The organism is Aquiflexum sp. (assembly GCF_041751335.1).
Lineage (GTDB): Bacteria > Bacteroidota > Bacteroidia > Cytophagales > Cyclobacteriaceae > Aquiflexum.
In genome coordinates this window covers 1-40,983 of the sequence record NZ_JBGSXS010000051.1, presented here as the reverse complement: position 1 = coordinate 40,983, position 40,983 = coordinate 1, and the positions used below count along the sequence as shown (strand labels likewise).

38 protein-coding genes are annotated in these 40,983 nt (G+C 38.0%); 14 read left to right on the top strand and 24 right to left on the bottom strand.

Translation table 11 applies throughout. The features are described 5' to 3' along the window. From ACEW8U_RS02880 to ACEW8U_RS02870, 3 genes are all read right to left on the bottom strand, one after another. Positions 1–200: type I restriction enzyme HsdR N-terminal domain-containing protein (locus ACEW8U_RS02880; protein WP_373520526.1), on the bottom strand; the 200-nt coding region annotated here is incomplete at its 3' end. Between the two features lie 181 nt (positions 201–381). Further along, entirely contained in the window at positions 382–828 is a 447-nt protein-coding gene (gene tnpA, locus ACEW8U_RS02875; RefSeq protein WP_373520525.1) for an IS200/IS605 family transposase, read from the bottom strand. Between the two features lie 458 nt (positions 829–1,286). Further along, positions 1,287–1,982, bottom strand: coding sequence for a ComEA family DNA-binding protein (locus tag ACEW8U_RS02870; protein WP_373520524.1), 696 nt, complete (start codon positions 1,980–1,982; stop codon positions 1,287–1,289). Positions 1,983–2,208: 226 nt separating this feature from the next. Here ACEW8U_RS02870 and hemA point away from each other — a divergent pair, with 226 nt between their 5' ends. Together hemA and ACEW8U_RS02860 are read left to right on the top strand one after the other, a co-directional pair. Beyond that, positions 2,209–3,480: a glutamyl-tRNA reductase gene (gene hemA / locus ACEW8U_RS02865; RefSeq protein ID WP_373520523.1), complete on the top strand. Its 1,272-nt coding sequence runs from the start codon at positions 2,209–2,211 to the stop codon at positions 3,478–3,480. 36 nt (positions 3,481–3,516) lie between these two features. Continuing rightward, on the top strand, positions 3,517–5,097 hold the full coding sequence (locus ACEW8U_RS02860) for a WG repeat-containing protein (RefSeq protein ID WP_373520522.1): 1,581 nt from the start codon (positions 3,517–3,519) through the stop codon (positions 5,095–5,097). Positions 5,098–5,176: 79 nt separating this feature from the next. Here the strand turns inward: ACEW8U_RS02860 and floA are convergent, their stop codons facing one another. From floA to proS, 4 genes are all read right to left on the bottom strand, one after another. Beyond that, positions 5,177–6,193: a flotillin-like protein FloA gene (gene floA / locus ACEW8U_RS02855; protein WP_373520521.1), complete on the bottom strand. Its 1,017-nt coding sequence runs from the start codon at positions 6,191–6,193 to the stop codon at positions 5,177–5,179. Between the two features lie 3 nt (positions 6,194–6,196). Then, positions 6,197–6,658 (bottom strand): NfeD family protein, encoded by a 462-nt coding sequence (locus ACEW8U_RS02850; RefSeq protein ID WP_373520520.1) that lies wholly within the window; start codon positions 6,656–6,658, stop codon positions 6,197–6,199. A 70-nt stretch (positions 6,659–6,728) separates the two neighbouring features. Beyond that, positions 6,729–6,851, bottom strand: a complete 123-nt coding sequence (locus ACEW8U_RS02845; protein ID WP_373520519.1) for a hypothetical protein — start codon at positions 6,849–6,851, stop codon at positions 6,729–6,731. Positions 6,852–6,862: 11 nt separating this feature from the next. Then, entirely contained in the window at positions 6,863–8,344 is a 1,482-nt protein-coding gene (gene proS / locus ACEW8U_RS02840) for a proline--tRNA ligase (protein ID WP_373520518.1), read from the bottom strand. Positions 8,345–8,471: 127 nt separating this feature from the next. Between proS and ACEW8U_RS02835 the strand changes: the two genes are divergently transcribed. Continuing rightward, entirely contained in the window at positions 8,472–9,839 is a 1,368-nt protein-coding gene (locus ACEW8U_RS02835) for a hypothetical protein (RefSeq protein WP_373520517.1), read from the top strand. Positions 9,840–9,931: 92 nt separating this feature from the next. Beyond that, positions 9,932–11,452, top strand: a complete 1,521-nt coding sequence (locus ACEW8U_RS02830) for an OmpP1/FadL family transporter (protein WP_373520516.1) — start codon at positions 9,932–9,934, stop codon at positions 11,450–11,452. Here the strand turns inward: ACEW8U_RS02830 and ACEW8U_RS02825 are convergent. From ACEW8U_RS02825 to ACEW8U_RS02815, 3 genes are read right to left on the bottom strand one after another with little or no spacing between them, the layout of a single operon-like run. Beyond that, a complete protein-coding gene (locus ACEW8U_RS02825) occupies positions 11,442–11,972 on the bottom strand; it encodes a shikimate kinase (RefSeq protein ID WP_373520515.1) in 531 nt (176 codons plus the stop codon). The two genes, ACEW8U_RS02830 and ACEW8U_RS02825, sit on opposite strands and share 11 nt — an antisense overlap. After that, entirely contained in the window at positions 11,969–13,069 is a 1,101-nt protein-coding gene (locus tag ACEW8U_RS02820) for a BT_3928 family protein (RefSeq protein WP_373520514.1), read from the bottom strand. Before ACEW8U_RS02820 ends, ACEW8U_RS02825 begins: the two co-directional genes overlap by 4 nt. Continuing rightward, on the bottom strand, positions 13,062–13,607 hold the full coding sequence (locus ACEW8U_RS02815; RefSeq protein ID WP_373520513.1) for a nucleotide modification associated domain-containing protein: 546 nt from the start codon (positions 13,605–13,607) through the stop codon (positions 13,062–13,064). The genes ACEW8U_RS02820 and ACEW8U_RS02815 overlap by 8 nt, the downstream gene beginning before the upstream one ends. Positions 13,608–13,621: 14 nt before the next feature. Here ACEW8U_RS02815 and folP point away from each other — a divergent pair, with 14 nt between their 5' ends. Beyond that, a complete protein-coding gene (folP, locus tag ACEW8U_RS02810; RefSeq protein WP_373520512.1) occupies positions 13,622–14,506 on the top strand; it encodes a dihydropteroate synthase in 885 nt (294 codons plus the stop codon). Continuing rightward, a complete protein-coding gene (gene cdaA, locus ACEW8U_RS02805) occupies positions 14,503–15,372 on the top strand; it encodes a diadenylate cyclase CdaA (protein ID WP_373520511.1) in 870 nt (289 codons plus the stop codon). Before folP ends, cdaA begins: the two co-directional genes overlap by 4 nt. A 60-nt stretch (positions 15,373–15,432) precedes the next feature. On the opposite strand, the gene ACEW8U_RS02800 is transcribed toward cdaA, so the two are convergent. After that, a complete protein-coding gene (locus ACEW8U_RS02800) occupies positions 15,433–15,627 on the bottom strand; it encodes a cold-shock protein (protein WP_373520510.1) in 195 nt (64 codons plus the stop codon). An 88-nt stretch (positions 15,628–15,715) separates the two neighbouring features. Between ACEW8U_RS02800 and ACEW8U_RS02795 the strand changes: the two genes are divergently transcribed. Beyond that, a complete protein-coding gene (locus ACEW8U_RS02795) occupies positions 15,716–16,204 on the top strand; it encodes a histidine phosphatase family protein (RefSeq protein WP_373520509.1) in 489 nt (162 codons plus the stop codon). 15 nt (positions 16,205–16,219) lie between these two features. Here the strand turns inward: ACEW8U_RS02795 and ACEW8U_RS02790 are convergent, their stop codons facing one another. The 11 genes from ACEW8U_RS02790 to ACEW8U_RS02740 all read right to left on the bottom strand — a co-directional run bounded on the left by ACEW8U_RS02790 (position 16,220) and on the right by ACEW8U_RS02740 (position 31,809). Continuing rightward, complete coding sequence (locus ACEW8U_RS02790) at positions 16,220–16,999, bottom strand: capsular polysaccharide synthesis protein (RefSeq protein WP_373520508.1); 780 nt, start codon at positions 16,997–16,999, stop codon at positions 16,220–16,222. Between the two features lie 40 nt (positions 17,000–17,039). After that, positions 17,040–17,777 carry an SDR family NAD(P)-dependent oxidoreductase gene (locus ACEW8U_RS02785; RefSeq protein WP_373520507.1) on the bottom strand — a complete coding sequence of 246 codons (738 nt, stop codon included), beginning with the start codon at positions 17,775–17,777 and terminating at the stop codon, positions 17,040–17,042. A gap of 72 nt (positions 17,778–17,849) precedes the next feature. Continuing rightward, positions 17,850–19,253: an ATP-dependent protease ATPase subunit HslU gene (gene hslU, locus ACEW8U_RS02780; protein WP_373520506.1), complete on the bottom strand. Its 1,404-nt coding sequence runs from the start codon at positions 19,251–19,253 to the stop codon at positions 17,850–17,852. A 10-nt stretch (positions 19,254–19,263) separates the two neighbouring features. Then, positions 19,264–20,283, bottom strand: a complete 1,020-nt coding sequence (gene porQ, locus ACEW8U_RS02775) for a type IX secretion system protein PorQ (RefSeq protein WP_373520505.1) — start codon at positions 20,281–20,283, stop codon at positions 19,264–19,266. Between the two features lie 39 nt (positions 20,284–20,322). Next, positions 20,323–22,812, bottom strand: coding sequence for an endopeptidase La (lon, locus tag ACEW8U_RS02770; protein WP_373520504.1), 2,490 nt, complete (start codon positions 22,810–22,812; stop codon positions 20,323–20,325). Between the two features lie 126 nt (positions 22,813–22,938). Next, positions 22,939–25,008, bottom strand: a complete 2,070-nt coding sequence (locus tag ACEW8U_RS02765) for a hypothetical protein (protein ID WP_373520503.1) — start codon at positions 25,006–25,008, stop codon at positions 22,939–22,941. 12 nt (positions 25,009–25,020) lie between these two features. Then, positions 25,021–26,244 carry a hypothetical protein gene (locus ACEW8U_RS02760; protein ID WP_373520502.1) on the bottom strand — a complete coding sequence of 408 codons (1,224 nt, stop codon included), beginning with the start codon at positions 26,242–26,244 and terminating at the stop codon, positions 25,021–25,023. Positions 26,245–26,333: 89 nt separating this feature from the next. Beyond that, positions 26,334–28,391: a hypothetical protein gene (locus ACEW8U_RS02755; RefSeq protein ID WP_373520501.1), complete on the bottom strand. Its 2,058-nt coding sequence runs from the start codon at positions 28,389–28,391 to the stop codon at positions 26,334–26,336. An 11-nt stretch (positions 28,392–28,402) separates the two neighbouring features. Further along, positions 28,403–29,035 carry a hypothetical protein gene (locus ACEW8U_RS02750; protein ID WP_373520500.1) on the bottom strand — a complete coding sequence of 211 codons (633 nt, stop codon included), beginning with the start codon at positions 29,033–29,035 and terminating at the stop codon, positions 28,403–28,405. Positions 29,036–29,329: 294 nt separating this feature from the next. After that, positions 29,330–30,643 (bottom strand): RIP metalloprotease RseP, encoded by a 1,314-nt coding sequence (gene rseP / locus ACEW8U_RS02745; RefSeq protein ID WP_373520499.1) that lies wholly within the window; start codon positions 30,641–30,643, stop codon positions 29,330–29,332. Next, positions 30,643–31,809 (bottom strand): 1-deoxy-D-xylulose-5-phosphate reductoisomerase, encoded by a 1,167-nt coding sequence (locus ACEW8U_RS02740; RefSeq protein WP_373520498.1) that lies wholly within the window; start codon positions 31,807–31,809, stop codon positions 30,643–30,645. Before ACEW8U_RS02740 ends, rseP begins: the two co-directional genes overlap by 1 nt. 207 nt (positions 31,810–32,016) lie before the next feature. Here ACEW8U_RS02740 and ACEW8U_RS02735 point away from each other — a divergent pair, with 207 nt between their 5' ends. The 4 genes from ACEW8U_RS02735 (at position 32,017) to ACEW8U_RS02720 (ending at position 36,073) form a co-directional block, all read left to right on the top strand. Then, a complete protein-coding gene (locus tag ACEW8U_RS02735; RefSeq protein WP_373520497.1) occupies positions 32,017–33,462 on the top strand; it encodes a trypsin-like peptidase domain-containing protein in 1,446 nt (481 codons plus the stop codon). A gap of 92 nt (positions 33,463–33,554) precedes the next feature. Next, positions 33,555–33,974, top strand: coding sequence for a nucleotidyltransferase substrate binding protein (locus ACEW8U_RS02730; protein WP_373520496.1), 420 nt, complete (start codon positions 33,555–33,557; stop codon positions 33,972–33,974). Between the two features lie 112 nt (positions 33,975–34,086). After that, the gene (locus tag ACEW8U_RS02725; protein WP_373520495.1) at positions 34,087–35,370 is read left to right on the top strand and encodes an LVIVD repeat-containing protein; all 1,284 of its coding nucleotides are present in this window, start codon (positions 34,087–34,089) and stop codon (positions 35,368–35,370) included. Positions 35,371–35,449: 79 nt separating this feature from the next. Next, positions 35,450–36,073 (top strand): hypothetical protein, encoded by a 624-nt coding sequence (locus ACEW8U_RS02720; protein WP_373520494.1) that lies wholly within the window; start codon positions 35,450–35,452, stop codon positions 36,071–36,073. A gap of 59 nt (positions 36,074–36,132) precedes the next feature. Here ACEW8U_RS02720 and ACEW8U_RS02715 read toward each other — a convergent pair whose 3' ends face one another. Continuing rightward, positions 36,133–36,741, bottom strand: a complete 609-nt coding sequence (locus ACEW8U_RS02715; RefSeq protein ID WP_373520493.1) for a hypothetical protein — start codon at positions 36,739–36,741, stop codon at positions 36,133–36,135. Positions 36,742–36,864: 123 nt separating this feature from the next. On the opposite strand from ACEW8U_RS02715, the gene ACEW8U_RS02710 reads away from it, so the two are divergent. Together ACEW8U_RS02710 and ACEW8U_RS02705 are read left to right on the top strand one after the other, a co-directional pair. Continuing rightward, positions 36,865–37,581 (top strand): ABC transporter ATP-binding protein, encoded by a 717-nt coding sequence (locus ACEW8U_RS02710; RefSeq protein WP_373520492.1) that lies wholly within the window; start codon positions 36,865–36,867, stop codon positions 37,579–37,581. Then, positions 37,574–39,217 (top strand): putative ABC exporter domain-containing protein, encoded by a 1,644-nt coding sequence (locus tag ACEW8U_RS02705; protein WP_373520491.1) that lies wholly within the window; start codon positions 37,574–37,576, stop codon positions 39,215–39,217. The genes ACEW8U_RS02710 and ACEW8U_RS02705 overlap by 8 nt, the downstream gene beginning before the upstream one ends. A gap of 353 nt (positions 39,218–39,570) precedes the next feature. Here the strand turns inward: ACEW8U_RS02705 and ACEW8U_RS02700 are convergent, their stop codons facing one another. Then, complete coding sequence (locus tag ACEW8U_RS02700; RefSeq protein WP_373520490.1) at positions 39,571–40,140, bottom strand: pentapeptide repeat-containing protein; 570 nt, start codon at positions 40,138–40,140, stop codon at positions 39,571–39,573. A gap of 685 nt (positions 40,141–40,825) precedes the next feature. On the opposite strand from ACEW8U_RS02700, the gene ACEW8U_RS02695 reads away from it, so the two are divergent. Next, positions 40,826–40,983, top strand: a 158-nt coding sequence (locus ACEW8U_RS02695) for an alcohol dehydrogenase catalytic domain-containing protein (RefSeq protein ID WP_373520527.1), incomplete at its 3' end; no start/stop codon positions are given.

Genomic DNA, 40,983 nt, shown 5'->3' with positions numbered 1-40,983 from the left:
TACAGGATACTTCTTTCAAGCGCAAAAAGACTCCTTGGATATTGTTTAAATTCCACCAAAAAACTGATCATATGTTGTCTGACCCATTCTTCAGGGGTCAGAATCAAATACTTTTTTCTCAGGGAATCAAAAATGCTAAGTACTCCCTCTTTCTCCCTGATGTTGAATTTAAATTCAGGGAAATTGAGTGATTGCTGCATAAAAGCATATTTGTCCGGAATCATGGTGCAAATATGATGGGATTTTATAAATAACCGAAAATCCCCCTTCCCAGAAGATTGAAACATTTCTTAATCTTTACGATTAGATCATTAATTCAACCTATGAAAGGGTTGAATTTTTGTGAGAGTTTTGTACAAAAGACTAGGCTTGTTATGGAACTCATAGGAGGTATTTCGGATCGAAAGCAATGCCATGATCTTTAAGCAGTTGAATGTATTCATCAATAAAACTTACCTTTTTGTGATGTTCCTCCTGGTTTTTGATATAGTTGACAAGGTTGTCCAAAGAGGAGTAATTGTGGGTAAATGCAGCATATCCATCCTGCCAGCCTTCAAAGCCCTTAAAAAGATTGGTTGATTTTATCATGCTGGTGCAGGCAAGCTTGATATCTTTTATCAGACCTGCAAGGGATTGCGAGGGATGCAGAGAAGTTGCAATGTGAAGGTGATCCTCAACGCCATCGATCCTGTAAACATGGCAGTTTTTGTTTTTTAGGATTCCCATCATGTAGTTGAATAATTCCCTTCTAGGTTCCTTCAACATAATAGCCTTCCTTTTGTAAGGTGTCCAGATGATGTGGTAAACAATGGATGTATGTGTGCTCATGGTTCAAAAATTTATTGGTTGAATAATAAATTGAAAAAGGAATTTATAAAAGCCTTTTTAATAAGGCCTTAAATTAATCGGTTAAGTTTCTGAGTAACTTTTGGTTTTTAAGTTATGGGGGATAATTCAACCCCTACCGGGGTTGGTGGGTGGTGTGGAGTAGTTGACCTTTTATCCCACCGGATTGTCATCCGGGGCAAATAAACTAACGGTATTTAACCCCTGTCGGGGTTGGGCGAAGTGGCAAGAGGATGATCCCCTTTCATTTTAGCAATTACCAAAAAACCTATCCGATCAAAAGAACATTGGAAATAGATCCAATCCCGGAGGGATTTAATCCCTAAAAGGGTAGTTACCTCGGATGCCAATCAGGGGTCTAAAGCCATGACCGCGACCAACCCCGATAGGGGTTGAATTTTTTTAGAAAGTTTAGTTCAAATAGTTAAACTGACCAATCTTCAAAACTCCAAATAAGGCTTTAGCCTTTCCAGCCACTCTTCATTGAAGATTTTGATTTTGAGAAGGTCTTCCGCTTGGGAATAGGGGCCATGTTGGTCCCTGTACGCTACAATCACCTTGGCTGCTCCATAAGTCAAATATGGATGCTTTGCCAATATTGAAGCGTCCAATTGGTTAATAAGCAACTTATTTGCTACCCCAGGTTTAAAATCAAAGTATTCAAAAATCTTTTCCAATACTTCAGGGGTCATCCCATATACATCAAGCAACTGGTCTTTTTCATATAAGCCACCAATATTTTCCCTGAATTTAACAACTCTTCCAGCCATCGTTTGCCCAATTCCTGGGACAATCTGAAGGACAACTGAATCGGCTTCAGTGAAATCAAGTTTATTGAACTGCGGTGATCTGGATTTTTTGTATTGGCCCGCTTTACGAACCGTATCCTGTTCAGAATTCTTCTCAGAAATAAATGAAACAGGTTCATAGGGCATCCATCCAGCCTGAATCAGACTATCTGCTTTTTGAATATAATGCTCATATCTATTTTTATTTTGATGCCTGAGCAACTTATTGTATACAGAGGGAATCATATATAAAAGAAAGATTGCAGGGAAAACCAAAAGTAGCCCTCTCGACTCTCTTTGCGAAAATCCGAAATAGGACTTTAGAAAAAAGTAAATTTTAGCTTTCATAAAAATCAAATCTCAATCAAAAATCCAATATATAACTATTGATCGTTTCTATCAGGGATAATTTAATACAATTGGTTTTAATTTCCAATTATCCTGAATTTTGGAAATTGAAATGGTATAAAAAAAGTATTTGTTATTTAGACAGATTTTAAATTAGTATGACTATTGGTTAATTATTTATTTACTATTTATTAAGAATTAAATTTGTATCCGAATGAAGGTTGAAATGAAAAACAATTTTAGAGCTGTAAGTTTATCCCACAAAAATGCTCCCGTTGAAATTAGGGAAGTAATTGCGCTGGATGAAGGCTCTATTCATTCCCTTCTTGTCAAAATGAAGGATTTCTTCAGTATCACAGATACACTTATTCTTTCGACCTGCAATAGAACCGAGGTGTATTATTCCCATGAACTTGACTTAAGTACTGAAATCATCAAGTTGATAGGTTTGGAAAAAGGACTTCCCAATGTTGTGGATTATTTGGAGTACTTCAAAATATTCAATAAAGACAAAGAAGCCGTTGACCACCTTTTCAAAGTCTCCATGGGACTCGAAGCTCAGGTTGTAGGTGATATGCAGATATCAAATCAGGTTAAAAGAGCCTATCAGGTTTCTGCTGATCTTGACATGGCTGGTCCATTTCTCCATCGACTAATGCATACCGTTTTTTTTACCAATAAAAGAGTGGTACAGGAAACAGCATTTAGGGATGGGGCAGCCTCGATGTCTTATGCTGCTGTGGAATTGATAGAAGAATTAACTTCCAATATTTATCAACCGAGAATCCTTTTGATAGGTGTTGGTGAAATAGGTGAAGATGTTGCCAAAAATATGGTTCACATCCCCGAAGCAAAAGTTACCATTACAAACAGGACCTATGAAAAAGCAAAAGATCTCGGAGATGAATTGGGATTTGAAGTGATACCTTTTGAAGACTGTATTGAGGCCATGAAAAAGGCTGACGTAGTGGTCTCATCAATTATGAAATCCGAGCCTTTCATTACCAAAACTTTGGTAAAAGGAATGGATATTCCAAGCTACAAACTTTTTGTTGACCTTTCTGTTCCAAGAAGTGTCGAGACTTCTATTGAGGATGTTCCTGGCGCAATCTTATATAATGTCGATAATATCAGAAGTAAAGCTTCAGCTACTTTGGAGAAAAGATTGGCTGCAATACCACAAGTAGAAGAGATCATTGGTCAAAGCATTGATGATTTTTACAATTGGAAAAAGGAGATGATGGTATCCCCTACCATTAATAAATTAAAAAATGCGCTAGAGCAGATCCGTCTTGAGGAAATGGAGCGATTTTTGAAAAATGCTGATCAATCACAAATTGCTATTATTGATAAAATCACTAAGAGCATGATGCAGAAAATCCTTAAAGTACCTGTGGTACAATTAAGAGCAGCATGCCAAAGAGATGAAGCCAATAAAATGATTGAAATCATTTCAGATCTTTTTGATCTTGAAAAGGTCAATGAGAAGAAATCATAACCTTTTTTTTTAATTTACGCTTTAAATCGATTAATTATGAACTATCACCCAAATTGGATAGCGACCTTTGCATGTTCCCTATTTTTATTTTTGCAACTCACCGATATCTATGGTCAGACCTATGAGGTTTTTGACCAAAATCTCAAACTTAAATCGCGACTTGAATATGATCAAATAAGTATTTTAGGGGAGTCTGTCAGGATAAGTACATCAAATAATGAAATTAAACTGCTTAGCAAAGAATATAAACCATTTGTCCATTTAAAAGCAGAAAGGGTCATAGGTTACAATCAGCCATGGATCATCATTGAAGGCCCCAAGGGTAAGGGCGTTTTTCATGAATATGGCGAAGATATTTTATTGCCTGAGTATGATGATATTCAGACTTTTTACACGCTTATTTTAGCCAACAAAGGAAATCAATATTGGATTTATGATCATTCCTCAAGAAACACCTCCCCAATAGGCAGTTTTGATCATGCTGTAATGGCAAGAAATGGTCAGGTAATTGCCAAAACAGATCAAGGATATTATCTCCCTTTGTCAATAAATCCTAATCACTTGTATTCAGAAATAATAGAAGTGAATGATAATTTCTTAATCTCCAAAGAAGACTCAGGATTTGGTCTGATCAACCGAGATGGAGATTATATTCTACAACCTATCATCGATCATATTGTCCACGTAGAAGGTAATTTTTTTTATGCTTTTGACGGAAATCAATATATGTTGATCAGAGCACGGGAAGGAAAGGTTGACATTACTTATACCTCATACCATAAAATAACGCTGGAAGATGGTATGATGCTTGAATATATCCATGGGAAGCTCAGAAGGGTGATGAAAAATGACGGGATTCTATTGGATCAAACGGGTATGGAAAAAGTGTTCAGTGTTGGTAAAAAACATTACAATGTCCTACTGAAAGATAATAGAATTGGTTTGTTGGGACCGAATGGATGGATCATCAACCCAGTTGCCGGGAATATTGAAACCATTCTACTTGGCGCCGAGTCCCTATTTCCTGCAAAGAAATCCAATTTATTTGGATTTGTGAATCAATCGGGTGCTTGGGTTATAGAAAACAAATATCAAGAGGTCAGAAATTTTAAGGATGGAATGGCTGCCGTCAAGATTGAAGGTGGATGGGGATTTCTAAACAAGGAAGGAATCAAAGTCACCTCATCTGGATTTGACCAAGTTTCTGATTTTAATAACTCGCTGGCTGTAATTAAAAAAAACGGAAAATATAATCTGATTGACCAAAATGGGAATATGCTTTTCTTTGAAGGATTCGATAGAATTACTTCAGCCGTAGAAAATTACTTTATAACTGAAAACAACAATCTATATGGACTGATAGCCCCGAATGGTAAAGAAATAGTAGAACCCAAATTTCAGGAACTAAGAAGAGAAGATCTGAATAGGATACTCGTCAGGACGGGAAACAAATATGGTATCATTGATGAAAACGGAGATTATCTCCTTCCTGTTTATTATAAAAGTATCACTTTTGATTCTGGATCCGATCAAATATTGGCTGAGGACCAATATCAATTTTTCCAATCAGAACCTGAAATTTTGCAAGCCCCCATCAAAAAGAAAAAAGGAGAATAGCCTACAAAATTATAAAAATCAAAATCCCCGGTTGGTCACAGGGGACTTTGATTTTTATTCCATTTTGTAATTGACAACATTATTTTTTATCTCCTAAATTCCCTTTGCCTCCTTCAGTTCCACTACCTGAATCGGTACCAGCTATGGATGATCTCATTTTTGTATCAGATTGGATGTTTTCCATCCTGTAATAATCCATCACACCTAGTTTACCGGTTCTAAATGCTTCTGAAATTGCCTTTGGTATTTCTGCTTCAGCTGCAATCACTGTAGCCCTCATTTCGACAGTTCTTGCTTTCATTTCCTGTTCCAAAGCGACAGCCATTGCTCTTCTTTCTTCTGCTTTGGCCTCTGCGACTTTCAAATCTGCTGAGGCTTGATCAATCTGAAGTTTTGCACCAATGTTGGTTCCTACATCAATATCTGCAATGTCAATGGATAATATTTCAAATGCTGTACCAGCATCCAATCCCCTTTCCAAGACCAGTTTAGAAATTTTATCGGGGTTTTCAAGGACACTCTTGTGATTTTGAGCTGAACCTATTGAAGTGACTATACCTTCACCCACACGCGCCAAGATGGTCTCTTCTCCCGCTCCACCAACCAATTGGGCAATGTTGGCTCTCACAGTTACCCTTGCCTTTGCGATCAATTGAATACCATCAGCCGCTACTGCTGCAACATTTGGAGTATTGATTACTTTGGGATTTACCGAAATCTGCACTGCTTCGAAGACATCCCGACCAGCAAGATCAATTGCAGTTGCTTGCTTAAAACTCAGGGTGATATTGGCTTTATCTGCAGAGATCAATGCCCTTATGACATTAGGTACATTACCTCCTGCCAAAAAATGGGTTTCCAGATCATTGGTGGTAAGATTAAGACCTGCCTTAGTCGCAGTGATCATAGAATTGACAATAACACTTGGGGGAACTTTTCTGATTCTCATACCAATCAATTCCCCTATACCAACTTTTACATTGGAGAATATGGCTGTAATCCACAAGTTGACCGGGACAAAATAAAGAAATATAAAAAGCAGTATCAGTGCGGCAAACGCTGAAAATAAAATAAAAGCCGAATTCGATATTTCCATGATTTAATTGTTTACGATGATTGTATTGTTTTCCAATTTAGTAATAATAACTTTTGAACCGACAGGAATTAATCCTGAATTAGATTTTACTTCAAAAATTCTTTCAATAAACTCTGCTTTGCCTATGGGTTTCAGATCTGAAACAGCTTTACCTTCCATTCCGATCTCAAGACCCAACAGTCTACCATCAAATGCCCGACTTGTAATGGATTCTTTTAATGCAAATTTTTTCCAAACGCCGGAACGGAAACCATAGAATAAGACCGCAAAATTCAAGAGAACGGTGAGTCCCACAATTATCCAAGCTGTCTGTGATTCGAAGGAAATAAAAGCATAATAGATACCTCCTATAGTTACAAAAAGCCCGATAATTCCAACCAAGGTTGTTCCAGGAACGAAAAGTATTTCCGTTACTACCAGAATTACTCCAATTGCTAAAAGGCTGGTTAAAATAAGCCAAGTCATAAGGATTTTTTTTTCTGAAAATTATATTAAACGGTAATCTACTTCTTTGCCAGCAACCCAATATTCTACTTCAAACAGGTCCTAAGTCGGAAGTCCCCTGCCTGTCGGCAGGCAGGGATGTACCGGGCATTTGAGTTTCCTGGCTATAATTATATTGAATGACCATTTCACTGGCATCATTGCGTAGATACATATTAGAACAAATCAATAAGCACGAGCAAAATATACTCTTCCAATTGATGGATTGCCCGTTAAAATGCAGCTACCTGATTCTTCCCTCCTTTCCAAAGGAATGCAACGGATTGTCGCTTTGGTCAATTCTTTGATTTTCTCCTCAGTTTCATTGGTACCATCCCAATGGGCGGAAAGAAACCCTCCTTTCTCCTCAATCAATTTTTCGAATTCTTCCCACGAATTCACCTCAGTGGTCATTTCTTTTCGGAAATTTAAAGCCTTACTATAAATTGCTTCTTGAATGGTATCCATCAAATCGCTGATGTACTCTTCAATGACAATTTCGCCAAGATTTACTGTTTCCTTCGTCAAAGTATCCCTTCTGGCTATTTCCACGGAGTTATTTTCCAAGTCCCTTGGTCCCATTGCAACTCTTACAGGAACTCCTTTGAGTTCATACTCCGCAAATTTCCAACCTGGTTTATGCGTGTCTCTATTATCAAATTTAACAGAGACTCCTTTTGACCTCAATTTACCCATGATTTCATTGGCCTTTTCAGAGATTTTAGATAGCTCTTCATCTGTTTTATAGATCGGAATAATCACTACTTGAATGGGGGCAAGTTTAGGAGGCAAAACCAATCCATTGTCATCAGAATGGGCCATAATCAATGCGCCCATCAATCTTGTACTGGCACCCCATGACGTACCCCAAACATATTCCAAACCACCTTCTTTTGTGGCAAATTTAACATCAAAAGCTTTGGCGAAATTTTGACCTAGGAAATGCGAAGTACCTGCCTGTAAGGCTTTTCCATCCTGCATCATCGCTTCAATACAATAAGTATCTTCCGCACCCGCAAATCTTTCATTTTCACTTTTAACACCTCTAACAACGGGTAAAGCCATGTGCTCTTCAGCAAATTGTGCATAAATATTCATCATTTGAACAGTTTCCGCAATTGCCTCTTCTTTGGTGGAATGGGCCGTATGTCCTTCCTGCCATAGAAATTCTGTGGTTCTCAAAAACAATCGAGTCCTCATTTCCCATCTTACAACATTTGCCCATTGATTGACCAAAAGTGGAAGATCTCTGTAAGATTGAATCCAATTTTTGTAGGTACTCCAGATTACTGTTTCAGAAGTAGGTCTCACAATCAATTCTTCCTCAAGCTTGGCTTCAGGATCAACAATGACACCTTTCCCATCTTCAGAATTTTTCAACCTATAATGTGTCACTACCGCACATTCTTTGGCAAAACCTTCGACATGGGTAGCTTCCTTTGACAAATATGATTTGGGAATAAATAAGGGGAAATAAGCGTTAACATGCCCTGTTTCTTTGAACATTTTGTCCAATTGGGCCTGCATTTTTTCCCATATAGAATATCCGTAAGGCTTGATGACCATGCAGCCCCTTACAGGAGAGTTTTCAGCTAAATCTGCTCTTTTAACCAATTCATTGTACCACAAAGAGTAGTCTTCACTCCTTTTTGGCAATCCTTTACTCATAGTGTCTTTGTTGAAATCAAAAATCTAATTATCTTCGCTAATTACTGTAGGGGGCAAATATAAACCAAAATATTATAACCCTCTGATATAAGCCTCGTATATAAGACTAAATAGCAAAACCAAACAAATGAAAAACCTCAACAAAATATTGACCCTCGGAGCTGGAGCCATTGTAATACTGTCATCCTGCAGTACCAGCTACAATGCCATGAGAGGCGGAGAATCCGATGACCTCTATTTCATGGCATCAGATGCGCAAATTGCCACCGAATTTGCTGTCTCTAACAACAATCCTCAAAATTTTCAGTCTTTGAACGATATTGATGCTGCGCAATTTGAACAAGAAAATTTTTCCGCAAGAAACGTCAATCCTGAATATCTAGCCAAATATCAGTCCGAAAGTAATTCCGGAGATACAGGCACTGTTTACTTTGACGAAGCAGAAGGTCAACAAGAGGGAAATGTCAATGTATATAATAATTATTACGGTAGTGGAGCCGGACTTCCCGGTCAGGGATTCAACAACAGCCGTGTAAATTTCAATCTTGGATTCGGATTCGGATCTATGATGGGAATGGGTTGGGGTATGCCAATGTACGGAATGGGTTGGGGTATGCCAATGTACGGAATGGGGATGTGGGATCCTTTCTGGGGTATGCCAATGATGGGCTGGGGCATGCGTCCCGGTTTTGGAATGGGAATGGGCTGGAACTCAATGTGGGGTTGGAACATGGGATTTGGCGGAATGTGGGGTAATCCATGGATGAATCCTTATATGGGTGGCGGAATGTATGGTTGGGGAATGCGTCCAGGAATGGGCTGGGGAGCTCCCGGAATCGGATGGGGCGGTGAAGGTGGCCGTCAGGTCGTTAGAGGTGCAAGGCCTGGAAGAGGTTCAAGTTCAGCAGTGAATGGAACCCGACCTGGAACAAATTATCCTGCCACTACAAGGGCTGCAAGACGGGATGCTGTTAATTCAGACAGAAGTGTAGGATCTACATCAAGAGCAACAGGTCGTGATTTTAGCAGATCTCAAAATGATTACTACAATTCAAGAACAAATAGTAGAGTTGCAAATTCTGCTGCAACTGGAAACAGAAATGTTGGGTCAGCAGCAGCTACTAGACCAAGTAGCAGAACAGGAATAAATAACTCAACACCAAATTATAATAACCGCACAGGGACTACAAGGGGTTCATCTTATGGTAACACTAATAGAGGAACAACTTCACCTAGCTTTAATAATAGAAATACGCAGGGCACGAGAGGCACAGGAAGCCCATCTTATAACCGAGGAAACACAAATATGAATAGAACTGCTCCTTCCAGAAACATGCCTTCCCCATCAAGGAACACAATGTCTGCTCCAAGCAGAAGTTCTTCACCTTCGATGAGTTCACCAAGTAGAGGTGGTAGCATGGGTGGAGGAAGTACGGGAGGAAGCCGTGGAGGCGGAATGAGCTCCGGAGGATCTAGAGGAGGAAGGGGGAATTAATTCCCCTTTTTTTTTAGCCTTTAAACTGTAGAAAATCTGGCAAAAATTTTGATTGTGATCAGCTACCTTCGCTTTATTATTCTATAAACTATATGATTTCAGTAAAAAAGATATTCTTTAGCGCTATCGTTTTATCAGCAATTACGCTTGGAACTTCAAAGGCACAAATTGGCTATTTTGAAGATGCTTTAAGATTTAGTCAATTTAGGTCAACAGGTTCAGCAAGAATCATTGGACTTGGTGGTGCTCAAATGTCTCTTGGAGGGGATATTTCCAACATTCATACAAACCCTGCTGGTCTGGGCTTTTTTAGGAGATCTGAATTCAGCGTGACACCATCATTTGGTACATGGGTGACGGAATCAAATTATTTGGGGCAAATACAAGAAGAGAGAATTGGAAATTTTGCAATTCCTAATTTAAGTTTGGTAATCAGTAATCCAAAAGGCCCACTCAATACGGGTGCTTTTCGAGGAGGTTCGTTTGGTATCAGTTTCAATAGATCAAATCATTTCAACAGTCAGTTTGGTTATTTTTCAGATTTCGAGGGAGAAACCTCAATTATCGATTTTTTTCTTCAGGATGCAAGTGGAATACGTGAAAGCCAAATTGAGAATTTTGGGTTGACTGGATTGGCATATACCACGTTTTTGATCAATCCTATCACAGAAGATGCGAGTGGCAATCCCATAAGTGACCCTACAGAATATGATTCATTCGTTCTTGGCTTTCCGTTTCAGGACGAAACTGTGACTACCGAAGGCCGAACCAGCCAGACAACAGTTTCTTATGGAGCTAATTTCTACAATAAAATATTCGTGGGTGGTGGGGTTGGACTTACGTCCGTAAATTATACTTCGAGAAAAAACTATGGAGAAGAATTTTTTGATGACCCATTGATCACGACTACCATCGATGAATTTTTAAATGTTTCGGGTTTTGGAGCAAATATCAATTTAGGTGTAATCTATAAACCTATAGATCAATTGAATTTAGGTTTAAATTTTCAATCCCCGACATGGTACACCTTCAATGAAAGATATGAAGCAAGAATGGTCAATGAATTTGACAATTTCTTTTTTGAACCTGAAAATATAACTCTTGGTAGAGAAGAAGCAAGTACTCCAGTTGTAATTGGAAGATACAATCTCAATACACCACTAAGATTAAGTGGTGGTGCCACCATATTTCTTGGTAAAAATGGTTTTATCACTGCTGATGTAGATTACTTAGACTACAGTGCCAGCAGAATCAATTCCAGGGATTTTAATCCTAGCGGTGATAATCAGGAGATCCGTAGATTGTTTGGAACTACTTTTAATTATCGGGCGGGTGCCGAATTCAGATTTGATATGTGGAGGTTAAGAGGAGGATACAGTTATTACGGCGACCCATTTGTAAACAGTACTTTTGACAGAAGTACACAACAGTTTTCGGGAGGTGTTGGCGCTAGGTTCAAAAAAATGTATATAGACTTTGCACTTTCTGCAAGCTATTTTGATCAATTGTATAATTCTTATCCTGTAATTGAGGGAGGTCAAAATTTCGGACCATTCACTGAAATCAGCCACAAAATCACAACAGGCTCTTTGACTTTCGGTTTTAATTTCTAAAGTAGGTCAAAATTTCAGACATCAAATGCTCAGTGGAAATATTATCACCACTGAGCTTTATTTTTGCCTGTTGATAGTAACTTTCCCGCTCAGCCTCAAGGTTTTTTAATTTTAGGATGATTTCTCCTTCATCTAATCCTGCAAACATTGGTCGTTTCCCTAAATGGTCGCTATGCAGTCTGTGAAAAATTTCATTTAAAGAGACATCCAAAAAAATGGAGACAGATTCTTTATTGATCAAATCCATGTTATCGTTGAAACAAGGAGTTCCTCCTCCTGTTGCTAAAACAAATCCTTCAATCTCACTAAGGCACCTTTCCAGGTAAAAGCTCTCCAAGTCTCTAAATTTACCCTCCCCTTCTTCCGCAAAAATCTTTTCGATAGATTTCCCTGTTTCTTTTTCAATTACTTGATCCAAATCCACGAAGACAAAACTAAGCTGCTTTGCAAGTTTCTTTCCAAAGGTAGATTTCCCTGAACCAGGCATTCCGACCAAAACTATTTTTAATGGTGTTCTCATCGACCAAACAAACCCTTGACTTCTTCTGATGTGGGCGTATTCCTGAAATGATATTTTTTCAGAACTACCCCTTGATCTAATAACATAATTCCCGGATTTGATCTCATGATGGTTTTGATAACTGTAGCGTCTCCTTGATAACCTTCAATTCCCCATGCCCTTGAACTTATCAACCATTCTATCTCATCCTCGGAGGAAGCTGCCACTAATAAAGGTATGATTTCCGTTCCTTTCAAGCCTGCAATCATAGCATCGATCTCCTCTAAATAAGAAGTATTGAGTTTGCTCATATTTGTTACCAAAATCACTGCCTTTTTCCCTGTAAGTATTTCATCTGTAAAATCACCATCTGCATTCCAGACTGCAAAATCTGAGATCTTTGGAAGGGCATCCTCATTGACAAGTGTCATTTCAACAAATTCATAGGAATCATCAGCGGGATATTGATCGAAAACGAATTCCTGCCCATCCTTTTTCATAACATAATTATATTGAAGCTGGGCAGATGGCTGCATGGCAACAGGAATATTGACCCCTTCCTTATAAGCCCTAAAATCAATAAACGGAAGATTCCTGATGGCTGTAATAGCGATCCCAACTGAAACAACCAAACTTATCCTTACAGTCCATGTGGCCCAAGGCTTACTTTCATTAGAAAGATCTTTTCGGAAGAAAAATAATACCCCAATCAAAATCAATAAAATAACATCTTTGGTAAAAGACTCCCATGGTGTCAATTTGATTGCATCACCAAAGCAACCACAATCGGTCACTTTATTGAAATACGCTGAGTAAAAAGTCAAAAACGTGAAGAAAACTATAAGAATGCTCAAAGCCCATACTGTAAACTTTAACCTGACTCCCAATATCAACATGATTCCGAGAACCACTTCAGCTACAACCAATACTACTCCTAAGGGAAGTGCGATATCTTTGAAGATGTAAAAGAAAGATGCTATATCATTAGAAAACACATCAAAATATTCTTCTAGCTTGATAGCAGTCCCCACAGGGTCATTTACTTTGATCAACCCTGAAAATATGAATAGGCCACCTACAAGTAGCCTGATAATAAATAAAATCCCTTGCTTAATCATGGTATCCTAATTTGATAAGGCAAAACACTGCATAATTGATCATGTCTTGGTAATTGGCCTCAATCCCTTCTGAGACCAAAGTCTTGCCAAAATTATCCTCAATTTGTTTAAGCCTGTATATTTTCATTAATATGATATCTGTCATAGAAGAAACCCTCATGTCTCTCCAAGCTTCATTGTAATCATGATTTTTGTTTTCCAAAAGCCCCCTTGTTGCATCTACCCAATGGTCATACATCGGATCAATTTCTTCAAAATTCAATTCAAACCTGTCATCTTCTTTAAGACTAATCTGTATCAAGGCTATTAGACAATAATTGACAATTCCGACAAACTCATCGACGATTGGGTCATTTACTTTTTGGTTGCCTTTTTCTTGGATAGACCTTATCCGTTGGGCTTTGATAAATATTTGATCTGTGATGGATGAAATTCTTAATATTCTCCATGCAGTGCCATAATCAATGGTTTTCTTCTTGAAAAGTTCTTTACAAAGGTGGATAACTTGATTATATTCGCTTGTGGTTTGCCTCTTCAAAGTATTTCTGTTTAATGGATAATCATTTGCCTTTTTCTTCGAAAACCGAAGATATATCTTTTAGTCCAAAAATAACACTTCAATCAAAAGGAAAGCTGTTTTTGTTAAATGAGCCATGGGTATTGGGCATTTTAAACCTAACTCCTGATTCATTTTACTTGGGCAGCAGGATAACATCAGGATCTGATCAGGTACTGAATCTGGCTGAAAAAATGATAATCGATGGTGCTGATATCTTGGATATTGGAGGCTACTCGAGTAGACCTTCAGCAGATTTTGTTTCGGAAGAGGAGGAATTAAAAAGAACCATTGGTGCCATTGAGCAATTGAAAAAACATTTCCCAAATTCTCTGCTTTCAATTGACACATTCAGGTCTAAAGTAGCGCATGAAGCCGTAATTGCAGGTGCAGACATGGTCAATGACATATCTGCAGGAGAACTTGACCATGGTATGATTCCTGCTGTTGGAAAACTCTCTGTGCCATACATTGCCATGCATATGAGAGGAAATCCAAAAACTATGCAAAAGGAAACTGCATATGAAAACATTATTTTGGAAATAATGAATTATTTCTCCAAAAAAATGAAAGATTGCAGGAAATCTGGCATAAAAGATGTAATCATTGATCCTGGATTAGGATTTGCCAAAACTTTGGATCAAAACTATTGGATTCTCAGAAATTTAGCTTATTTTAAAACAATTCAAGCCCCCATTTTAGTTGGGTTATCAAGAAAATCTATGATTTACAAAAAACTTGGTAGCCAACCTGAAAATGCCCTGAATGGAACTACAGCACTTAATATGGCGGCACTCATAAATGGTGCGAACATTTTAAGGGTTCATGACGTGAAAGAAGCTAAAGAAACAATAAAACTATATAAAGAACTCTACCCTTGACACTACTTTTCAGAATCGGATTTTTGGAAATATCCATCGTAAATATCATAGATATTACTTTGGTCAGTGTGTTATTATATCAGGTTTATAAATTATTGAGAGGCAGTGTTGCCATAAAAATTTTTTTAGGATTTCTGTCGATCTACTTGGTTTACTTGATGGTAAGTGCTTTGAGAATGGAGCTCCTTTCCATCATCTTAGGACAGTTTATGGGTGTAGGTGTCATTGCCGCCATCATTATATTTGCTCCGGAAATCAGAAAATTTCTTCTCATCATCGGAAGAACTTCTTTTCTTTCAAATGAAAACTTTCTTCAGGAACTCCTCTTTTGGAGAAAAAGAGAATCACAGGCATTTAATATCAATCCCCTAATAGAAGCTTCCAAAAGTTTATCCGGCACCAATACAGGTGCATTGATGGTCATTTCCCGAAACTCTGAATTGAAATTCTATGCCGAAAGCGGGGACCTCCTTGATGCAGTGATTTCCAAAAGGTTATTGGTATCCATATTCAATAAATACAGCCCATTGCATGATGGCGCAGCGATAATTTTTAATGGGAAAGTTAAAGCAGCGAGGTGCATTTTACCGGTTACGGAAAGAGATGTACCAGCCCAATTTGGGCTTAGACACAGGGCTGCAATCGGTATGTCAGAAGCAACAGATACCTTGGTATTGATTGTTTCTGAAGAAACCGGACAGGTTTCTTTGTCAAAAAACGGTAAAATACTGCATAACCTTTCATTCCAAGAATTGCGGGAAATGATCAACGATTACCTTACAGGGGTGGATATAGACGAAAAATTTGAGCCTATATCGATATATGAGAGAAGTAAACTCAAAAAAACAACTCCAACAAGTGCTTAACACAAAACGGCTCTGAAATTGAATTTCAGAGCCGTTTTAACAAGTACCTAATGATTTATTCTATTGCAATTTTTTGACATTTATCGCATTAGGGCCTTTCTTGCCATCCTTAAGATCGAAGGTTACTTTGTCATTTTGGGCTACTTTGTCGACCAGACCTGTGGCATGGACAAACACATCACTTTGGGATTGGTCATCAACGATAAATCCAAATCCTTTAGCATCATTGTAAAATTTTACTGTTCCGGTAAGCATGATAAATATTATAATTACGTGGTTAAATGTATTTTAAATGTAAATATACTTCATGAAAAAGCAAAATTTATTTTGTTAAATTGGCTAAATGAAAAAGCTTGTTATTATCCGTCATGCAAAATCATCCTGGGATGATGCCTTTCTCGATGACCACAAAAGACCCTTGGCCGAGCGTGGATTGAGAGACGCACCTAAAATGGGGAGTCGTCTAAAAAAAGCGGAAATTTTCCCAGATGCTATAATTTCCTCTGATGCAGAACGAGCGAAAACAACCGCAATCATTACAGCCGAAAAGCTTGATTTCCCTGTACATAAAATCCGTTTTACCCCAAATTTATTCCACGCTTCAGCTTCAACAATCCTATCTGAAATTCGAAAAACAGATGATTCAGTCAAAACTTTGTTTGTTTTTGGGCACAATCCAGGTCAAAATGACCTGATCTGGAAATTGGGTGGTGAAATAGATAACCTACCTACCTCAGGCCAATTTGGCTTCAAATTCGATGTAGATAAATGGTCTGACGTAGACAGTAAAAATGCTAAGGTTTGGTTTTTTGATTACCCCAAAAAGGGATAGACTTATCAACAACAATCACCTGTGATAAACACCTGCATTTTTGATAGTATCTACAGGCAATGTCTTCAAAATGTTTTTTCGAAACCTATAATTTAATGGGTGAAAAATATTTCCAAATACAGTCCAAGGCAATGGATAATTGACATTTCTGCCCTGAATCCTGTAAGTAATTTTTTTTAGGTTTCTTGAAAAAAAATTGTTGGTTTCAATCTTTTTTTCTCTTGGATGTGTTCCAGGAAACTTTTTTAAGAGGTCGAGATTTTCTTCAAGATAAGCTTCCATATTTTCTATCAATGCTTTTGAAATTGGAGTATTGGCCCTTCCGATCCATGATACTACTGAAATCAATTCCCTCCACAAGTCAGGCATCCACCTTCCATCTTCATCATGAATCCTTGCCGGTCCGCCATCTATTTCAGGTTTTCCGACCATATAAACTTGGGGATTTAAAAACTCTTTCCAAACTTCTGCAAAACTTACTTCTGTAGCTTTGACATCATGCCACGCTCCACCATAATGATGCAATAGGTAGGCTCTAATATAATCTGACTGATGTACAGCACTCAATAAGGGAAAAGCAGAATGTAAAGGAAAATCTTTAAGTATAAATTGCTCAAGATTTTCAGGAGTTACCAAACATACAGGTACACCAATATGCTCTCTCATCATCCTAAAACTTAAGGCCCTTGAATCCTTCATTTTTTCACCTGACCAAAAACACCAAACCACTTTTGGTACTCCATGAACCATTTCCAGTTCAAGAAACTCTGATTTGTTTTTGATTAGCTCGGACATAACCAAATATGGTAAGTTTTGGAATGAAAATTTTAAAAACTTAAAATTCTCTTACATCTTGAAGGACTTCCGGGAATTTATCTGGATTCTTAATCAGAAAAAGCAATTTTTCTGCAGCGTGTTGGGGGCTGCTCAATTGATTATTTTCCTTCAAAGTTTTGAATTTTTTTAGTGAAGAAAAGCTTTCCTCAGATGCTGACCTAATTGCTGATTGCATGTCAGTATCCACTACTCCGGGAGCTACCGAAAAAAACCTAATGCCACTTTTATCCAACTCCGCTTCCAACTGGGCGGTTTTTGTCAGCATATCCAATGCTGCCTTAGAGGCAGAATACCCTGACCAACCATCAATTGATTTTTTAGCTGCACCAGAACTAATATTCACAACTATTCTTTCCGAATTGACCAATTCCGCGTAATTTCTGACAAATACATTCATCATGATAGCTGGTGCTATTGTGTTGATTTCAAAAATATTCTTGAAGCTTTGGTCATTCAAATTACCAAAATGATGTATTTCTCCTATCCAACCTGCATTGTTGACCAAGACAATTTTCTTGAATTCTTTTTTCGGGAATATTTCATCAACTCCATTTATTAACTCATCTATTTGCCCCAAATCAATTTCCAAATGGGTAAAATTTGGATTTTCTTTCACCACTTTTGACCTGGAAATTCCGATGACCTCACAATCTTCTTCCAATAGTATAAGGTCAACCAAAGCCTTCCCTATTCCTTTACTTGATCCTGTGATGATATATAATGAAGACGAGGACATAGCTTTATTTCGTTTTTAAAAATAAAAATGCCCAATCTCTATTTTTAATTAGGATTGGGCATTCATAGTAGGTTAAAGTATATATTGGGAAAGATCTCTGTTCTTCACTAATGAACTCAATCTTTCCTCCACCATTTCTTTGGTTATCATGATTTTGGAATTTGCTTGGATCGTATCAGGTACGTCAAAAAGGAAATCATTCAACAAATGACTCATAACGGTATGCAACCTCCTTGCACCTATATTCTCAACATCCTCATTGATTTTGAAGGCCAGTTTTGCAATTTCTCTGATTGATTCATCATTGAAATCCAAAAAGACCTCCTCTGCCTCAAACAATGCCTGATATTGCTTGGTCAAAGCATTTTTTGGCTCTTTCAATATCCTGTAAAAGTCGTTTTCTGTTAGGCTGTTAAGTTCAACTCTGATCGGAAAACGTCCCTGAAGCTCTGGGATCAAATCAGAAGGCTTGGCGACATGAAAGGCTCCCGCTGCTATAAAGAGCACGTGATCTGTATTGACTATCCCATATTTGGTATTGACTGCACTACCTTCTACGATAGGCAATAAATCCCTTTGTACACCTTCCCTACTAACATCGGGGCCACTTCCTCCTTTTCCACTTTTTGAAGCAATCTTATCGATTTCATCAATAAAGATGATACCTTTATTTTCCGCCAATCTGAGTGCCTCTTCTTTTACCTCATCAAAATCAACCAATTTGGAGGTTTCCTCTTCCATCAGGATCTTCCTGGCCTCGGCAATGGTCACTTTCCTTCTTTTAGATCGTTTTGGCATCATGCCCGAAATCATATCCTGTAGGCCAGCCATACTGGCATCATCCATCATACCGTTTCCGATCATTCCAACTCCTACTGGTGGACTTTGTTTGACATTGATTTCGATTTTTCTGTCTTCCATTTCCGCGTTTTTCAATTTTTCCCGAAAACGGTCCCTTGTGCGTTCATTGAGATCATCTTCTGATACGAGTTCAGGTGTAAAATCACTGGAAACTGAAGTCGTAGGTCGGGCGAAACCTGCCGTTTTCACTGGGGGAATCAAAATATCCAAAATGGCCTCCTCTACAGCGAGAGTGGCTTTTTCCTTTACCTCTTCATTTTTCTTATCCTTGACCAAATGAACCGCTTGTTCAACCAAATCCCTAACCATACTTTCCACATCCCTTCCTACATAGCCCACTTCAGTAAATTTGGAAGCTTCTACTTTTGTAAATGGCGCATTGGCTACTTTGGCCAATCTCCTTGCGATTTCTGTTTTACCAACTCCTGTGGAACCGATCATTAGGATGTTATTAGGGACAATGTCTTTTTGAATGTCACCTTTCACATTCATTCTCCTGATCCTATTTCGGAGTGCAATGGCTACATTTCGCTTGGCGTCATGCTGTCCGATGATATATTTATCAAGCTCTCCCACAATTTGCCTAGGGGTTAGCTCATTGATTTCATTCCTCATATTTTTATCTTTAAAACGTTCTCCATTCATTAATCGAGGTGGAAATTCCAAAAACATTGGAACCACCCGGTATATTGTAAAACATCCTGGAATAGGATAGTTCAAACTTTTTGACCTTGAAAGCAAAGCCTCCTGAAAAGCCTCCTGCACCTGCTCCGGTAGAGGTTCCAAATTCCTTTCTTATCAGGTGATTGTAGCCCAAGCGAACTGTGAAATTCTCACTTGGCAAAACCTCAACCCCAAGTACAGCACGCCTGAACATCTTATCAACTAATGACACATTCTCTCTGTTTAATGAAGGGTCAGGAAGAAAGAAATCCCGTTCCCTTCCATTCAGGTTTTTTAATGTGAGATGAAACCTGAATGGCGCATATTCAGGCTTGAAACTCCCCCCAAACCGAACATCAAATGGAAGTTGAAGCTTTTGACCCTCAATGTAAGTACTCATGTTAAACCCAAGATTTCTTACATTCAGCCCAAAAACCAAGTCTTTTTCGGGATGATGGTAATTAACCCCAAAATCAAATACCATGGCATAAGCCTGATAACCTTCCAATACAGAGCCAAGAATCTTAACATTGGCTCCATACCTGAATACGCCCATTTTTTGAGCATATCCAACAGCAAAAGAGAATTCATTGGCTCCAAAGTCACCTGTGGAAATTCCTATGGGATCAAAGCCTTCAAAATTCCCGTAATCAAAATACTGTAAGGCTACTCCGAATACACCACCATTTGAAGCCTGAAAATTATACCCCATAGTCGCCACATTGATCCCACCCGGAAAATTGAGGTAATGAAATGCCGGGGTATTTATGGAAACACTATCCAATAATGCAGGATTTGAGGTAAACATCAACACATCATTTCCTGATGTAATATTCACGCCTCCCAAACCCGCCAATTTGGTAAAGGAAGGATTGTCAATGAAATTATATGCCGATCTGGAAGTTTGGGCATTTGCTTTATGTTGAACCATCGAAAAATAGCCCAAACCAAAAACCAAAATGTATTTTAAATACTTACCCAAATTGTCTTCAGCCTTTAGATTTCAAATTGATTGACAGCATCAGGATTCAAAAGCAATGGTCTGAACTTCCTTCGGAAATCTGAATACCATTGCATCTTCCACCTTGGTTTTCATCAAAGCTATCTCCAATACCTCCTCAACCTTATCTACAAAATGGAACTGAACACCTTTAATATATTCTGCATCAATTTCTTCAATATCTCTTCTATTATTCTTGCATAGAATAATATCTTTTATTCCAGCTCTTTTTGCAGCAAGAATTTTTTCTTTTAATCCCCCAACAGGCATTACTTTACCTCTGAGGGTAATTTCCCCTGTCATGGCTAGCCTGGATTTTACCTTACGTTGGGTATAAATTGAAGCCATGGCTGTCAACATAGTAATCCCGGCAGAAGGACCATCTTTAGGTACCGCTCCAGCTGGCACATGGATATGGAGGTCATATTGATCAAACACCCTTTCATCTATCCCCAATTTAAATGCTTTAGATTTGAGGTAAGATAGTGCAGTCATAGCTGATTCTTTCATCACTTCACCTAACTGACCTGAAAGGGTTAATTTCCCTTTACCCTTGCTCAGAGAAGTCTCAACAAAGAGAATTTCTCCTCCAACTGATGTCCAAGCAAGGCCGGTAACCACACCTGCTACGCTGTTATCCTGATAAAACTCTTTATCAAAAATTTCACCACCTAAAATTTTCCTAACAATTGAGGTACTGATTTTTTTGGTATATTCTTCTTCCATAGCAATAGACTTTGCAACGTTTCTCACCACTTTACCTATTGCTCTTTCCAAACTCCTAACACCCGACTCACGGGTATAATCCTCAACAATCTTAACTACCGCAGCTCTATCAAAAACTATGTCTTTGGCTTTTAATCCATGCTCTTTCCGTTGCTTGGGAATTAAATGCTTTTTGGCAATTTCAATTTTTTCTTCCAGTGTATAACCTGTCACCTCAATCACTTCCATCCTATCTCTCAGTGCAGGCTGTATAGTATCCAAAGAATTGGCTGTAGCGATGAAAAGGACTTTGGATAAGTCATATTCCACCTCAAGATAATTGTCCACAAAAGTACTGTTCTGCTCAGGATCTAAGACCTCTAAAAACGCAGATGAAGGATCCCCTCTAAAATCAGAACTTAGCTTATCTATTTCATCTAGAACATACACAGGGTTTGAAAACTTCACTTTTTTCATGTTCTGTATGATCTTACCTGGCATGGCCCCCACATAAGTTTTCCGGTGTCCTCTGATTTCAGCCTCATCATGAACTCCACCCAATGACATTCTCACATATTTTCTTCCTAATGCCCTGGCTACTGACTTTCCCAAAGAGGTTTTCCCCACTCCGGGAGGACCATATAAGCAAAGTATTGGACCTTTTAGGTTATTCTTCAACTTCAATACAGCAAGGTATTCTATTATTCTTTCCTTTACTTTTTCCAAACCATGATGGTCTTTGTCCAGAATAGTTTTAGCTCTCCTCAGATCAAAGTTATCCACGGTATATTCATTCCAGGGAAGCTCTACCAGTGTTTCCGCATAATTAAGGGCAATTGGATATTCTGCAGCAGATGGATTGATACGTAATATTTTATCCAACTCTCTGTCGAAATGTTTGGCAACTTCTTTTGACCATTTTTTCTTAACTCCTTTAGCACGCAGTTCTTCTACTTCCTTTTCAGGACCTTCCTCACCCAATTCCGTCTGAAGTACCTTCATCTGCTGTCGCAGGAAATAATCTCTTTGCTGTTGGTCTATATCTGTATGTACTTTCTTTTGGATTTCGCTTTTCAATTCCAACATTTGGATATCCTTCATCATGAATTCCAACAGAAGCGTAGCACGCTCCACACCATCATTGATTTCAAGAAGTCTTTGTTTGGAATCAACTGGAGCATTGATATTGGATGAAAGGAAGTGGGTCAAAAAAGCAGTGTTATCTATGTTGTCCAAGGCCACTTGGGCTTCTCGGGGTATTTCAGGATTAAGATGCAAAATTTTTGCGGCTGCATCTTTTAAGGACTCCTCAAGTGCTTGGATTTTTTTGCTGTTTTTAGGAAAATTCTCCTCGAGGTATTCTACCCTAGCCGTGAAATAAGGATCTTCGGTCAAAGGTTCCAATATACTGAACCTCTTTTTTCCCTGAATAATGATGGTTGTGTTTCCATCAGGCAGCACAATCATCTTGATGATTTTTGCCAAAGTGCCTACATGATATATGTCTTCCCATGATGGGTCGTCGTTTTGAGGATTGATCTGTGCACAGACACCGATCAGTTTGTTGCCCTTTTGGGCTTTTTTCACTAACCTGATAGAACGCTGTCTTCCGACTGTAATTGGAATCACCACACCAGGGAATAAAACGGTGTTTCGTACTGAAAGAATGGGGACTTCTTTGGATAGGTCTTCCGGATGTTGTTCCGAATCTTCCTCATCATCAGTGATGAGTTGGATAAGGTCGCCTTCTCCCGCGTAATCGCCTACCATAAATGATTGATATAATTGGTTTTCGTAATTGTTCATAAAGGACAATATGACAGTTAAAGTGCCACGTTATTTATTAAAAGAAACAAGAACCTTCAAGTTAACAAGGTTCTCACCATAAAATCAATGTATATGCCAAGGTTTATTTAAGTACAAATTGGCAGGTTAATAAGAGAAGTATTCGGGGTCGAATTCCAAGAATAACCTTGAATTGTTATAGGCATAAAATTTATCTCCACTTTGAAAAGAAAGAACTATATCATAATTATGGAAACTATATCCCCACAGATTTGAAACATACGCCTCTTCGAGTGTAGTCAGATTTACACGCAATACACCTGAAGATGTAAGTAAATAAAGATTGTCTTTGATCACAAATATTTCATTGGATCTAGTAATTCCACCAGGATTCAATTCTTTGACTCTGGGATATGTTTCTGAAACAGGGTCAAACTTCATCAAAGAAACACCAAAAGTCCCTTCATATTCCTGACCCAACAAATACAATTCTCCATTATACCAGAAAGGAATATATCTTCTGATATAAGGATCTGTTTTTATCATATTTTCGAACTTTTCCCAAACTCTATTTTCAAAGTCATATCGCCACCTATCATTTACCTCTTGATAACCAATCCCATCAGTCCATGAAAAGCCTCCATCATAATACAGATATTTATCAGTTGCAAAAACAGCCAAAGGATAAGTTGAAGTTGTTGGGATATTCTCCAGTTTAACAAGTCTTTCGGTATTTGTATCAAATTCAAAAAACTCGGGGTTCCTGAGGGGATTGAATGAATTTCTGGATGCAGAGTATATTTTCCCTTTTGGACTTGATATCGCAAATATTGATGCCAAATCAAATGTACTTTGTCCGTTACCAGTGACAAACACGAATTCCTTTGTTATGGGATTCATTTTAAAAACTGACTTTTCTCTAAATAAGTATCCAACATCGCCTACCGAAACACCTCGCCCTTCTATACCATGACCTGGCCTAAAACTCTCCGGAATCATCATAAAAGGAATGGAAGCATCTTTAAATCTCACCGTGACAAAGTTTTGGGATCTTACTCCTGCATTATTCATGTGAATTTTCATTTGCCTTCCCATTGGCCTATACTGTCCATCGAAATTTAAGGTTATATCCCCTCCTTGAATATTCACAGGATAGATAACAGCATCAGGTACATCTACAATAAATTGATTGTAATAATAAAAGTGTGGATTAGGATTGATAGTCTTTACAAGAATTGATTCCCAAGAATAAATTTCAAATTCCTGACCGGGTTCCAATTCACTGGGATTTATTTTGACAAGATTTGTTATTTCAAATTCCTGACCTCTGATTTTAAGCACAATTTTTGGCAATTGATCCACAAATAGTGCTGTTAGCCTAAAACTGATTCTGTTTTTGGTTGATTCAATTATTGGTAGAGGATATTTTACATCGTTAATCTCATTTTTATATTCTATTTCGGAATTCAGGTATCCCAGAAAATCCCCATGTATATAAACTATTTCATTATAGTTTTTTTCTTGCAAAGGAGATTGAAAAATCTGGGGCCTTTTGAACGCTACCATTTTTTGCACGATAATCTCTTTTTCGGCAATTTTGATATAAAAATCTATCGGTTCCGGATTAATTGAATATGAAGCGACATCAAAGGGTCCCGGTAAAATAAACCGAAAATAATCATCAGTAACCTCAATGATTCTAGCTATATTATCTCTTACCCACACCGAATAATTTTCAGGTCTCCTGCTAAAGTTTTTTCCAAATACGGTGACCGTATCTCCAAAATATACTTCTTGAGGTAATTCTATTTTCTCAAATATAAATCCTGCCGAACCTTTACTGATGAATGTGACAATATCAGAATAGACTATTCCTACCTTGGTTTTGACAAAGGCTGCTACCTTGAATTCCTTTCCCTTGACCATAGAATGCCGTGCTGACATTTCAAAAAAAGCGCTCGGTTTACCAGAGTTTTTTGTTATCTCCCCATTTTCATAAGTAGGATTTGCTACTTCGGCATAGACAAATCCATACTCCAGAATTTCATCAGAGCCAAAATCATATACATTTGCCGCAAACTGAACTCCATCTTCATCAATATCCTGAATAAATGCTATACTGAATCTTGGATTGGTCCTTGGAGTAAGCTCTTCCTTTTGACAGGAAAACAGAAGTGTTGTCAAGAGCAAGACCGATAAAATAATTTGACTTTTCATGATTGAATTTGATTAAAACCTTACTCCGATTAAAAATGAGAACATGATATGATCATATGTAGCCACCCTATTAAGAACATTTGCCGAAAAAGAATTTCTTAAATAATCCACCTGTAATTCAGAAACAAAGCCTATCCTGCTTTTAGAATTGAAATGCGTCCCGATTTTAACAGCGGGAGATACGACCTGTTCTGATTTGGTCATTATTGGTCTTTCATAAATAAAGGTGACAGACCCGTTTTGATAATGGTCATCAATCATTGAAAATTCACTGACAAATCTATTTGCCCTTAATGTCCCGCCAACTCCCATATAAGTCTCAGAATTACCTATTCTTAAAAGAGAATAATTGAAAAATATGGGTGCAAATATGGATGCTAATTTAAATGTTTCCGTTCCTGTCACATCTATATTTGAATCAATAAATTCTGTATTTAATGTGTTATTTTGAGAAGTAAATCCTATTGATGCATCAAATGAAAATCTGGGTGCCTTACGAAATTCATATAATTTAATTCCTGCCTGAATCATGGGAAATAGGTTTTTTTCAAAGACGTCATATCTTCCAATACCGCTAAAACTATTTGCCTTATTGGATAAATTGAGGCCTAAACTTGCCACTGTAGAAAATTTTAAAAAGGGTATCTTTTCAACATGTATCTGATATGACAGATTTTCACATAAATGATATTTTTGGAAAATTGAAATTAAATCCTGTTCATTAAAGCCTGTCGATAAAATACTTGTCTGCAATTGGGTACCGCAATCACCTGCCATCACACTGTTGAGGACTCCCAAATAAGGCTTCCTATTTGTATTTTTCACTTGCCTTCCTGACTCATCAAATGTCTTGAAGGAAAACTTTAACTCCACTTTCCGATTGCCATCATCCAAAAAATACCTACTCTTATAAGAGATTAAACTCAACTTACCAGAGAACACTATTTGGGCAAAAACTTTTCTTTCCAATTCAGGTAACTCTAAGCTCAAAAAAAGGCGTCCGTTATCCAACCCAAATCCTCTTATCTCTTCAGGTGTATATATTGATTCTTGATTGTTCCCTCGGTTAAATTTTATTGATTCTGAATAGTTAAAATCAAAATCCCGAGGAATTTCCCCATAAACTTTCTCTCCCGAATTGGTGATGATATAATCATTTTCTTGAGCCTTAATTTGACCGCTGATAAGAATAAATAGACTACAAAAAAACATTAAAAACGCATTTTGCTTTTTCATGGATTTGGGGATTAAGGAAGTATATTGTAAGCCAGAGGAACATCAAGTAATAAGCAAATCAGAATTAGATTCCCTTTCAGGATTTAAGTTTAATAAGTAAAATAATTAGGGTCAGTTTCATAAATTTTAAAACCTGGAGCATATGTATAAATTTTATTTTTATAGGTAACGGTTGATAATTGGTCATACCCCCAATAATAATCTCTGATATGGGACTCAGTAAAAGTTAACAAATCAATTTTTGAATATTGATGTCCATAAAAGAGAAATAACTGATTGTCTATAACGATAGGCTGATTGGTTGTTACCTCTCCCTTCCTATCGATTGTTTTAATCGTTATCCATTCTTCAGTTGCTGGCGAAAATTCCTGAATGACGTTAAAATCATCAGACCAATTAAGCAACCCGACAGCATAAAGCTTTCCTTGATATCTAAAAGTCTTCATGGTGCCCTGAAACCCAGTCAAAGGAATCGTTTTATCCATTTTTCCCCAAGTCTGACTGTTCAGATCAAATTTGAATCTTTCGGTTTGCTCTACAAGCGAAGAATTTACACGAGCAAATCCCCCGTCTAAATAAAGGGAATTCTCAGTTGCATACACATATTTGGGAATAACCAATCCTGTTGGCGGACTTGGAAGCTCTTTAATCTGAGCAGTAAATGGGTCAAATTCAATCAGTTTTATAAATTGCCAAGTATAGTCCCTGTTATAAGAGCCTATATAGATTTTTGAATTGGGAGCTAAAATTGCGAAAGCACCTGCAAGGTTTCTTACATTTGTGTCAACCTGCCTCACAGTTTTGAGCTTTTTAGTTTCAGGGTCAAAACTTATGATTTTGTTTTTCCAGATAAAAAATAATTTGTCCCCAACGGTTATCCCCCTTCCAAGGTCATCAAATGAAAACTCCGTTCCAAAAATATCGCCCACATCCAGAAAAGGAAGCGTGGGATTTGATACAATAAATTCTGCATAATTCTCAGACCGGATGCCAGCATTATTTGACCAAATTTTGACTTTTCTGGTAATTTCTGACTGCCCAAAACCCAATTCAAATCTGATACTATGTTCATTAGCCTCAACTGTATGAAAGGACATACCAGGAGGTTCCGAAATAAACTCATTTGTAAAGTATGGCCCCAATCTGAAATTTCTTCCAGTTAAAGTGTGTGAAGCCCCTATTTCTATTCTTCCCTCCAAAACTTGCCCTATATCAATTTCAGAAGGATTATAAGAAAATGCATTTTCCAGAAAATAATATTTACCACGAATAAGCAGATTTACTGATTGTTGTTTTTGGGGATTCTCATTTCTGGAACTAAAAACTATCTTTCCTTTTGACCATTCAACGATATTTATGTCATTATATGGCTGATCTTCAAACCTCACTGCTGCTATCGGAGACTCTAAATAATCCCCAAATATGGTAGCCACTCCATCAAAATCTGCATTTGGAGATTGTCCCAAATAAAAAACAGGGGCTTTGAATTTCATTGGCAATTCGACTTCGATCAGTTTTTGGGCAATCGCTATTGTAAATCGCGCTACCTCCGACTCTCCGGGCTGTAAGCTTTTTGGTATTATAGCTTTAAAGCTTGTTTCGGATATGTCAAATACATCAATCTTCATTTCCCTGTTACCGGAAATATTGAAATGATAATTTGCCGGATCTCTACTAAAATCTCTTCCAAATACCTGAATCGTATCCCCATAATAAACCTCAGTTGGCATTGATATCCTCTCAAAAATAAACCCACTAGACCCCAATGAAACAAATTCAGAAAGCTGTGACATTACCAGACCTTCCTTTGTCAGTAAATATGCAGCAACCCTGTATGTCTTACCATATTCCATCGAATGGGTGGCCCTCATTACAAAATTTCTTGGTGGGGACCCTTTTCTACTGATAATCTCACTGTTTTCAAGGTTTGGATTATAAGAACTCGAATACAAGAAGCCGTATTCCAATATAGATTCTGATCCATAATCAAATATATTGGCTGCAAATTCAACTCCCGAATTACTGATGCTTTGAATATAGGCAAGGCTAAAACGAGGCGTGGTCCTAGGTTTTATTTCATCATTTTGACAAGAAAAACTGATTACTGAAATTGTCACCAACAATAATCCTGATAAAACTCTTTCCATATAAAGACTTTTTAAAATCTGTACCCTAAAAGAAATAATGCTGAAAATTGATTGTATTTAGAGGTGTCGTTAATCAAATTAATTGTATATAAATTTGATTGGAAAAAACCCTGAAATTCAGTCACAAAAGTTCTTCTTTTTCCTTTCTTCCATTGGGCACCAGCTTTGAATGCCGGATTTAAAGCCTGATTTTTTCTTTCTACGAATCCGTCAAAAATCAATAATGTAAAAAAATCATTTTTGAGAGAGTAATCCATAATCGAAAAATCTATTTTTTGTCTTGTAGAACTAAATATCCCGCCCAAACCTACATAAACTTCTGATGTTCCTAGATTAACAAATGAATAATTGAAATATAAAGGAACCAAAACGGTTAATTCTTTGAAAACTTCAGTGCCGTAAACTATATCTTCTCCAGTTTCAAACCTCGAATCCACAGAAGTCTTCCCATAATTGAGGCCTACACCAAAATCAATGGAAAAATTTTTGATGTCCGGAATTTGCTGAATTCTAATTCCCGTCACTAGTGTGGGAGATACAATGTTGCTAAAACTATCTGCCCTTTCAGAATGCTTCTCCTGTTTAATTATACCTTGAAATACAGTTCCAGCTAGTACAAAAGGATAAATCTTAACCTTTTCCAAGACAATTGAATCTGAATTATTATTCGTATAGTCATCATAAAAACAATCATGACATTTTTCGAACCCAATACCGAAAGAATTTAGGTGCAGAAAAAAAATAAGTACCCAAACAAAACCCTTTTTAAAAACCATAGTGAATATGTTGTTTTTAGGTTAGTCAAAATTTCGGTTTAAAAGCTATTCCTAATTATTTGGGCTAATTCTAAGTAAAAAAAACATCTAAAAAAATAAGGGAAATCTACACGATAGATCTCCCCTATTTAAATGATTGATAATCAGTAAATTTATTTTATTTTATCCCGTAAAAATCTTCAAAATATCATTACCAATGGCAAAGACCATCAGTGCCAACAACATCACCATACCCACCTTTTGGGCGTTCTCTAGAAACTTATCGGAAGGGGCCTGACCTGATACCATTTCATAAAGGAGAAACATTACATGTCCCCCATCCAATGCCGGTATTGGTAATAAATTCATAAATGCCAAAATCATGGAAATCAAACCTGTAATGCTCCAAAATTTGACCCAATCCCATCTGCTTCCATAGATCTTTGCCATTCCTATAGGACCACTAACATTTTTGGCAGATACTTCTCCTGTGAACATTTTACCCAATGCCCTGGCATTGATAATTACCACTCCAAAAGCCCTTTCCGTACCCTTGACAATAGATTCACCAATCGCATATTTTTGGACTACAGGATCTATGGGAGCATTGAGAAAGCCCAAAGTCCCCTCTTTACTGATTTGTACCTCTTTTTCAATTTTTTGCCCATTTCTATCCACCAATAAATTGGCCTGCTCACCCTTCATTTGAGATAATGTAGCCTGCAATTCATTGATATATGAAACTTCTTGATCATTGATGGATAAAATTCTGTCTCCATTTTGTAAACCTGATTTTTCAGCTTCACTGCCAGGAGAAATTTCCATCACTTTAATGGGATGCCTGATATCCAAAAACTGCCCCATACTTTCTTCATTGGAAAAGGAATTAATAAATCCTCTCGGAATTTCAATTTTGAGGACTTCTCCATTTCGGTCAACTGTGTAGTAGCCCTCAGAACTGAGAAGCGCGTTGCCACTGCTGAGGTCTCCAAGTGTCTTATATGGCTCTCCGCTAATATCCAATATTCGATCCCCATCTTGGAAACCAATCTCTTGACCTATTTCATAAGCAACTATTCCATACTCAATTACCTGATCTCTTGAATAATAGGTTTCGCCTCTTTGATGTACCAAAATAACAAAGATCACTATCCCGGTTACTACATTGACAATGATTCCGCCCAACATGACAATCAGCCGTTGCCATGCAGGCTTAGATCTAAATTCCCAAGGCTGTGGTTCAGAAGATAATTGTTCGGTATCCATGGACTCGTCCACCATTCCAGAGATCTTTACAAAACCTCCCAAAGGAATAGCACCTATGGAGTATTCTGTCTCTCCCCATTTAAATCCAACTATTTTTGGTGGAAATCCGATGGAAAATTTTTCCACACGCATACCAAACATCTTGGCAGTCAATAAATGACCCAATTCATGTAATCCAACTAAAATTGACAAACCCAGAATTAACTGGGCTACCATTATCAATGTATCCATTATATATTTTTCTTAATTAATTCTTCAGTTATAATTCTGGACATGTTGTCCGTTTCTATATAATCCAATAAACTTGGTTTTTGGATAAATGTTACTTTTTCTAACGTTTTCTCAATCAAATCTGACATTTCAAGAAAACCAACTTTATCCTGCAAGAAAGCAGCTACAACTATTTCATTTGCAGCATTTAACATGCATGGGGCATTTCCTCCTCTTTTGAGGGCCTCAAACGCCAATCCTAAATTTTGAAAAGTTTCCATATCTGGTTTTTCAAAAGTTAAACTTGGATAATTAGCAAAATCAAATCTTGGAAAGTCAACTTTTAATCTTTGAGGATAGCTCAAAGCAAACTGTATGGGGATACGCATATCAGGCAATCCAAGTTGCGCCTTGATCGAGCCATCCTCAAATTGTACCAATGAATGAATAATGGATTGGGGATGAACGATTACCTCAATTTGATCTATGGAAACACCAAACAGCCATTTGGCCTCAATGACCTCAAGCCCCTTGTTCATCAATGAGGCAGAATCAATTGTAATCTTCGCACCCATATCCCAATTGGGATGTTTCAAAGCCTGGGCTTTGGTCACATGCTCCAAAAATGCTTTGTCTTTTCCTCTAAAAGGCCCACCAGAAGCTGTCAGAATAATCTTTTCAATAGGATTGTGAAATTCTCCTACCAAACATTGAAATATCGCTGAATGCTCTGAATCAACAGGATAGATATTTACACCCTTTTCTCTTGCCAATTGAGTAACAAACTCACCTGCCACTACTAGGGTTTCTTTATTGGCGAGGGCAATCTGCTTTCCTGCTTCAATGGCTTTGATGGTAGGAATCAGCCCTGAATAACCTACCAAAGCGGTAAGCACCAAGTCGATGCCTTCCATGGTTACTACATCAGCAATTGCCTTATCTCCCGCAAAAACTTTGATATCCTTAAGAAATAAAGCATCTTTTACTTTTTGATACAGACTTTCATTCCCAATAACCACACAATTTGGCTGGAATTTCAGCGCCTGTTCAATCAATAAATCTGCATTATTTTGGGCAGTCAGGACTTCTACTTGAAAATTTTCGGGGTGGGCTTGGATGACATCCAGGGTTTGGGTTCCGATACTACCTGTTGAGCCTAAAATGGCTACATTCTTTTTTCCTGACATTAATTCAAATTGAATTACCAGGGTGACAACAAACACAATATTTGCTGACAATCCCTACTTTTCTAATTTGACAAAATTACAAGGTTAAAAGACTTTTCCTTTAATTTTTCCTGTCTTTTTGAAAGTTTATAAATTTACCATTTAATTAGATACAGAGAACTTGGCTTTTTTTTATTTGTATATCAACCTAAAATTGAATAGTCCGTAATGGAAAATATGCTTAAAAACATCAAAATCGTTCTTTTGGCCTTTACAGCGGGTATCGCTGGGGCTTGGGTATTTCAACAATTTTCAAATAATGAAATGGTCACCGAGACCAATGAAGCATTGTTTAGGGAAACGCCAAAGTATCAAGTAGGTTATGTGGAAGCACCACGGGAGGTTGTCGATAACCCAATTTCATTTGTGGAAGCTTCGGAAAAAAGTACCCCCTCCGTGGTTTTCATAAAGAATTTTTCAGGGACAGACCAAAGAAGGTATAGCATATTCGATTATTTTTTTGGAACAGGTCCAAATCAGAGAGTAAGCACAGGTTCAGGAGTAATTATTAGCAAAGACGGCTACATCATTACAAATAATCATGTGGTGGATAGGGCAGAAACGATTGAGGTGGTGCATCAAAAGAGGACCTATACTGCCAAATTGATCGGTACGGACAAAAATACAGATATAGCAGTGTTGAAGGTGGAAACTGATAATCTGCCAGCTATCCAACAGGGCAGCAGCAGGAACCTTAAAATCGGCGAGTGGGTCATTGCTGTTGGAAACCCCTTTAACTTAACCTCCACCGTGACTGCAGGAATCGTTTCTGCTAAAGAAAGACAAATCAATATTTTAGGGGGTGAATTCCCATTGGAATCATTTATTCAAACTGATGCACCCATCAATCCGGGAAACTCGGGAGGGGCATTGGTCAATATCAGAGGTGAATTGGTAGGAATCAATACAGCGATTCTTTCCCGAACAGGATCCTACACAGGTTATGGATTTGCTGTACCAGTTGACATTGCTATGAAAATCGCCAATGACCTGATCAAATTTGGTGAAGTACAAAAAGCCATCCCGGGTTTGGAAGCTGTCGAAATAACGCCTGAACTTGCCGAGGAGATGGGGCTCAAAACTTTGGATGGAGTGATCATCACCCACGTGGTAAGGGGCGGTGCAAGCGAAAAAGCAGGACTTCAGCGCAATGATGTCATTACCAAGATTGAAAATATTGACATTACTGGAAAAGGTACTTTTGAGGAAGTTCTTTCCTATTACTATCCTGGAGATAATATTCGAATTCAATTTCAAAGGAAAAATGAAAATAAAACTGCCCAGCTTGCATTACAGAACTTAGAAGGAGGTACTGGAATAATCAAAAGAGAATATTTCTCTTCCAATATTTTGGGTGCACAACTTGAAGCAGTAAATACGCTTGAAAAAGATAGGCTAGGTATTGATTTTGGGATAAAAATTACCGGTATGACGCGAGGCTATTTGAGGGATTTAGGTCTGAATAATGGCTTTGTCATCACCCAAATTAATGGTGACCCGGCAAGAAATCCTGAGGAAGTGGGCAAATTTCTTGAAAAATTCAGTGGAAGACTGAGATTGGAAGGAGTATCTCCAAATGGTCAACCGTTTATGCAATCCTATAATGTGAGATAATTTGTTTAAATTATAGCTGAATTTACATTTGAATTAAATCCTCTAATTGGTTTATTCATGAATCTCTCAAAACTTAAACGCATAATAAAACCATGAAAATTCTTCCTCCTACATGCGAAAAGTGCTTTGATGATTTCCAACAGGCATTAGATGAGTTGAGGGAAGTAATCAGACCTTTAAGGAATACCCCCCTTGATCCCAAAGCCCAACACAAAGTTATCAGGACATTTGAGCTGACACACGAACTTGCTTTGAAGACAATGGCCGAATTCTTTAAAAAACAAGGGAGACCTCCATTTTCAGGATCTAGAGATGCCACTGTAGAAGCTTTCAATGAAGATTTGATTGATAATGGCAAAGGTTGGCTTGACATCATTATTGAAAGAATAAAATTCAACCCCTTATACCCTGAGGATTATGAAGCGGAATTCAGCCAGAATATCATCAAAAAACACATTCTTTTGTTGGAGAATTTTGAAAGGAAAATGATTGAAAAGTTAAACAACAGCTAAGCAAAAAAAATATTTCAAAAATATTTCAATTGTCTTGTAGCACTTTTGAAGAATTTTTCGTCAGGGGAGAGTAGCGTTATTACAACATCATTTTCTTTAACTGTTATTTGCCATGAAAACAACCCTCCTCCCCCTAATTAGCAGACCACTCAATCTGGTATTGGCTCTCATGATGTTTTTGGTTTTACCATCCTGTCATGATGAAGTAAGTAGTACAGTCACTTATAGAACTTCCATCCCAGTTTATTTGGAAATGAGCACAGTCAGAACTTCAGATATTATTATCGAATCTGGAAGGGAACTGGACAACCCAGGCAAAATTTACATTTATGGTGATTTTTTATTTGTCAATGAACCCAACAAAGGAATCCATATTCTTGACAACTCCAACCCTGCTTCACCTGTAAACATCAATTTTATCAATATCCCCGGAAATGTGGATTTGGCTGTAAATACGGATATTCTATATGCCGACAGCTATGTGGATTTACTTGCTTTTGACATTTCAGATCCTAGAAATATCAAAAAAGTCAACAGGGTTGAGGATGTATTTATGCACATGTATAGCAATCATGCAACCAATACCATTATTACCTGGAAAGACACCGTAATGACCTCTGACTCTGATATGATGTTTGGCTGGCGGGGAAGATGGGGAGGTATGTGGATGGTTCAATCAGCAGATGCGAGTTTTAGAGGTAATAGTGGCGGTGCTCAAAGCTATGGCCAAGGTGGTTCTATGGCTAGGTTTACATTGATGAGTGGTCATCTATATGCTGTGGATGATTATAGCCTGCGGGTCTTTGATGTCATGCAGGAAGACGATCCCAAACATCTTAAAAACATTGATCTAGGTTGGGGTATTGAAACTATTTTCCCTTTCAAAGACAAACTTTTTATAGGTTCAAATACCGGTATGCATATTTATGATGCCAGCAATCCATCTGACCCCAAAGTCATGTCAGTGTATCAGCATATCACTGCCTGCGACCCTGTGGTAGTCAACGATGTTCATGCCTTCGTGACTTTAAGATCAGGTATGTTTTGCAGGATGGGAGTAGATGAACTTCAGGTGGTGGACATCACGGATCTTTATCGACCAACTTTGGTAAAAGCCTATCCCATGTTGAATCCCCATGGCTTGGCTTTGGCAGGTGATTATCTCTATGTGGCTGAAGGAAAACATGGTCTAAAAAGCTTTAATGTGGCCGATGTTTTCAATATTGACAAAAACCAATTGGAGTTCCTTAAATCCATGAAATCAGTGGACATTATTCCAGGACCAAAATCTCTGATTGTCATCGGCCCGGATGGTGTTTGCCAGTTTGATTATTCTACCCCTTCAGTCTTAAAACCCTTGAGCTGTATCCAGGTTAAAAATCCTGTCATTGTTTGATCAACTAAACCCTCCAAAGGTTAAAACCTTTGGAGGGTTTCCTTTAAAAGTAATCCAATCATTAGAAAGTATGAATTTCATGAAAACAGAAATTGGCCCTTTATTTTTTCTTGTTTTCCTATTTGGTTTTAGCCCTGCCTTTTCTCAAAATGGGGCTTATATCAATCATACTGAGTTTGGGACAATGATTGGTAGGGTGAAAGTTTGGGACAATAATTTTGATCCAAGAATAAATTTTTCATTTCAAACCTTTAACGGTGTAAAGATTGACCAACACCATGCTGTAGGATTTTTGGTGGGTTTGAATACTTATCCTAGTTTTAATTTGGTGCCAATGGCTTTTGGCTGGAGGGGATTTTTGGAAAAGGGAAAAAGAAATACCCCCTTTGCAGGTTTTGATATAGGAAAGGGTTCTGCGATTTTGGAAAAAAGGGAAGTCAATGAATGGAGTGAGACATGGTATGAGGGTGGGTTTTTGGTTAGTCCCCAAATAGGTATCAGACGAAACTCCAAAAAAAGAAACCATGCATTTACTTGGAGTTTGGGATTTAAAAGACAGCATGCTTTCTTTTATGAAGGGGTAAGGGATTTTTTTGGTACCACAAACAGTCCAGGCAGCAATTTACCGCCGGGTTTCAGTTCTGTCCGCGAAGAATCGTATGTATTCAATAATCTATTAGTCAAATGGGGGGTAATGTTTTAAAATCAGAAAAGGCAATTCCGAAATGGAAATGCCTTTTCTGATTTTAATTGTTTACCTGTTTAATTTCTCCACTTACCACCACCGACATAAAAACCGACTGCTATGCCCAAGTAGGCGTTACCTGTTTCACCGATTACTGTCCCTTGTGTATTAATGAGTTCAGATTTTGGAACCAAATTATAGTCCAATGATAGCCTGAATTTTGCAGCTTCAAATCCTGCTCTTAGTACGGGTGCAAAAGCAGAATTGCCGGACAATGTGCCATAATCATCCGGGTCAACTGTTGTGTCGAACTCAACACTTGCAAAATTCATCCACCCTAGGCCCGCTCCAACAAACGGGGCAAAATTACTCCCAGCCGTTTTGAAGTAATAATCATAAGTTAAAACATAAGATCCATTTATTGCGACCTTAGCACTTCCATCATCCGAATTGGAATAAATAACCAAATCCCGTACCATGGCAGCACCCCCAATTCTTAACCCAATATTCATGTTGTCCTGAATATTGTATTTGGGTTCCAAATAAAACAACATCCCACCCCCGCCTGCCATCGGAACGGTATATCCTAAATCCAATCCAACCCTAAATTTTCCCTTTTCCTGGCCATTGGCAGTAAAGCTAAAACCAAAAATCAGGACAGCTAAAACTACAATTACATTTTTCATAGTGTGATTTTTTATAGTTAAAATAAAGTAAAACAAAGTAAAAATAACAATTTTAGACTCAAAATAACTCAAATGCAATGGAAATGTTTAATATTTGAAAATTGAAATTTTTATTCCTGAGACATGTTAGAAGTAAATGGATTGGTCAAAAAATACGGTAAACTCAATGCCGTGAATAATATCACTTTCAAATTGAATGGTGGCGAGGTAGTGGGTCTATTGGGTCCTAACGGTGCGGGAAAAAGCACAACGATGAAATGTATCGTTGGGTTGCTGAGAAAAACTTCGGGTGAAATCACCATAGGAGGTCATGACCACTTGTCGGTAGCTGCCAAAAGACTTTTTTCCTACATTCCTGAGACTCCTCATGTATATGACCTGTTGACCATCAAGGAGCATTTGCAATTTATCGCCCAGGCATATTCGGTCAAAGATTGGCAAACAAAAGCCCAAGAATGGATGGAGCTCTACGACCTTACTGATAAGCAGGATAAATTGGGCCGGGATTTATCCAAAGGGATGAGACAAAAAGTTTCCATCTGTTGTGCCCTATTGCCTGATCCACAGGTTTTGTTTTTTGATGAACCCATGATCGGACTTGATCCCAAAGCCATCAAAAATACCAAGAAGATCTTCAAAGAATTGAAAGAAAAAGGAAAGACAATATTGGTGAGCACACATTTGATAGATGGTGTGGAACATATTGCTGACAGGATCATGATCATGAAAGATGGCAATATCATAGGAAATGACACCCTATCGAACCTTAAAGCCACATTCAACAGTGGTGCAGATTCATCTTTAGAGGACTTGTTTTTAGAATTGACAAAGGATGAATGAGTTTAAGCTTTTACTTCGAAAGGATCTCTTTATCCTGATCAACAATATCAAACTTATTCTAAAGAATCCGTTGCGGTTGTTGCCATACCTATTTGTGGTAGGTTACTTCAGTTTTTTTTACCTCAGGAGAGGAACAAAAAAAACGGAATCAGGCGACTTGGACATGGATCAGTTCCAGGAAGCCGCAGATCAGATTGGTGAAATTAGTTTTGCCCAACAGAATCTTCTGGGGGGTGTCACGCTATTAGCTTTGGGTTTTTTAATGTTCCAATTGTTCAAGGCTACCAAAAAGAATGTAAGTTTTTTCAGCATGGCTGATGTCAATCTTTTATTCACTTCCCCCGCTGCCCCTTCAAAAATTCTGCTTTACTACATGATCAGATCTATCTTCCCTGCGGTAGGTGGCAGTTTTATTTTTGTTTTATACAGCACCGCCCAACTCAATGAAATGTATGATTTCAACATTTGGAATCTCTTGTTGATGTCTATGGGATTGACCTTGTTTTTCTTTATCCTCTCCCCTATTCGTTTTTTGGTTTATACCCTCAATACCAAATATGATATTTTACCTTATGTCAAAAACGGGGTGTTTGCCTTAGGGGGAATTTTATCCCTGATGATTTTGATCCCCGGGATAATGGCGGAAAAATTCTGGCAGGGAATGTTTTCATGGATAGGATCCAAATGGTTTGATTTCTTCCCTTTGGTAGGTTGGAGTCGGGGAATCATCACCTACTTGGGCCATGAAAATATCTGGATTGCTTTTGGGTTTATTGCAGTGTATATACTTTCATTCTTGCTGATAGTGAATTTGGTGATAGTCCATTCAGGATACTATTATGAAGACGTATTGGAATCCACCAAATCCAATGAGGAGGTCAAAGAAAAAGTGAAAGGCAAGCGGGAAGCATCTGAATCTTCCATGAGTCTGAATACCAAAAAGAAACTGGACCTGAAGGATTTCGGGACCGGTGCAGTAGCGCTATATTGGCGAAATTATGTCCACAGTTCCCGACAGGATTTTCATCCGCTTTTTGGGCTGTATGGGTTGATATTTGCAGGTATTGGTATTGTGATGGCTATTCTCTCAAATTTTGATTGGTTCAACCACGCCATCATTTATGGGTATTTGGCCATGATGCTTGGATTCTATTTTCTTGCAGGAATGGGGCGGACAAATGTAGGAGATCTAAAAAAGCCGTTTTTCATCCTTATCCCCGCCTCTTGGCCTTCCAAATTCTGGAATATCATCAAATTGGACATTTATCAGACTTTGATCTTTGCAGTGATCCTGATCATCCCAACAGTCCTAATTGCCCAATTGAGCTGGGGTTTGATGATTCTTTTCCCTTTTTGTATGGGGACATTTTACATAGCCGGGTTTGGGATTACCTTGACCACTCAGGTCGGATTTGATGAGGGCTGGGACCGCAAACTGATCAAACCATTAATTGTGGGTGGGGTTTTAATTTTCGGTATTCTACCCTCCTTGGCAGCAGGAGTTTTCGGTTACATCATCTCCCAACAGGTAGTATATGCATTTCTGGCCACAGGAATGGGAATGACCCTAGTCGCAGCTGTTATGCTGCATGTGGCTTTGGATATTGTGAGTAGGTTGGAGTTTAAGGAGATTTAATGCATATGTCAGATGACCGATGACGGATGTTGGGTTAGTCGGAAGGCGGAAGTCGGAAGAATCCACACCCTGAGGCTAAATATATGAAACCTTTGAGGTCTTCCCTACCGCGACGCTAGGACCTCGAAGGTTTTTGATTCTAAAAAATCCATCAAAATTCTCAAATAAAGCATACTCCTTGCCCTCAAGACCTTTGATTCCGCAAGTGCTGAATCAAAGGTCGCCTCTCCTTCTTTCTTGACTCCTCAATACTCGGGACAGGCTTTATTTCTAATCTTCTCGCTTCTCGGTTCTCGCCTCTCTCTTGTTTCTCAAATCTTAAATCTTAAATCTAAAATCTAAAATCTCCCCTCTCACTCCACCTCAATCCCATACTTCTGCAACAACCCCGACAATCCATCCAATGCAAACTTTGCTTTTTTGATCCTGTTGATTTCGGGATCGATGATGAAATTTTTTGCATGTCTGAAGTCTGCTTTTTCCATGATGGTATTCTCAAAAATAGCTCCTTTCAGGTCTGAGCCTTGGAAATCAGCTCCATTTAAATCCGCCTCCACAAAATCAGTTTCATACAACCGACAGTTCTTGAATCTGATATTTTTCAACTTGCACTGATAAAATGAGGTGTTGTCCAATAGGCAGTTTTCAAAATCAAGATCCAAACCTATCCCTTCACATTTATCAAACCGTAAACCCAAAAGCTTGCAATCCTTGAATTTCACTTCCTTCATAGCGGTTTTGAAAAGTTTAGCCAAACTTAGGTTACAATCCGAAAACTCACAATCTAAAAACCTACTGCCCGATAGGTCGACGTCTGAGAAATTACAGTTTTTAAAGGTACAGGATTCATATTCTCCTTTCTTGAACAGGGTCTGTGTGAAATCCTTATTGGAAAAAATCTGATCTTGGTGGTAAGTGGACATGTTTGCAAATATTTCATTTCTTTTGATAAAAGCAGGTCATAGCCTTAAATAATTTTTTATCCTTCATCTCTCTTTTGAATAGCGTTACAAACGCTGTACTCAGGGTCACAAAGCTACAAGCTTCGGACAACACCGTGTTTCTTAAAATCTTTTCTAATCGTTCATCACCCAAAGAGATTGCCACGTCGCGCTTAAAGGTATCTCACAAAATTAAGCAACCTGAAGTGCTCCTGCCAATGAAGTAAGCTTAGGAGCTATCACTTAGGTGAAGGCAGCGAAATTAATGTTACAAATCAATTGCCTCCTGCTTTAGCGGGAGGAAAAATGAGGCCTAATTTCTCCTGGCATTAGCCAAACATCATCGCCAACCTTATATCCTACTTTTCTGTTTTGGCTGTTGGTATTTTGTATTTATAAATGAATGGTCTGATTCCTATTGATAGGATCTATACCAAGATGTCATTCCTTTTCTGAATGTTTTTTCTAAAATGTTGGGGACTCGCTATGACGCAAGCCGCTTTCTTCCATCCTTCCTAAAATTTACCGACGCCCTTTATAGCTAAACAAACTACACTTCCGTCTTCCGTCCCATTCAACATCGGTCATCCGACATCAAACTCCCCTCAACCTCAACTTTTCCCCAAAAAAACCTTACTTTTATTTTTCAACAAAACCTAATAAACCCATGAAAGCTCTTGTCCTGGAATCTTACAATAATCTTGTCTACAAAGATGTACCTGAACCTGAATTTGAGCCCAATGAAGTGTTGGTCAGGGTGAAGGCATGTGGTATCTGTGGCAGTGATGTACATGGTATGGATGGAAGTTCGGGAAGGAGAAATCC

Excerpts from the sequence above, each read along its gene's own strand:
- ACEW8U_RS02860 (WP_373520522.1), top strand. The coding sequence starts at position 3,517 with ATGAACTATCACCCAAATTGGATAGCGACCTTTGCATGTTCCCTATTT.
- proS (WP_373520518.1), bottom strand. The coding sequence starts at position 8,344 with ATGAGTAAAGGATTGCCAAAAAGGAGTGAAGACTACTCTTTGTGGTAC.
- tnpA (WP_373520525.1), bottom strand. The coding sequence starts at position 828 with ATGAGCACACATACATCCATTGTTTACCACATCATCTGGACACCTTAC.
- ACEW8U_RS02830 (WP_373520516.1), top strand. The coding sequence starts at position 9,932 with ATGATTTCAGTAAAAAAGATATTCTTTAGCGCTATCGTTTTATCAGCA.
- floA (WP_373520521.1), bottom strand. The coding sequence starts at position 6,193 with ATGGAAATATCGAATTCGGCTTTTATTTTATTTTCAGCGTTTGCCGCA.
- ACEW8U_RS02825 (WP_373520515.1), bottom strand. The coding sequence starts at position 11,972 with ATGAGAACACCATTAAAAATAGTTTTGGTCGGAATGCCTGGTTCAGGG.
- ACEW8U_RS02735 (WP_373520497.1), top strand. The coding sequence starts at position 32,017 with ATGGAAAATATGCTTAAAAACATCAAAATCGTTCTTTTGGCCTTTACA.
- ACEW8U_RS02845 (WP_373520519.1), bottom strand. The coding sequence starts at position 6,851 with ATGTATCTACGCAATGATGCCAGTGAAATGGTCATTCAATATAATTAT.
- ACEW8U_RS02795 (WP_373520509.1), top strand. The coding sequence starts at position 15,716 with ATGAAAAAGCTTGTTATTATCCGTCATGCAAAATCATCCTGGGATGAT.
- ACEW8U_RS02785 (WP_373520507.1), bottom strand. The coding sequence starts at position 17,777 with ATGTCCTCGTCTTCATTATATATCATCACAGGATCAAGTAAAGGAATA.
- ACEW8U_RS02755 (WP_373520501.1), bottom strand. The coding sequence starts at position 28,391 with ATGGAAAGAGTTTTATCAGGATTATTGTTGGTGACAATTTCAGTAATC.
- ACEW8U_RS02700 (WP_373520490.1), bottom strand. The coding sequence starts at position 40,140 with ATGTCCACTTACCACCAAGATCAGATTTTTTCCAATAAGGATTTCACA.
- ACEW8U_RS02765 (WP_373520503.1), bottom strand. The coding sequence starts at position 25,008 with ATGAAAAGTCAAATTATTTTATCGGTCTTGCTCTTGACAACACTTCTG.
- ACEW8U_RS02740 (WP_373520498.1), bottom strand. The coding sequence starts at position 31,809 with ATGTCAGGAAAAAAGAATGTAGCCATTTTAGGCTCAACAGGTAGTATC.
- ACEW8U_RS02705 (WP_373520491.1), top strand. The coding sequence starts at position 37,574 with ATGAATGAGTTTAAGCTTTTACTTCGAAAGGATCTCTTTATCCTGATC.
- folP (WP_373520512.1), top strand. The coding sequence starts at position 13,622 with ATGGATAATCATTTGCCTTTTTCTTCGAAAACCGAAGATATATCTTTT.
- rseP (WP_373520499.1), bottom strand. The coding sequence starts at position 30,643 with ATGGATACATTGATAATGGTAGCCCAGTTAATTCTGGGTTTGTCAATT.
- ACEW8U_RS02725 (WP_373520495.1), top strand. The coding sequence starts at position 34,087 with ATGAAAACAACCCTCCTCCCCCTAATTAGCAGACCACTCAATCTGGTA.
- ACEW8U_RS02800 (WP_373520510.1), bottom strand. The coding sequence starts at position 15,627 with ATGCTTACCGGAACAGTAAAATTTTACAATGATGCTAAAGGATTTGGA.
- ACEW8U_RS02870 (WP_373520524.1), bottom strand. The coding sequence starts at position 1,982 with ATGAAAGCTAAAATTTACTTTTTTCTAAAGTCCTATTTCGGATTTTCG.
- ACEW8U_RS02710 (WP_373520492.1), top strand. The coding sequence starts at position 36,865 with ATGTTAGAAGTAAATGGATTGGTCAAAAAATACGGTAAACTCAATGCC.
- ACEW8U_RS02790 (WP_373520508.1), bottom strand. The coding sequence starts at position 16,999 with ATGTCCGAGCTAATCAAAAACAAATCAGAGTTTCTTGAACTGGAAATG.
- hslU (WP_373520506.1), bottom strand. The coding sequence starts at position 19,253 with ATGAGGAATGAAATCAATGAGCTAACCCCTAGGCAAATTGTGGGAGAG.
- ACEW8U_RS02850 (WP_373520520.1), bottom strand. The coding sequence starts at position 6,658 with ATGACTTGGCTTATTTTAACCAGCCTTTTAGCAATTGGAGTAATTCTG.
- ACEW8U_RS02730 (WP_373520496.1), top strand. The coding sequence starts at position 33,555 with ATGAAAATTCTTCCTCCTACATGCGAAAAGTGCTTTGATGATTTCCAA.
- ACEW8U_RS02720 (WP_373520494.1), top strand. The coding sequence starts at position 35,450 with ATGAAAACAGAAATTGGCCCTTTATTTTTTCTTGTTTTCCTATTTGGT.
- hemA (WP_373520523.1), top strand. The coding sequence starts at position 2,209 with ATGAAAAACAATTTTAGAGCTGTAAGTTTATCCCACAAAAATGCTCCC.
- ACEW8U_RS02835 (WP_373520517.1), top strand. The coding sequence starts at position 8,472 with ATGAAAAACCTCAACAAAATATTGACCCTCGGAGCTGGAGCCATTGTA.
- ACEW8U_RS02820 (WP_373520514.1), bottom strand. The coding sequence starts at position 13,069 with ATGATTAAGCAAGGGATTTTATTTATTATCAGGCTACTTGTAGGTGGC.
- ACEW8U_RS02715 (WP_373520493.1), bottom strand. The coding sequence starts at position 36,741 with ATGAAAAATGTAATTGTAGTTTTAGCTGTCCTGATTTTTGGTTTTAGC.
- ACEW8U_RS02760 (WP_373520502.1), bottom strand. The coding sequence starts at position 26,244 with ATGAAAAAGCAAAATGCGTTTTTAATGTTTTTTTGTAGTCTATTTATT.
- lon (WP_373520504.1), bottom strand. The coding sequence starts at position 22,812 with ATGAACAATTACGAAAACCAATTATATCAATCATTTATGGTAGGCGAT.